This window comes from Dictyoglomus sp. NZ13-RE01 (assembly GCA_002878375.1).
Lineage (GTDB): Bacteria > Dictyoglomota > Dictyoglomia > Dictyoglomales > Dictyoglomaceae > NZ13-RE01.
Genome location: NIRF01000004.1, coordinates 1 through 57,671, shown reverse-complemented (window position 1 = coordinate 57,671; position 57,671 = coordinate 1). Strand labels below are relative to the sequence as shown.

General features: G+C 33.3%; 57 protein-coding genes (1 of these 57 running past the window's edge). 40 read left to right on the top strand and 17 right to left on the bottom strand.

Features of this window, described 5'->3' with window-relative positions:
• The 4 genes in view from CBR30_04540 to CBR30_04525 are tightly spaced (each overlapping or abutting the next) and all read left to right on the top strand, a layout consistent with a single transcriptional unit that may run on beyond the window.
• On the top strand, nucleotides 1-664 hold the 3' portion of the coding sequence (locus CBR30_04540) for a sporulation initiation inhibitor Soj (GenBank protein ID PMQ01681.1). It extends 110 nt beyond the left edge of the window; 664 of the gene's 774 nt are visible here — the last part of the coding sequence; the start codon falls outside the window, past its left edge; the stop codon is at nucleotides 662-664.
• The gene (locus tag CBR30_04535; GenBank protein ID PMQ01680.1) at nucleotides 657-1,472 is read left to right on the top strand and encodes a chromosome partitioning protein ParB; all 816 of its coding nucleotides are present in this window, start codon (nucleotides 657-659) and stop codon (nucleotides 1,470-1,472) included. The genes CBR30_04540 and CBR30_04535 overlap by 8 nt, the downstream gene beginning before the upstream one ends.
• Nucleotides 1,469-2,332, top strand: coding sequence for an EamA family transporter (locus tag CBR30_04530; protein PMQ01679.1), 864 nt, complete (start codon nucleotides 1,469-1,471; stop codon nucleotides 2,330-2,332). The genes CBR30_04535 and CBR30_04530 overlap by 4 nt, the downstream gene beginning before the upstream one ends.
• Nucleotides 2,323-2,973 carry a phosphatase gene (locus CBR30_04525; protein PMQ01678.1) on the top strand — a complete coding sequence of 217 codons (651 nt, stop codon included), beginning with the start codon at nucleotides 2,323-2,325 and terminating at the stop codon, nucleotides 2,971-2,973. Before CBR30_04530 ends, CBR30_04525 begins: the two co-directional genes overlap by 10 nt.
• On the opposite strand, the gene CBR30_04520 is transcribed toward CBR30_04525, so the two are convergent.
• The 3 genes from CBR30_04520 to CBR30_04510 are packed head-to-tail and all read right to left on the bottom strand — an operon-like array spanning nucleotide 2,970 to nucleotide 7,444.
• Nucleotides 2,970-4,127, bottom strand: a complete 1,158-nt coding sequence (locus tag CBR30_04520) for a GNAT family N-acetyltransferase (protein ID PMQ01677.1) — start codon at nucleotides 4,125-4,127, stop codon at nucleotides 2,970-2,972. The two genes, CBR30_04525 and CBR30_04520, sit on opposite strands and share 4 nt — an antisense overlap.
• Nucleotides 4,127-5,245 (bottom strand): chitinase, encoded by a 1,119-nt coding sequence (locus CBR30_04515; protein ID PMQ01676.1) that lies wholly within the window; start codon nucleotides 5,243-5,245, stop codon nucleotides 4,127-4,129. Before CBR30_04515 ends, CBR30_04520 begins: the two co-directional genes overlap by 1 nt.
• A 21-nt stretch (nucleotides 5,246-5,266) precedes the next feature.
• Entirely contained in the window at nucleotides 5,267-7,444 is a 2,178-nt protein-coding gene (locus CBR30_04510) for an alpha-galactosidase (GenBank protein ID PMQ01675.1), read from the bottom strand.
• 72 nt (nucleotides 7,445-7,516) lie between these two features.
• On the opposite strand from CBR30_04510, the gene CBR30_04505 reads away from it, so the two are divergent.
• Nucleotides 7,517-8,179, top strand: coding sequence for a gamma-glutamyl-gamma-aminobutyrate hydrolase (locus tag CBR30_04505; protein PMQ01674.1), 663 nt, complete (start codon nucleotides 7,517-7,519; stop codon nucleotides 8,177-8,179).
• Here CBR30_04505 and CBR30_04500 read toward each other — a convergent pair.
• Nucleotides 8,172-9,485, bottom strand: a complete 1,314-nt coding sequence (locus CBR30_04500; GenBank protein ID PMQ01673.1) for a Zn-dependent protease — start codon at nucleotides 9,483-9,485, stop codon at nucleotides 8,172-8,174. The two genes, CBR30_04505 and CBR30_04500, sit on opposite strands and share 8 nt — an antisense overlap.
• On the bottom strand, nucleotides 9,485-10,846 hold the full coding sequence (locus CBR30_04495; GenBank protein PMQ01672.1) for a Zn-dependent protease: 1,362 nt from the start codon (nucleotides 10,844-10,846) through the stop codon (nucleotides 9,485-9,487). Before CBR30_04495 ends, CBR30_04500 begins: the two co-directional genes overlap by 1 nt.
• Before the next feature lie 109 nt (nucleotides 10,847-10,955).
• Here CBR30_04495 and CBR30_04490 point away from each other — a divergent pair, with 109 nt between their 5' ends.
• From CBR30_04490 to CBR30_04465, 6 genes are read left to right on the top strand one after another with little or no spacing between them, the layout of a single operon-like run.
• A complete protein-coding gene (locus CBR30_04490; GenBank protein ID PMQ01671.1) occupies nucleotides 10,956-13,982 on the top strand; it encodes a hypothetical protein in 3,027 nt (1,008 codons plus the stop codon).
• A gap of 2 nt (nucleotides 13,983-13,984) precedes the next feature.
• Complete coding sequence (locus CBR30_04485; protein ID PMQ01670.1) at nucleotides 13,985-15,019, top strand: dipeptide epimerase; 1,035 nt, start codon at nucleotides 13,985-13,987, stop codon at nucleotides 15,017-15,019.
• A 5-nt stretch (nucleotides 15,020-15,024) separates the two neighbouring features.
• Nucleotides 15,025-15,831: a histidinol-phosphatase gene (locus CBR30_04480; GenBank protein PMQ01669.1), complete on the top strand. Its 807-nt coding sequence runs from the start codon at nucleotides 15,025-15,027 to the stop codon at nucleotides 15,829-15,831.
• Between the two features lie 26 nt (nucleotides 15,832-15,857).
• Nucleotides 15,858-17,294, top strand: a complete 1,437-nt coding sequence (locus CBR30_04475) for a peptidase C69 (GenBank protein ID PMQ01668.1) — start codon at nucleotides 15,858-15,860, stop codon at nucleotides 17,292-17,294.
• A complete protein-coding gene (locus tag CBR30_04470; GenBank protein ID PMQ01667.1) occupies nucleotides 17,294-18,622 on the top strand; it encodes a TldD protein in 1,329 nt (442 codons plus the stop codon). The genes CBR30_04475 and CBR30_04470 overlap by 1 nt, the downstream gene beginning before the upstream one ends.
• 2 nt (nucleotides 18,623-18,624) lie before the next feature.
• Entirely contained in the window at nucleotides 18,625-19,215 is a 591-nt protein-coding gene (locus CBR30_04465) for a repressor LexA (protein PMQ01666.1), read from the top strand.
• Here CBR30_04465 and CBR30_04460 read toward each other — a convergent pair.
• The 4 genes from CBR30_04460 to CBR30_04445 form a co-directional block, all read right to left on the bottom strand.
• Nucleotides 19,178-19,459 carry a hypothetical protein gene (locus tag CBR30_04460; GenBank protein PMQ01665.1) on the bottom strand — a complete coding sequence of 94 codons (282 nt, stop codon included), beginning with the start codon at nucleotides 19,457-19,459 and terminating at the stop codon, nucleotides 19,178-19,180. The two genes, CBR30_04465 and CBR30_04460, sit on opposite strands and share 38 nt — an antisense overlap.
• 75 nt (nucleotides 19,460-19,534) lie before the next feature.
• Nucleotides 19,535-19,732, bottom strand: a complete 198-nt coding sequence (locus CBR30_04455; protein ID PMQ01664.1) for an FmdB family transcriptional regulator — start codon at nucleotides 19,730-19,732, stop codon at nucleotides 19,535-19,537.
• 5 nt (nucleotides 19,733-19,737) lie between these two features.
• A complete protein-coding gene (locus tag CBR30_04450) occupies nucleotides 19,738-20,847 on the bottom strand; it encodes a histidine kinase (GenBank protein PMQ01663.1) in 1,110 nt (369 codons plus the stop codon).
• 83 nt (nucleotides 20,848-20,930) lie between these two features.
• A complete protein-coding gene (locus tag CBR30_04445; GenBank protein ID PMQ01662.1) occupies nucleotides 20,931-21,290 on the bottom strand; it encodes a hypothetical protein in 360 nt (119 codons plus the stop codon).
• Nucleotides 21,291-21,403: 113 nt separating this feature from the next.
• Here CBR30_04445 and CBR30_04440 point away from each other — a divergent pair, with 113 nt between their 5' ends.
• Nucleotides 21,404-24,109 (top strand): Clp protease ClpC, encoded by a 2,706-nt coding sequence (locus CBR30_04440; protein ID PMQ01661.1) that lies wholly within the window; start codon nucleotides 21,404-21,406, stop codon nucleotides 24,107-24,109.
• A gap of 27 nt (nucleotides 24,110-24,136) precedes the next feature.
• On the opposite strand, the gene CBR30_04435 is transcribed toward CBR30_04440, so the two are convergent.
• The gene (locus CBR30_04435) at nucleotides 24,137-24,544 is read right to left on the bottom strand and encodes a nucleoside 2-deoxyribosyltransferase (protein ID PMQ01660.1); all 408 of its coding nucleotides are present in this window, start codon (nucleotides 24,542-24,544) and stop codon (nucleotides 24,137-24,139) included.
• 80 nt (nucleotides 24,545-24,624) lie between these two features.
• Between CBR30_04435 and CBR30_04430 the strand changes: the two genes are divergently transcribed.
• Entirely contained in the window at nucleotides 24,625-25,107 is a 483-nt protein-coding gene (locus tag CBR30_04430) for a hypothetical protein (GenBank protein ID PMQ01659.1), read from the top strand.
• A gap of 19 nt (nucleotides 25,108-25,126) precedes the next feature.
• Entirely contained in the window at nucleotides 25,127-25,762 is a 636-nt protein-coding gene (locus CBR30_04425; GenBank protein ID PMQ01658.1) for a cytidylate kinase, read from the top strand.
• On the opposite strand, the gene CBR30_04420 is transcribed toward CBR30_04425, so the two are convergent.
• A complete protein-coding gene (locus CBR30_04420; protein ID PMQ01657.1) occupies nucleotides 25,759-26,904 on the bottom strand; it encodes a hypothetical protein in 1,146 nt (381 codons plus the stop codon). The two genes, CBR30_04425 and CBR30_04420, sit on opposite strands and share 4 nt — an antisense overlap.
• Nucleotides 26,897-27,577 carry a phosphate transport system regulatory protein PhoU gene (gene phoU / locus CBR30_04415; protein ID PMQ01656.1) on the bottom strand — a complete coding sequence of 227 codons (681 nt, stop codon included), beginning with the start codon at nucleotides 27,575-27,577 and terminating at the stop codon, nucleotides 26,897-26,899. Before phoU ends, CBR30_04420 begins: the two co-directional genes overlap by 8 nt.
• Nucleotides 27,578-27,710: 133 nt before the next feature.
• Here phoU and CBR30_04410 point away from each other — a divergent pair, with 133 nt between their 5' ends.
• From CBR30_04410 to CBR30_04365, 10 genes are all read left to right on the top strand, one after another.
• On the top strand, nucleotides 27,711-28,337 hold the full coding sequence (locus CBR30_04410; GenBank protein PMQ01655.1) for a hypothetical protein: 627 nt from the start codon (nucleotides 27,711-27,713) through the stop codon (nucleotides 28,335-28,337).
• 110 nt (nucleotides 28,338-28,447) lie between these two features.
• The gene (locus CBR30_04405; protein PMQ01654.1) at nucleotides 28,448-28,900 is read left to right on the top strand and encodes a heat-shock protein Hsp20; all 453 of its coding nucleotides are present in this window, start codon (nucleotides 28,448-28,450) and stop codon (nucleotides 28,898-28,900) included.
• A 62-nt stretch (nucleotides 28,901-28,962) separates the two neighbouring features.
• On the top strand, nucleotides 28,963-32,307 hold the full coding sequence (gene rgy / locus CBR30_04400; GenBank protein ID PMQ01653.1) for a reverse gyrase: 3,345 nt from the start codon (nucleotides 28,963-28,965) through the stop codon (nucleotides 32,305-32,307).
• 18 nt (nucleotides 32,308-32,325) lie between these two features.
• Nucleotides 32,326-33,033 (top strand): KaiC domain-containing protein, encoded by a 708-nt coding sequence (locus CBR30_04395; protein ID PMQ01652.1) that lies wholly within the window; start codon nucleotides 32,326-32,328, stop codon nucleotides 33,031-33,033.
• Between the two features lie 22 nt (nucleotides 33,034-33,055).
• A complete protein-coding gene (locus CBR30_04390) occupies nucleotides 33,056-33,466 on the top strand; it encodes a transcriptional regulator (GenBank protein PMQ01748.1) in 411 nt (136 codons plus the stop codon).
• A complete protein-coding gene (locus CBR30_04385; protein ID PMQ01651.1) occupies nucleotides 33,463-34,707 on the top strand; it encodes an adenosylhomocysteinase in 1,245 nt (414 codons plus the stop codon). The genes CBR30_04390 and CBR30_04385 overlap by 4 nt, the downstream gene beginning before the upstream one ends.
• Nucleotide 34,708: 1 nt before the next feature.
• Nucleotides 34,709-35,716: a glycerol-3-phosphate dehydrogenase gene (locus CBR30_04380; protein ID PMQ01650.1), complete on the top strand. Its 1,008-nt coding sequence runs from the start codon at nucleotides 34,709-34,711 to the stop codon at nucleotides 35,714-35,716.
• A gap of 52 nt (nucleotides 35,717-35,768) precedes the next feature.
• Nucleotides 35,769-36,323, top strand: coding sequence for a hypothetical protein (locus CBR30_04375; protein ID PMQ01649.1), 555 nt, complete (start codon nucleotides 35,769-35,771; stop codon nucleotides 36,321-36,323).
• The gene (locus CBR30_04370; GenBank protein ID PMQ01648.1) at nucleotides 36,320-37,252 is read left to right on the top strand and encodes a zinc metalloprotease HtpX; all 933 of its coding nucleotides are present in this window, start codon (nucleotides 36,320-36,322) and stop codon (nucleotides 37,250-37,252) included. The genes CBR30_04375 and CBR30_04370 overlap by 4 nt, the downstream gene beginning before the upstream one ends.
• On the top strand, nucleotides 37,239-37,745 hold the full coding sequence (locus tag CBR30_04365) for a nitroreductase (protein ID PMQ01647.1): 507 nt from the start codon (nucleotides 37,239-37,241) through the stop codon (nucleotides 37,743-37,745). The genes CBR30_04370 and CBR30_04365 overlap by 14 nt, the downstream gene beginning before the upstream one ends.
• On the opposite strand, the gene CBR30_04360 is transcribed toward CBR30_04365, so the two are convergent.
• Nucleotides 37,742-38,671 carry an esterase gene (locus CBR30_04360; protein ID PMQ01646.1) on the bottom strand — a complete coding sequence of 310 codons (930 nt, stop codon included), beginning with the start codon at nucleotides 38,669-38,671 and terminating at the stop codon, nucleotides 37,742-37,744. The genes CBR30_04365 and CBR30_04360 overlap by 4 nt on opposite strands.
• A gap of 112 nt (nucleotides 38,672-38,783) precedes the next feature.
• On the opposite strand from CBR30_04360, the gene CBR30_04355 reads away from it, so the two are divergent.
• The 16 genes from CBR30_04355 (at nucleotide 38,784) to CBR30_04280 (ending at nucleotide 53,797) form a co-directional block, all read left to right on the top strand.
• A complete protein-coding gene (locus CBR30_04355; protein ID PMQ01645.1) occupies nucleotides 38,784-39,146 on the top strand; it encodes a hypothetical protein in 363 nt (120 codons plus the stop codon).
• Nucleotides 39,143-40,009: a serine/threonine protein kinase gene (locus tag CBR30_04350; protein ID PMQ01644.1), complete on the top strand. Its 867-nt coding sequence runs from the start codon at nucleotides 39,143-39,145 to the stop codon at nucleotides 40,007-40,009. Before CBR30_04355 ends, CBR30_04350 begins: the two co-directional genes overlap by 4 nt.
• Complete coding sequence (locus CBR30_04345) at nucleotides 40,002-41,324, top strand: ferredoxin (GenBank protein ID PMQ01643.1); 1,323 nt, start codon at nucleotides 40,002-40,004, stop codon at nucleotides 41,322-41,324. The genes CBR30_04350 and CBR30_04345 overlap by 8 nt, the downstream gene beginning before the upstream one ends.
• The gene (locus tag CBR30_04340) at nucleotides 41,314-41,664 is read left to right on the top strand and encodes a serine kinase (GenBank protein PMQ01642.1); all 351 of its coding nucleotides are present in this window, start codon (nucleotides 41,314-41,316) and stop codon (nucleotides 41,662-41,664) included. The genes CBR30_04345 and CBR30_04340 overlap by 11 nt, the downstream gene beginning before the upstream one ends.
• A 7-nt stretch (nucleotides 41,665-41,671) precedes the next feature.
• A complete protein-coding gene (locus tag CBR30_04335) occupies nucleotides 41,672-42,055 on the top strand; it encodes a hypothetical protein (GenBank protein ID PMQ01641.1) in 384 nt (127 codons plus the stop codon).
• Nucleotides 42,052-42,789 (top strand): histidinol-phosphatase, encoded by a 738-nt coding sequence (locus CBR30_04330; protein PMQ01640.1) that lies wholly within the window; start codon nucleotides 42,052-42,054, stop codon nucleotides 42,787-42,789. The genes CBR30_04335 and CBR30_04330 overlap by 4 nt, the downstream gene beginning before the upstream one ends.
• A 1-nt stretch (nucleotide 42,790) precedes the next feature.
• Nucleotides 42,791-43,279 (top strand): NADH-quinone oxidoreductase subunit E, encoded by a 489-nt coding sequence (locus CBR30_04325; GenBank protein ID PMQ01639.1) that lies wholly within the window; start codon nucleotides 42,791-42,793, stop codon nucleotides 43,277-43,279.
• Complete coding sequence (locus CBR30_04320; GenBank protein PMQ01638.1) at nucleotides 43,276-43,815, top strand: histidine kinase; 540 nt, start codon at nucleotides 43,276-43,278, stop codon at nucleotides 43,813-43,815. The genes CBR30_04325 and CBR30_04320 overlap by 4 nt, the downstream gene beginning before the upstream one ends.
• Nucleotides 43,812-44,180, top strand: a complete 369-nt coding sequence (locus CBR30_04315; GenBank protein PMQ01637.1) for a 2Fe-2S ferredoxin — start codon at nucleotides 43,812-43,814, stop codon at nucleotides 44,178-44,180. Before CBR30_04320 ends, CBR30_04315 begins: the two co-directional genes overlap by 4 nt.
• A gap of 45 nt (nucleotides 44,181-44,225) precedes the next feature.
• Nucleotides 44,226-46,016 (top strand): NADH-quinone oxidoreductase subunit F, encoded by a 1,791-nt coding sequence (locus CBR30_04310; GenBank protein PMQ01636.1) that lies wholly within the window; start codon nucleotides 44,226-44,228, stop codon nucleotides 46,014-46,016.
• Between the two features lie 130 nt (nucleotides 46,017-46,146).
• Complete coding sequence (xylB, locus tag CBR30_04305; GenBank protein ID PMQ01635.1) at nucleotides 46,147-47,697, top strand: xylulokinase; 1,551 nt, start codon at nucleotides 46,147-46,149, stop codon at nucleotides 47,695-47,697.
• Nucleotides 47,687-48,637 carry a carbohydrate kinase gene (locus CBR30_04300; GenBank protein PMQ01634.1) on the top strand — a complete coding sequence of 317 codons (951 nt, stop codon included), beginning with the start codon at nucleotides 47,687-47,689 and terminating at the stop codon, nucleotides 48,635-48,637. Before xylB ends, CBR30_04300 begins: the two co-directional genes overlap by 11 nt.
• Nucleotides 48,638-48,739: 102 nt before the next feature.
• A complete protein-coding gene (locus CBR30_04295; protein PMQ01633.1) occupies nucleotides 48,740-49,735 on the top strand; it encodes an ABC transporter substrate-binding protein in 996 nt (331 codons plus the stop codon).
• Between the two features lie 58 nt (nucleotides 49,736-49,793).
• Complete coding sequence (locus tag CBR30_04290; protein ID PMQ01632.1) at nucleotides 49,794-51,311, top strand: D-xylose ABC transporter ATP-binding protein; 1,518 nt, start codon at nucleotides 49,794-49,796, stop codon at nucleotides 51,309-51,311.
• Between the two features lie 15 nt (nucleotides 51,312-51,326).
• On the top strand, nucleotides 51,327-52,319 hold the full coding sequence (locus tag CBR30_04285) for a ribose ABC transporter permease (GenBank protein PMQ01631.1): 993 nt from the start codon (nucleotides 51,327-51,329) through the stop codon (nucleotides 52,317-52,319).
• A 62-nt stretch (nucleotides 52,320-52,381) separates the two neighbouring features.
• The gene (locus CBR30_04280) at nucleotides 52,382-53,797 is read left to right on the top strand and encodes a hypothetical protein (GenBank protein ID PMQ01630.1); all 1,416 of its coding nucleotides are present in this window, start codon (nucleotides 52,382-52,384) and stop codon (nucleotides 53,795-53,797) included.
• Here the strand turns inward: CBR30_04280 and CBR30_04275 are convergent.
• From CBR30_04275 to CBR30_04260, 4 genes are all read right to left on the bottom strand, one after another.
• Nucleotides 53,794-55,284, bottom strand: coding sequence for a D-xylose ABC transporter ATP-binding protein (locus CBR30_04275; GenBank protein PMQ01629.1), 1,491 nt, complete (start codon nucleotides 55,282-55,284; stop codon nucleotides 53,794-53,796). The two genes, CBR30_04280 and CBR30_04275, sit on opposite strands and share 4 nt — an antisense overlap.
• Before the next feature lie 55 nt (nucleotides 55,285-55,339).
• Nucleotides 55,340-56,356: a sugar ABC transporter substrate-binding protein gene (locus CBR30_04270; protein PMQ01628.1), complete on the bottom strand. Its 1,017-nt coding sequence runs from the start codon at nucleotides 56,354-56,356 to the stop codon at nucleotides 55,340-55,342.
• Between the two features lie 59 nt (nucleotides 56,357-56,415).
• Nucleotides 56,416-57,369, bottom strand: coding sequence for a ribose ABC transporter permease (locus tag CBR30_04265; GenBank protein ID PMQ01627.1), 954 nt, complete (start codon nucleotides 57,367-57,369; stop codon nucleotides 56,416-56,418).
• A gap of 103 nt (nucleotides 57,370-57,472) precedes the next feature.
• Nucleotides 57,473-57,671, bottom strand: a 199-nt coding sequence (locus CBR30_04260; protein ID PMQ01626.1) for a hypothetical protein, incomplete at its 5' end; no start/stop codon positions are given.

Here is a 57,671-nt window from a genome sequence, read left to right as displayed (position 1 = left end):
AGATGCAGATCCCCAGGGAAATACAACAAGTGGGGTTACGCAAAATAGAAACATTAAGCCTAATTTATATGATGCCCTAATAAGAGATGTTCAAATTGATAATGTTATTTATTCTTTAAAAGATAATAAAAATCATGTAAGAGAGAATATTTATCTTGTGCCTTCGAACATTGATTTGGCTGGCGCAGAAATAGAACTGGTTTCTATGTTTTTGAGAGAGTTGAGACTTAAGAAGGTATTAGATCCCATAATAGATAAATACGATTATATACTAATAGATTCGCCACCCTCTCTTGGGCTTCTTACAATAAATGCCTTGTCATCCGCCCATTATGTATTAATTCCCCTTCAATGCGAATATTATGCGTTGGAAGGAATAACTCAGTTGTTGAAAACTATTGAGATTATAAGAAAAAACCTTAACAATAATTTAGATATTATCGGAGTATTATTAACAATGTATAATAGAACAACATTGTCTCAAGAAGTTGCAGAGGAGGCAAGAAAGTTTTTTAAAGAGAAAGTTTTTAAAACGGTTATACCGCGAAACGTGAGATTAAGTGAGGCTCCAAGCTTTTCTTTATCTATTTTTGAATATGCTCCTGACTCTCCTGGTGCTCTATCCTACATGGAATTAGCAAAGGAGTTGATAGAACGTGCCTAAGGAAAAGAGATTAGGAAGAGGATTATCCGCCCTTATTCCCTCTGAAGAAGTATCAAAACTTCAGGAATTAAACGTTGAAGATGTGATTCCTAATCCTAATCAACCCAGAGAAAGCAAGGATTTACAAGGGTTACAGGAATTGGCAGAATCAATAAAAGAAAAAGGCATTTTACAGCCTATATTAGTAAGACCTAAAAATGGTAAGTTTGAGATAATTGCTGGAGAGAGAAGATATCAGGCAGTAAAGCTTCTTGGGTTTTCAAAGATTCCCGCAATAGTTTTGGAAATAGATGATCAAGAAGCTTATGAAATATCTCTTATTGAAAATCTTCAAAGAGAAGATTTAAATCCCATTGAAAAAGCCAAAGCCTTTCAAAATTACCTTAATACATATAAGGTTACCCATGAAGAATTAGCAAAGAGAATTGGTATTAGTAGGGCGGAGGTTACTAATTTATTGAGGTTATTAGATTTACCTTTGGAGATACAAGAGGAAATAAGAAGAGGAAATATAACTTATGGGCATGCCAGAGCTATTCTCAGTCTTGATGATCCATACCTTCAAAAATTGATGGCACAGAAAGTAATAAATGAAAAACTTTCTGTAAGGGAAACTGAAGAGCTTGTAAGAAAGAAGAGTAAAAAGATAGAAGAAATTCCTGAGTTGAAAGCCTTGGAGAGAAAATTACGGGAGTATTTAAATACTTCTGTAAAAATTTCTCCTAAATCCTCTGAAAAAGGTAAAGTAATTATAGAGTACAAAAACTTAAACGAATTGGAGAGAATAATAGAAAAGTTGATGCAATGAACAGAAAAATATTGGCAGTTGGAAGCGTTGTTATAGCTTGTATTTTTTGGAGCATATCCTTTTCGGTTTCCAAGATTCTTTTAAGGGAATTAACCCCTTATGAGCTTGCATTCATACGTTTCTTGTTAGCAAGCATTTTTGCCGACTTGTTTTTCTATAAAAGTATAAGAAGAGCTGAATTCAATTGGGATTATCAAAAACCTCTACTTATTGCAGGGCTTTTAGGTGTAACTTTATACTTTATATTTGAGAATTGGGGGTTAAAATTCACCTCAGCGTCAGAAGGGGCGTTGTTAGTTGGATCATTTCCTGCTTTGGGTTTGTTTATTGAAATCCTTACAGAGAAAAAGAAATTTCCATCTAACAGAACTTTGGGAGTTGTATTATCTTTACTTGGAGTAAGTCTTATCGTTGGAAACTCTGGAATTAGTTTTAGACTAAGTAATTTATTTGGTGATATTTTAATTCTTTTATCGGGATTGAGTTGGGTTTTATATAATTGGCAGATAAAAAAAGTGAACCATAAGTATTCTTATGAGGTCTTAACTTTCTTTCAAATGCTTTATGGAACAATTTTGTTTATTCCATTTCTATTCTTTACAGGGATAAGGATACCTTCAACTTTCTCAGGGCTAATTGGAATTTTTTATTTAGCATTTTTTTGTTCCGCTTTAGGGTATCTCCTATATAATTTTGGATTAAAAGTTTTGGCTGTAAGTCAGGTAGTCAATATATTAAACCTGATACCACTATTTGGAGCTATTTGGGGTGTAATATTTCTTAAAGAGTCCTTAGGGATAGTGCAAGTGTTTGGAGGAATTTTAATTATTATTGGGGTGAGTATTACTACATGGAAGTAAAAGCAGTAATATGGGATTGGGATGGTACTTTGGTAGATTCTTTTTCTGCATGTTTTAAAACCACAAAAAAGATTTTTTCTTTGTTTGAGAAAAATATTACCGAGGAAGAATATGTGAAAAATTTTTATCCTAATTGGTACAAAATGTATGAGAATTTTGGTATTGAGAAAGAACTTTGGGAGGTTATAGATAGTTTATGGTATAAACATTTTGATTATTCAGAGGTGAAATGGAGAGAAGGAGCGGAGGAAAATTTACGATTAATTAAAGATTTGGGTATTAAACAGGGTGTAGTCACCGCAAGTACAAGGAGGGATATAAACGAGGAGTCTAAATACTTGAGGCCAGAAAGGTATATTGATAAGTTTATATGTTTTGAAGATGCAGAAAAGAAAAAACCTGATCCTGAGCCTCTCTTTAAGATTTTAGAGATTTTTAAAGTGAAACCTGAAGAGTGCATATACATTGGTGATACAGCAGGAGACATAATTATGGGAAAAAAGGCAGGTATAAAATATGTTTTAGCTATTATCTCTCCTTTTAGTAAAATAGATGACTTAGAAAGGGAAAACCCTCACTATATTTTTAAAGACTTAAAGGAGCTTCTTAATTTTTGGAGAAATATTTTGAGCAAGATTTAAAAATAATCCCAACAAAAAGTATTATAGCAAGGAAAGAGCTTTTCTAAAGTATGAATAGTATCGGGGATTTTCGTCTCTATTAATCCAAGTTTGTATGCATCTATGGGATCTAAAACTCCTGCTACTATTTGCGATAAGGTCTGTATTTTAATAGATAAATCATAGCCTTTATCTTCAAATAAATTTACTTTTTTATTTTTAATTTCTAATCTCCATATATTGTTGTTCCATTTTGCATATTCATCAATGACCTGGATTCTTAGGGTTGTATTTATATCTTCACTAAATTCTAAATTTTTTATTGCCTTTTCAAAATCTAAGATACGAATCATAAAAGTGGGTTCAATATTTGTATTTACTCTGGGATTGCTTAATATAAAGGGTAAATTATCCGTTAGAGGCATTGTAAAATGGACTTCTTCAATATTCATAGATTGTCTTGAGAAGAGGGCTAAAAATCCTTTATAGGCGGATATATTATTGAATATCATTTCTTTAACTATAATTTTGTTTACATTAATAGTATCTACTGAATATAAAAGATATCCCTCAATCTCGTCTTTTTCATAAATATATAGATATGTTAGATTTCGAGTTCTATATATTAAGCTTTCCCACCTATTCTCATCCCTTTTTATCGGTCCTGTAAAGGTTTTAGCTCTTTCATAGTAAATTTTTTTAATAAGTTGATATTCTTCTAAAGGTATTTTTCGTACATATTCCATCTCTTTAAATTTAGGAATATTATAAGTTTTAAGAATATATCTTTTTTGAAAGCCTCCAAGCTCCCATCCGAAATTTCTATAAAATTCATATGAAAAAGGATACAACATAGAATAAATAAAGCCCTTTTCTCTTGCTATTCTTATAGCTTCAGATAATAAATAGTGAATATAGTTTTTTCCTCTGTATTCTGGGTATGTTGCTACTCCTCCTATCCCTGCAAGAGGCAAAACCTTTCCTCTTATATAAAATTCAAAGGGTATTATATTAAGAGCAGAAGTTAGTTTATTATTTTCAAAAACACCTATACAATTTTTAATATTTTCTTCATTTACCCAACCTGCTATTTGTTCTCTTGGGAAAATGAAAGATTGGCTCCAAAGTTCAATAAGCTCATCTATCTCATTCCTTGTTAGGTTTTTAATCTCCATTATTTTTCACCTCTCAAAGAATTATAAATTAAGGTAACTAATGTATCCCCTTTAAAAGGATAATCTCCTGTTATTTCCCAAAACATAATTCCGCCTAAATTTAATGCTTTTAGATAATTACATTTTTCTAAGATAGATTTTTCGTCATCATAGCTGAACATTATCATTTTTTTGGGATTCCAAAGCCATGGAACCTTTGCATGCTCATCCCAAAATTTCTTAAACTCTGGGTCCTTCTCTAAGACCCCTTTTATAAAGAAGAATTGATTGTATCCAGAAGGTTTGTCTTCATCAAAGATTCCTTCAGGAATATCTTTTACTTCTGCAAATAGTCCATTATAGCCTTCATTTTTTGTAATCCATCCTCTTCCATAAAAAGGAATTCCTAAATTTACTTTTTTGGATGGTACCCCATAGCGAAGATATTCTTTAACGGCAAAGTCACAGTTTAATTTTTCTCTGCTAATAGGATCAGGGTCCATGGGATTGCCATATAAAGGAGAGTGATGGTTTGTATACTTGTCCCAAGAACCATGAAAATCATAGGTCATGAGATTTATAAAGTCTACAAAGGGGTGGTATTTATCAGGTTCTGTATTTTGTATTTGTAAATATCCAGCAGGTACTGCACAGGATAGTAGGTAATTCTTTTTTCCATAATTTTCAAAAACTTCTCTTATGGTTTTTAATAATAGAGTGAAATTTTCTTTATCCTCAGGTCTATATTTATTTGTAGGCAATCCCCCACTTACTGGAAATTCCCAATCTATATCAATTCCATCTAAATTATACTCTTGTATAATTTCTAAACAGCTTTTAGCAAAGGTTTTTCGAGACTCTTCAGTTAATGCCACATCGGAAAACTCACCTGATAGGGTCCATCCTCCAATAGATATATGTACTTTTACATCAAAATCCTTTTTAAATTTATTTATAACCTTAATGTTTTCTTTAAATAAATCCTCTTCAGTTGGAAATGCACGACCATTTTTTATCTGAAAAAAGGCATAATTTAGATGGGTAATTTTATCCCAAGGTATGCTTTCTATAGAATAGCTTAAAAACTCCTCTTTAACAGACCATTCAGGGAAATATGCCACAATTCTAAATTTTTCCATAAAGTTAATCCTCCTAATTTTTTAGGTTAAGGCTTGGAGAAGAAAAGCAAAGGACTCAAAATCTTTTAGCCTGGGAAGTAAAATTCCTATGTTCATCAGTTCGTCACCGTTATAGACCTTATCTGTTCCATCGATTTTGTACTTTTTATCGGGATCTAAACCTTCAAGCTTAAGCCATTTGAAAGGGGGATTTGGTTCTGCTAAGATTTGAACATATAAACCGAAAGCCTCATTTTTATCCTCTGTTACAAATATCCAGGCACAAGCATTCTCTTCAAAGGGATTTATCAATCTATAAAAGTCTCCATGATGTATAATATGCTCTATTTTTTTATAAAATTCTATCTGCTTTTTAATAATTTCTTTTTCCTCTTGAGATAATTTTGTTAGGTCTAATTCGTATCCAAAACTACCAGACATAGCAACATATCCACGGGTATCTAATGGAGTTATTCTACCTACCTGATGGTTTGGTACAGCAGATACATGACAACTCATTGTAATAGGAGGATATACTATGCTTGTACCATATTGTATTTTCAATCTTTCAATGGCATCTGTATCATCACTGGTCCAAATTTGAGGCATGAAATATAAAATTCCTGGATCAAATCTACCACCACCTCCAGAGCATCCTTCAAATAAAACATGGGGAAATTCTTTTGTAAGAGTATCCATCATTTCATATAAAGATAGTATATAACGATGAAAAACCTCCTTTTGCCTTTCTGGAGGTAGAGCCAAAGATCCAACTTCTGTAAGGGGTCTATTCATATCCCATTTTACATACTCTATAGGAGCACTTTTAAGAATTTCTCGCATCATTCGTAAAATTTCTTCTCTCACATCTTTTCTTGTGATATCAAGAACATACTGGTTTCTGCATTGGGTTAAGGTTCTATTTTTAACTTGGATACACCAATCGGGATGCTTTTTATATAACTCGCTATTAGGAGAAACCATCTCTGGTTCAAACCAGATTCCAAATTTCAGATTCATGTCATTTAACTTTTTCCCTAAGCCATCAAGACCGCTTGGTATTTTCTTTTTATTAACGTACCAATCTCCTAAAGAAGAAGTATCATCATTTCTTTCTCCAAACCATCCATCATCTAAAACAAATAATTCAATTCCTAAATCTTTGGCTTCCTTTGCTAATTCTAATAATCTTTCTTCACTAATGTTAAAGTAAACTGCTTCCCAGGTATTTAAAATTATTGGTCTTCTTCTATCTCTATAGTAACCTCTACAAAGATGTTTTCTATATAGCTTATGAAAAGTGCGAGACATCCCTCCTAAACCATTTTCAGAATATACCATAACTGCTTCAGGAGTTTGAAAACTTTCTCCTGGCTCCAAAATCCATGTAAATTCAAAAGGATTAATTCCCATTGATATTCTTGTTGTGTTAAATTGATCAACTTCAACAAATATAGCAAAATTTCCACTATACACTAAATTAAATCCATAAACTTCTCCATTTTTTTCATTAGCATCTTTTGAAAGTAAAGCAACAAATGGATTATGTTGGTGAGAACTTTCACCACGGGAACTCTCTATTACTTGTAGACCATGAATTAAGGGTTTTCTTTCTATGAATCTTTCTCGTGCCCATGATCCCCAGAGATGGAGTATATCAAATTTGTCTGTGTTAAAATCTAAGCTCATACTTAATGCTCTAAGAATTTTGAGCTTTTGTTTTCCATGATTAATAAATTTTGCACTTCTTGTAATAACATTATAATTTTCAAAGGCTGTATAGTATAAAATAACTGATAGATCAATAAGTTCATCATATAGCTCAATTTCTAAGGTTTGGGCTAAGTTATTATCCTCCACATAAGTAGAAGGAAGACCTTCTAAATTGGGCTTTCCTGGATAGATTTTGAAAGATTTAAAAAATAAGTGCGTGATTCTGGAACCATCTTCTTGCTCTATCTGGTATGCTGGATGTCTGTAATCGGAAGTACCATAGGATGGATATTCTTGCATTAAGGAGTCAAGAGTATATGTCTTATCATTGGGATCAGGTGTTCCTCCAAAAGGAGAGACTGCTAAAGCGTCAGTAAAGTCAGAATCTTTTAATCTTCTCCCCCAGTATAGATGTGCTAAGTATTTGTTCTTGAATATCTTAATAATATAACTGGTGTTACAAGCTTTAATATGAAAGATTTGATTTCTTTCATCAAATAATATCATGTTATTCCCCCTTTACAAAAATAAAATGCTAAGTTATTTTATCATAAAATATAATGATTTATCAGGTGAATTATGGGGAAAATAGCGATAAGTTGGTTTAAAGGGAATATTAACTATATTAATAAATTAAAATCTTTGGATATTCCATACTTGATTTTATCTCCTGGAGATTTCATTCCTTGGTATGAAATTTTTGGCATTTTATTCATTGGAGGAGAGGATGTACATCCAAAATTTTACGGAGAGGAAATAAGAGAAGAAAATTTGAGTTTAAATTTGGAAAGAGATGAATTTGAATTAGATCTTTTAGATAAAGCTATTTATAAAGGATTGCCAGTTTTGGGAATTTGTAGAGGACACCAATTGATCAATGTTTATTTTAAAGGGAAACTTTATCAGGATCTTATAAAACTGAAAAAGGAAAATGTTATTACCCAAATTCATTGGAGTGTGGATGGAAAAGATTCTTATCACAAAATTGATATAAAGGAAAAAAGTAATTTATTCGATCTAATAAGAGAAAAAAGTATTTTAGTAAATAGTTCCCATCATCAAGGAATAAAAGTTTTAGGGGAAGGCTTAAAGATATCCGCAATGTATTTCGATAGTGGTCTGAATATTATAGAGGCTATCGAAAAGGAAAATTATCCCCTTCTCGGGGTGCAGTGGCATCCTGAGAGACTAAGCGATGAAAGCTCTAATAAAATTTTTGAATTTCTTAAGAACTTTATTTAACAGCTAAACTCACATCTTCTAATAATAAAGAGGGGAAGAATCCCATATTTGACAAATAGGTTTTATTTTCTATTGCTAAAACTTTTTTTAAAACATCATAAATATTTCCAGCTATCATTGCATCTTTAATATGTCCTATAACTTCTCCATTCTCAACATATAATCCTGGAGAAAGTCCAATTGAAAAATCGCCATTTGGTATATCTCCACTATGTGCTCCTAAAGCATTTGCAATAATTACTCCCTTATCCATGGAGCTTATCATTTGAGATAGGGTTTTATCTCCAGTTCTTATATAAAGATGTTTTAGTGAAGGGGATGGCATAACTCTTATGATTTCTCCTCCCCAATCGGAAGTTTTGTAACCATGTCCTGTAGATTCTCTTTTTAGCTTACTTCCATAATATAAGTCAAAGTAGAAATTTTTTAATACACCATTTTCAACTAAAGTGAGATATTTACATGGTACTCCTTCGTCATCAAAACTTCTTGCGTTTGGATTAATATCATTTAGAGGATCGTCATAGATGGTTAGAGCTGAATCAAAAATCTTTTCTCCTATTTTGTTCTTTAAGGGTGATGTGTTTTTATATATATTTTCTCCATTTGTGGCATATATAAATCTCCACATAAGAACATAAACAGTGTTAGGTAAGAATAAGGTCTTGTATTTTCCACTTTTGACTTTTACTTCCTTCTTAGAGGCATTATATAAGTTAGTAATATAGTCAAAGTCTTCCTTTGAAAATTCTCTGAAGGATTTACTTGCAATAAGTCTTGAAATACCTGCATAGGAACCTGGAAATATAGCATAGGCAAAAAGATAGTAGTTAGATAATTTAGTAGTAAGATCTGTACCTTTTGAATTTATAATTCTGATATTAATTATGTTTTTTTCTGCCCCTACATTTATCTGGGTTTTTGTAGAAGATATTAGAATATCTGATACTCTTTTGCATTCTTCTACCAATTTTGATGTAGATAATTCTTCAATGGATGGATCATAGGAGCTTACAGACTTTATATTTTTTGTTAAAGGTAGATTGAAATCCACCTTAATTTCGCCTTTTAAAGAATTTAAAGCATTATTTACTATTTCTTCAGGATTTATTATATTTTTTGTAAAAGCAAATCCTACTTTTCCATCCTTTATTATTCTCAAACTTATTCCTGATTGGATTTTGCTCTCAATATCTTTTAACTTTCCATTCTCAAAAGAGATTTCATCAGATATGTAATCTAATTGGTATACTTCTGCTTCTTCACAATATTTTTGGGCAATTTCTAAAACTTTATCCACGCTCATTATACACCTCCAATGACTACATTTTTGACAAGTATATGGGGACCACCATGGGATGATCTGATATTGAGTTGTCCTTTTCCACAGCCTCCTACTTCCGTTAACTCAAAATCCTTTGATATGGAAGTTATGTCAAGAAGAGTCTTGTATAAATTCCCAGATATATTTATATTTCTTATCATGTCTCTTATTTTTCCATCTTTTACTACATAACCATATTGGGCTCCAAATGTAAAGTTTTCACCACTTGTTTGTCCTCCCTTTGCATCTAATATATATAAACCATCTTGGAGTTCATCCAAAAGCTCTTCAAAGGATTTTTCTCCTGGTTTTATAAATATATTCCCCATTCTTATAATAGGTGCATATCTATAATCTTCTGCTACACAGTGCCCTGTCACAGGTTCTCCAAACTCTACTGCAGTTCTGCGGGAGTGGAGCCTTCCTACTAATATCCCATTTTTTAGTAGATATGTAGTTCTGGCTTTAACTCCTTCATCATCATATTTATAAAAACCTAATTGGTTAGGCATTGTAGGATCATCTATTATTGTTAATATGTCACTTCCAAGTTTAGCTCCTAATTTCATTTTTTCTCTCATGGAAGGATTATCCTCGATTAAGTCTGCCTCTGAAAAATGACCAAAGGCTTCATGGGCGAATACTCCTGCCATGTTGGGATTTAAAATCACATTGTAAACTCCTGCTTCAACAGGTCTTGCTTTCAACAGATCTAATGCGATCTTTGTTCTTTTTTCGAAGACATCTTCTCTATTTCTCAATCTATGGAATCCATCGCTTCCCCCAATTCCTATTCTTACATTTTGAACTAAATTTCCATCAAAACTAATAATTTCTCCTCTTATAAAGGTGGTTATTAGATCCTCTCTAATTTCAGTCCCTTCAGAACTTACAAAGTATTTTTCTCTAATGACTTCTGTATATTGCAAGGTGGTAGTTGTGTTGGAAAATTGAAGGGGAATTTTGTTGTACATTCTTACTAATTCGATTTTCTCATCTAAACTAACTTTTCTTGGATCTTCTGCTAAATTTGGTATGAATGTATCCTTAATTATTTCAACCTTTGCTAACTCTACAGGCTTTTTTGTATTATTCCCCATTAAAATTGCATTTTCTATGGCGGTCTTTATAGCTTTTTCTGAAAACTCTGGTTTTGTAAAGGATATTGAACTAAATCCTCCATTTTTTAACACCCTAAGAACATAACCATCTCCTGTATTCTCTCCTACCTGATATAGTTCCTTTCCTTTGAAAATTATTTTTGTCTCTCTTAAGATTTCATATCTTAGATCTGCATAGTCCGCAGGTATTTTAGAAATAATCTCTTTTAATTTTTCAATCATTTTTCCCTCCTGTATCTACAATTTAAAGCACTATTATTTTATCACGATATTGTCTGTAAAGGTAAAAAATAATAAAATTAGAAAGAATTTATAAGTAAGGAGTGGAAAAATGGAAGAAATTAAGAAAAAATTTTTAAACCCAGATAAAGATTTTAGATCTTCCCCTTTTTGGTCTTGGAATGACAAATTATCTATTCAAGAACTTATTCGGCAAGTGGAAGATATGAAGGATAAGGGAATGGGTGGATTTTTTATGCATTCTCGAGAGGGATTAGAAACGGAGTATTTGGGAAAGGATTGGATGGAAGCAGTAAAAGAGGTTGTAAAGAAAGCGAAGGATATCGGAATGAATGCATGGCTTTATGATGAGGATAGATGGCCTTCAGGATTTGCAGGTGGTTTAGTAATTAAGAAGATTGGTGATAAAGGAAGAGAAAAAAAGTTGGTTTTTGAACTGACTGAGGATATATCCAAATTAAGAGGAGATGAGCTTGCAATATATAGAATTGAATTAGAAGGGAAAAATATAAAAGAAATTCTTAAACTTGGGAAAGAAGGTATTAAAGAGGGAAAAGGAACATTTCTAATTCTGAAAAGAGAATTTGCAAAACCCTCTCCCTGGTTTAACAATGATACTTATGTGGATAACTTAAATCCTGAGTGTGTGAAAGCTTTCATTGATACAACTTATGAAAAATATTATCAAGAAGTTGGAGAGGAGTTTGGAAGGACAGTTCCAGGAATATTTACCGATGAACCTAATATTTACTCCAATGTTTGGTTGAGAGAAAATAAAATTTCGCTCCCTTGGACAGATATATTTCCTGAATATTTTAAGGAAAAGAGAGGATATGACTTTTTTGAGATTGCTCCTTATATTATTTTTCGGGGAGATAAAACGGTAAAGGCAAGGTATGACTATTGGAGAACTATTACAGAACTTTTTGTAGAAGCCTATTCTAAACAATTATATGATTGGTGTGAAAAACATAATTTAAAGTTTACTGGGCATTACTTATATGAAAATGAATTTGGGAGAAGTATATTAGTTAGTGGAGCCATAATGCCCCATTACGAGTATCAACATATACCAGGAATTGACATTCTAACTGAAGCAACAAACGAGATTCTTACTGTAAAACAAGCAAGTAGTGTTGCTCATCAGCTGAAAAAAGAAAGATTGATTTCTGAGTTATACGGATGTACTGGATGGGAGTTTACTTTTGAAGGACAAAAATGGGTAGGGGATTGGCAATACGCCTTAGGAGTTAACTTAAGGTGTCAACATTTAGTTTTATATACTTTGAGGGGTTGTAGAAAGAGAGATTATCCTCCATCCTTTAATTACCATAACATATGGTGGAAATATAATAAGATTGTAGAGGATTATTTTGCAAGACTATCTTACCTTTTAACCTTGGGAAAACCAGTGAGGGAAGTTTTAGTAATTCATCCCATAGAAAGTGCTTGGTGTGAATTTGATGGGATGGATTTTTCAGTAGCGGATGAGAGGGGAAGGGATTTTCAAAATCTTTGCAAAACTCTCTTGGGACTACATTGGGATTTTGATTTGGGTGATGAATCTTTGATTGAGAAATATGGACATGTAGATAAAGCAAAGAAAGAATTTATAATAGGGAATGCAAGTTATAAAGTAGTTATTCTTCCTCCTATGATAACCATTAGAAAGAAAACCTTAGAATTAATTGAGGAATTTTTAGATGCTGGAGGTAAAGTTATTGCATTAGAGCCTATACCTGAATATATTGAGGGAGAGTCTAACGACAAATTAAAAGATCTCTTCGAAAGAGATGATATTTTTATATTAGAGGGGAAAAGGGCACTTGGTAAACTATTGGAAGAATTACTTCCACGTAGAATTTTTATTAGGAATATTCCTACCCAGGAAGCGGAAGATTTTCTCTACATGGAAAGAGAGTACGATGGGAAAAGGATATTCTTTATAGTTAATAATGATAGGAATAAGGAATATGAGGTAGATATCTCTTTTGGAACAAGAGGAAGAGTTGAGGAATGGGATCCCTTAAGGGGTGAAATTAATCAAGTTTCTTCCATAGAAATAAATGGTTATCAACATATTAGGACAAAATTTGGTCCTGCAGAATCTAAGATTTTTATAATTTACCCTAATGAATCTTCAATTTTAAAAATTGAGAAAAAATTTAATGCTAAAAGAACTATATACCTTGGTCCAGTTTTTGAGTTTAGGAGAGATAACCCTAATGTTTTAGTTTTAGATACATGCCAATATCGTTTTCAAGGGGAGGACTGGTCGAAGGTCATGTCTATTTGGAAGGCTCAGAAGGAGATAAGGGAAAGATTAGGTATGCCTAATATACATATAAATGGAATCAATCCTTCTCGCTGGTTATGGGTAGATAAACCTCATCCTAATGATAATACATTTGTGGAATTGAGGCTAACTTTTATAGTAAAAGATTTACCTAAAAATACCTATTTTGTGATTGAGGGGGCAAATAATTATAATATTTTCATTAATGGTCAAAAGATCGAAAAAGTTGATGGTTGGTTTTTAGATAGATCTTTTGATAAACTTGAGGTAAATAATATAAAAGTTGGAGAGAATGAGATAATTTTACAGTGTTACTATAAAAATTCTATGGAAATAGAGGATTGTTTTATAATAGGAGATTTTGGTGTTGATCCTATTACAAAGGAGATTATTAGTGAACCAAAATTTCTTAGGTTAGGTGATTGGTGCTTACAGGGATATCCCTTTTATACTGGAAGTATTTATTATAAAGAAAAGATAACATTAGAGTTGGATAATAAAGATAGGGTAATACTTACTTTGGGGGATTTTTCCGGTATTGTTGTAGGAATATGGGTAAATAGTAATCTAATAGGTGTTATTCCTTGGAGATGTGCAAACAAATTGGATATTACAAAATATTTGAATAATGGAGATAATGATATTGAAATTGAAGTAGTAAGTTCTCCAAGGAATATGTTGGGACCTCTTCATAAAAAACAAGGAAGAACACCGTGGACAGATTCCCGCTCATTCAGAACAGAAGGAGATGAATATACCGATGAGTATGTATTGCACCCCTTTGGGCTTTTTAGCCCTATAAAAATAGAAATAGGAGGATAATTATGGAGATAGTAGATGTTAAACTGACTCCGAAAAAATACAGATTAAAAGAAGTATTTAAAATTGCTACGGGTGAAAGATCGGAAATACTGAATTTGGAAATAGAAATATTTTTAAAAGATGGAACGATAGGAGTAGGAGAGGCTTCTTCCTCTTTAATTTCTAAGATAATTTCTGAAAATTCTTATGTTGTTTTGGAAAAGAGTATAAAAGATCTACTTATAGGGGAAAATATATTAAAACTTAGATATCTTTGGAAAAAACTTAAAAGTTTACAATTTCTTCCCGCAATAATGGCAGGTACGGAGTATGCACTGGTTTCTGCTTATTGTAATTGGAAAGGTATTTCCCCTTATTTATTTTTTGGTGGGGAGCGGGAGGAGATTGAAACAGATATAACTATTGGAATTAGTGATTTTGAGAATACTATTAGAAAAGCAAAGGAATATTATGATGCTGGATTTAGAATACTAAAAATTAAGGTAGGATTGGATTTGGAGGAAGATTTAAGAAAAGTTATCGAAATAAAGAGAATATTGCCAGATGTGGATTTTATTATAGATGCAAATCAAGGTTATACACCCAAAATTGCTAATTACTTCATAAATACCCTTTATAGAGAGGGGATAGAAGTATTAGTCTTTGAACAACCTGTCCATAAAGATGATCATGATGGTATAAAGTATGTTAGGTACAATTCTCCATTTCCTGTCGCTGTTGATGAAAGTGTTTATACAGTTTACGATGCATTAAGATTAATAAAGGAGGATGCTATTGATTTTATCAATATTAAATTGATGAAATCTGGTATTTATGATGCGTTAGGAATAATAGAGATTGCAAGGGCAAGTAATAAGGGATTAATGATTGGATGCATGGGGGAGTCAAGCCTTGGCATTTCTCAAAGTGTGCATTTTTCTTTAGGGACTTCTGCTTTTACTTATCACGATTTAGATTCTCACCTTTCCATAGCGGACGAAGAATTTAGAGGAGATTTTATACAGGAAGGACCAATAATAAGGGTAAGAAAGGGGTAAAGGAAATGTTGATCGACTACCATATGCACTTAGAGAGAGGACCTTTTTCTGAAGATTGGTTTTTGCTTTTTTGGCAAAAGGCTAAAGAAAAAGGAATTGAAGAGATAGGTATTTCTGAGCATGGGCATAGATTTATTGAGTTAAGACCAGTTTATAAAGATTTGCCCTACACAGATAAATGGTGTGATTCATCTTTAGAAGAGTATTTTTTGTTTATAAACTCTATGAAAAAGAAATATCCCGTAAAATTAGGTATTGAAATGGATTATCTACCAGATAAGGAGAAAGAGATTAAGGAAATTCTCGAAAATTATGAATTTGATTATGTTATTGGTTCTGTACATTGGTTAAACCATGGATTTGGATTTGATATTGATCCAAATGATGAACGATGGAAAAAAGAATCAAAGCAAATTTTTTTAGATTATTTTGAAAGGTTAGAATTAGCAATTAAAAGTGGACTTTTTGATATTATTGGACATATAGATTTGGTCAAGCTCTGGGGATATTCGCCACCTGAAAATCTTACAGATATATATCTTAGAATTGCCTCAATGTTAAAGGAGAGAGCTCTATCTATAGAAATAAATACATCAGGACTTAGAAGACCGGTAAAAGAGATATATCCTTCGCCGAAATTTTTAGAAATTTTAGCTCCATATGATATACCATTGACATTTGGTTCAGATGCTCATAGCCCAGAGGATGTGGGTAAAAATATAGAGGAATACTATAATTTTGTTAAGAATTTAGGATTCAAAAAGTTGACAATTTTTGAGAAGAGAGTTCCAAAGTATATTGATATAAAATAATCTTAAGAAAGAGAGGAGGGATAAATTTGAAAAGTATTGGTAAGGAGATATTGAATTATGCGAGTTCATTGGGTGCTGATTATGTGGATGTAAGAATTGTGAAAAGAAAGAGAGAAGAATTATCTGTAAAAAATGGTGTCTTGGAGACAGCAAATATGACTGAAAGTTACGGTTTTGGGGTTAGAGTTCTGTATAAAGGTGCTTGGGGTTTTATGTCCTCTTTTAATGTAGATGATTATAAATCTATAGTGGAGAAAGCTTTCTTGATAGCAAAGGCAAGTTCTGAGGTAAATAAAAAGAAAGTGACTTTATCTCCTTTAAATCCTGAGAAGGCGGTATGGAAAAGTAATTTTAAAATAAATCCCTTCGCAGTTCCTTTTGAAAAAAAGTTAAACCTTCTTTTTGAAAGTAATAATATTATGCGAAAAGTTGCAGGGGTATCTATTGCTGTTTCCGAGATGGAATTTTTTCAAGAGGACAAAGTATTTTTAAGTAGTGAAGGGGCAGAAATAGAACAAAGTATTTTAGAAAGTGGAGCAGGTATTTTTGCTTTTGCTATTGAGGGAAATGATGTTCAAAGAAGATCTTATCCAAATTCTTTTGGTGGGGATTTTAGAAAAGGCGGATGGGAATTTATTGAGGAACTTGATCTTATTGGAAATGCAGAAAGGATAGCAAAAGAAGCTGTTCTTCTCCTTAGGGCGGAACCACTTCCTGAAATGGTCACTACTCTAATTCTTGATGGCAGTCAATTAGCCCTTCAAGTACATGAGTCATGTGGGCATCCCACAGAATTAGATAGGGTTTTGGGAGATGAAGCAAGCTTTGCAGGTACGAGCTTTCTTACATTGGATAAGTTAGGCAAATTTCAATATGGATCTGAAATCGTTAATATAGTAGCAGATGCCACTCATCCTTATGGTCTTGGTTCTTTTGGTTTTGATGATGAAGGTGTTCCTGCTCAAAAAAGTTATTTGGTTAAAAATGGCAGATTCGTAGGTTACTTAACTTCAAGAGAAACTGCTTCTATTATAGGTGAAGTCTCAAATGGGACTATGAGGGCGGATGGTTGGAATAGGATTCCTATTATTAGAATGACTAATATCAATCTATTACCAGGAGATAAGACATTTGAAGAAATTATAGAGTCTACAGATGAAGGTATTTATATGGAAACAAATAAGAATTGGTCTATTGACGATAAAAGATTAAACTTCCATTTTGGCTGTGAGATTGCCTACGAAATAAAGAATGGAAAATTGGGGAAAATTTATAAGAATCCATACTATACAGGAATTACTTATGAGTTTTGGAGAAGCTGTGATGCTATTGCCAATGAAAAATATTGGAGAGTATGGGGAGTTCCAAATTGTGGAAAAGGAGAACCTATGCAGGTAGCAAGGGTAGGACATGGAACATCTCCTGCAAGATTTAGAAATGTTAAGGTAGGTGGTGGTAAATAATGTGGGGAAAGGAAAGAATTTTTGAGACTTTAGAGGGTTTAATGAAAAAATTGCCCTTTGAAAGAAATGAATTGGTTTTGGTTATAAATACTGAGGAATTGACAAGGTTTGCAAATAATAGGATTCATCAGAACGTAGGGGAAGTAAACTTAAACTTGTTTATAAGAGTAGGAGAGAATAAAAGAAAAGCCGTAATTGAGATTAATAGAATTGATGAAGACTCTTTTAAAAATGCGATTGAAAGTTTAAAAATTATCCTAAAAAATCAACCAGAAAATGAAGAGTTAATTCTACCAAAACCTCAGGATTATAAAGAAGTTAATAATGTCACTTTTGAACCTTCTCCAGAAAAGAGAGCTCAAATTGTAAATAAGATTATAAAGATTGGTGAAGAGAAAGAATTAAATACTTTTGGAGCAGTTTCAGAAAATATTATGGAGCTCGGTGTAATGAACTCAAATGGGCTTTTTGGATATGCTCCCATTGGCTATGCTCATGGAAAAGTAATGTATATGAGTGATACTTCTTCAGGATATCAAGAGTGTTCAGGAAATAACATGGAAAGTATTGATTTTGAATATTTATCTTATAGAGCATTAGAAAAGTGTTTGCTATCTCAAAATCCCCAAGATTTAGAACCAGGTAAATATACTGTAATTCTTGAACCTTTGGCTGTTTCTGAGATGATGGAGCAAGTTTCTTATTTTGGCTTTTCTGCAAAAGCCGTAAGAGAAAAAAGATCTTTTTTGGCTCTCTATCAAGGACAGCAAATATTTTCCACTAAGGTCAATATATACGATGATGGTTTGGATCCTAAGGGGATAATTATACCTATAGATTTTGAAGGTGTACCTAAAAAGAGAGTGGAATTAGTAAGGGATGGTATACCTTTGGGTCCAGTTTATGACACTTATGAGGGGGAAAAAGTAGGTAAAGAATCTACAGGACATGCTTTACCTCCTACAAATAATTTTGGACCTCTCCCTTCAAATTTATTTTTTGTGCCAGGGGAAGTGTCATTGGAAGAAATGATTTCAAAATTAGAAAAAGGTATTTTAGTAACACGTTTTCATTATGTAAATGCCTTTTTAGATCCTATTAATGTTCTTGCAACTGGCATGACAAGGGACGGAACTTTTCTCATTGAAAATGGTAAAATTAAAAAGCCTATTAAGAACATGAGGTTTACTCAAAGTTTTATATCTGCTCTTGGAAATGTGGAGGAAATATCAAAGGAAACTGTAATAATGCCATTTTTTGCTGGTTTTTCAAGGGTTCCTGGTTTAAGGATAAAGGATTTTAATTTTACAGGCACTACTGAATTTTAGAAATGAAAAAGTTAAGTAAAAGGCAAAGGGAAGTGTTAAATTATATAAAAAAGACATGGGAAGAAACAGGAGAGTTCCCTACAGTAAGGGAAATAACTAAAGCTTTAGGGCTTAGATCTTCAGGCTCTGGGTATTTTCACTTGATGGCTTTAGTTAGAAAGGGTCTACTGGAGAAGGATGCGCATGGCAGGTTCAAGTGGAAATACATCTCAGAAGAGGGCTTTAGATATATTCCTTTAGTTGGAAGTATTAAAGCAGGCTATCCTGTTGAGAGTATAGAATTGATTGAAGACTATATTCCTGTTCCAGAGATTTTACTAAAAGGTAATGGTAGTTTTTTCCTATTGAGGGTAAAAGGGGATAGCATGATTGGAGCCCATATAATAGAGGGAGATTTAGTTATTGTAAGGAAGCAGAAGATAGCAGAAATTGGAGATATAGTTGTGGCAATGGTTGGAGATGAAGTAACTATAAAATTTCTAAAGGGAGAAAATGGCAGGCTCTTATTGGAGCCTGCCAATCCAAATTATCGCAGAATAGAAGAAGCCTTTGAAATTATAGGGAAGGTTGTGGGGTTAATAAGAAAATTTTAGGATCTATTCTTTCTAAAAACCATTCATCTAATAGAGAATCGTAAGCAATTTCAAAGGTATTCTGAGATATATCCTTTACTCTAAAATAATATTTATATCCACTTTTATCTAAAACTTTATAATCTATCTTCCAGCTCTTTTCTATAAATGCTATTTTGTAGATTTTTCCGTTCCAAATAAAGTAGGAGGGTACTCCTGTGGCTTCTATATTAACTTTTATATGATAATGACATATATTTCCCATAATGGACCTCCTTACCAAGGATTTATACTGAAATATTAAACAAAATATTGAACAATGTCAATATTAAAATTTGGTTTACCTACCACATCCACTACAGCCTTTTACAGAACAGGAGCTACACCCTCCCTTATCTAATCCAGGCGAAGAAAATTTTGATATTAATTTTTTTACATTTGATCCACCACAGTTAGGACAATTCATATTCTCAAAATTGAAAACGAGTTTTTCAAATTTTTCACCACAATCCATACATAAGTACTCAAAAATGGGCATAATTATCACCTCTGAAATATTCTAAATATTCTTCTAAAATTATCCCAGACAGAGGTTCTTTCTTCGTAAATTCCTTCAGGAATATCTAAGTTATATTTATTTAATATGCCAGTAATTTCCGCTCTCAAGTTTTCTCTTTCTCTTGGATTTAGATCTTCTACAAAGTTCTTATAAATTATCTCTATAGCTGAAAGAGGAGAAACTCTAAATGCTAATGCAACACCGTTTTCAAAATGAATAAGCTCAGGAAAATATGGGGATGAATTTATATTTTCAATCTTTTCTCTAACAACACTTTCTCCCCACTTTTCCTTAAAAATCCTAATTATTTCATTAAAGGCATAGAGATATGTATCCTCTTTCCTTTCCTGTTCTAATAAATGATCTAATCCTACTTCTAATTCGTTTAATCTTTTTGAAAACTCAAGAATTAAGTCTCCTTTTATGATATCTCCATGTTGTGGGAGAATTAGCTCAGGTAAAGGATCTAATCTCCCAATCCTATCTACTGTAAGTCTTAAGGCTTCTTTTGAGGGTATATATATTTGATGAAATATTTTAATTCCTGTCCATGAATCTTTATTTGCATATATGTTATCTTCTTTCTTTGTGATTAAACCTCCCATTACATCTCCTGAAAAAAGCACTCTTTTTGTAGGATAATAAACCATAAAAGCACCTCTGAAGTGGCAGAAGGGTGTATGGATGAATTGAAAAGAATGTCCTGTCCTTAGTATGACTTTTCTATTAGGGAAATGTTCAATTGCTTGGTACCTATTTTCATCTAATCCATACATTCTAATTAATCTCCATGTATCCTCAGAGGTAATAAGCATTGCATTTTTATTCATTGACATTAATCCTGGAAGGGATGAGGTTACGTCAGGATCCTGATGGTTAACGTAAATTATATCTAAATTTTCTACTCCACCAATTAACTCCTTTAATACTGCTATGAGGTCATTAAAGTTTATTAATGGAATAGGATCAATTAAAATGTTTACTGTATTTCCATTATTAGCAAGAGATAAAAGATAACTATTAGAGACAAAGGGTCTTTCCTCTGTCCTAATAAGGTATAAGTTTTCGATTACTTTTTCTACTCGTAAAGCCATTTTTTTCCTCCTCTTAAAGTAATTAATCTATTTTTTTAACAAAATTATACAACTTTTTCATTTTTTGCAATATTAAAATTACTTTATTGGTTTTTTCCCTTTATAAGCATAATAGTACCTAATACAATAAAAAGTATTCCTATCCATTGCATTGATGTTATCTTCTCTTTAAAGAAAATTCGTGCTGCAAATACCTCTACAAATATCTGACCTAATCCCATAGTTAAAGCAAAAGCTAAGTAAAGAGGGAGCTTTGTTAATAAGTATGTATAAACTAAAACGGAAAGAAAGCCCGCAAAATTTCCAACTATCTGCCAATAGATAAAGTTTCTGAATCCTTGATGGGTCACAGAATTTTTAAATCCAATGTGGCTTAGCACCATAAAAAATATGTATATTATAACAGCAAGGATAATTATTAAAAGCTCTTTATGACTCTTCATATAACATATTATACTCAATTTGAATTATAACTTCCATAAAAAAGCCCTTGCCCTTTTTAAAAATAGTGTTATAATTATATATGTTCAAAATTAATATATATGGAGGTGATATAATGGCACAGAAAATGTGCGATATATGTGGAATAAGACCTGCTACAGTGCGGGTTTCAATTATAAGAAATGGAAGGAGACAAACCCTTGATCTATGTCAAGAGGATTATATGAAATTAAGACAAAGGGAGAGAAGATTCTCTCCACTGGAATCTTTATTTTTAGGTGATTTTCTAAAAGATTTCTTTGGAGAAGAATTTGAACCCTTTGGTTTTGAAGAGGGATTTGAAAGGGAGGCTGTAGATCTTGAATCCTATCTCAGCGACATTGCCAAAGAACTTTTACAAAAAGCTGGAAAAAAGGCTTTAGATTTTGGTATGTCGCAGGTAGACACAGAACATCTTCTTTATGTACTTACAGAAAATGAAACTGTTCAAGAAATTCTTAAGAGGTTTAATGTGAACCCTCAAGATATAAGAGGTTATATTGAATATAATGCCCCAAGAGGGACTTTTAAGGCACCAAATAGAGAGTTTGAAATGGATGTTTCTCCAAGGCTGAAAAGTGCTTTAGAGAGAGCATTTTGGTCTGCAAGGGAACTTGGACATAATTATATTGGTCCTGAACATCTTTTAATTGGTCTTGCGGAGGAGCCTGATGGTTTAGCTTATGACATATTAAAAAGATTTGGAGTAAATCCTGAAGAAGTTAGACCATCGGTTGTCCAGCTTGTTGGAAGAGGAATGGAAGAGGGAAGGTCAAGGTATGGTACACCAACACCAAACCTTGATAAATATTCAAGAGATCTAACCGCCCTTGCAAGACAAGGGAAACTTGATCCTGTAATTGGTAGAGCAAAGGAGATAGAAACTATAATTGAAATATTAGCAAGGAGAAAGAAAAATAATCCTGTTTTAATTGGTGAGCCAGGGGTAGGTAAAACCGCTATTGTTGAAGGATTAGCTCAAAGAATTGTTAAAGGAGAAGTTCCAGAGGTTTTGAGGAATAAAAGATTAGTAGAATTGAATGTTAATTCTTTAGTATCTGGTACGAAATATAGGGGTGAATTTGAAGAAAGAGTAAAACAAGTCTTAGATGAGATAATAGCAAATCAAGACAAGCTCATAATATTTATTGACGAGATTCATAACATTGTAGGAGCTGGTGCAGCTGGCGAAAGTACCATGGATCTTGCCAATGTATTTAAACCGGCTCTTGCAAGAGGAGAATTACATCTCATAGGAGCAACTACATTGAATGAATATCAAAAATATATTGAAAAAGATGCTGCTTTGGAAAGAAGATTTCAGCCAGTATTTATATCAGAGCCAACAGTTGAGCAAACCATAATGATTCTTAAGGGGTTAAGGGATAGATTTGAGGCACATCATAAGGTCAAAATAACAGACGAGGCGATTGTTGCTGCTGCTACTTTGGCGGATAGATATATAACAAATAGATATCTTCCTGATAAGGCAATAGATCTATTGGATCAAGCCTGTGCAAAAGTGAGAATAAGTTTAACTTCTCGACCTGCAGAAATTCATGAATTAGAAGCTAAACTTAACCAATTAAAGAGAGAACAAGAGTATGCTACTTCAAGAAAACAATTTGATAAAGCAAAAGAATTGGAGGAGCAAATTAAGAAATTAGAAGAAGAATTAAGGAATGCAGAAGAGAATTGGAAAAAACAAGTATCATCAGGTACTGCAGAGGTTAAGGCAAAGCATATTGCTGAGATAGTCTCTACTCTAACGGGTATTCCTGTAACTGAGCTTACAGTAGATGAAAGAGAAAGATTGTTAAGATTAGAAGAGAAGCTTCATGAAAGAGTAGTAGCACAAGAGGAAGCAGTAAAAGCGGTAGCTAATGCAATTAGGCTTGCAAGAGCAGGATTAAGAGAAGGAAACCGTCCTATAGCTACATTCCTCTTCTTAGGACCTACTGGTGTTGGAAAAACTGAGCTTGCTAAAGCATTAGCTTGGGCTGTGTTTGGTGATGAGGATGCAATAATAAGAATAGATATGAGTGAATACATGGAGAGACATACAGTCTCAAGATTGATTGGCGCACCACCAGGATATGTAGGATATGAAGAGGGCGGACAATTAACTGAAAAGGTAAGAAGAAGACCATACAGTGTTATTCTATTAGATGAGATTGAAAAGGCACATCCTGATGTTCATAACATATTATTGCAGGTATTCGATGAGGGTAGATTAACAGATGGAAAAGGAAGAACTGTTGACTTTACAAATACAATTATAATAGCTACGAGTAATATTGGTTCTGATATAATTCAGTATAATTTGAATGCTCCTGAGCACGAGAAATTAAGTTATGAACAATTAAAAGAGAAATTGATGGGACTTTTGAGAAAGCACTTTAGACCAGAATTTCTTAATAGGATAGATGAAATAATAGTTTTCCATGCGTTAAGTCAGGAGAATATTAAGGACATAGTAAGATTGCAACTTGAAAGAGTTAAGAGAACTGCCAAAGGACAAGGAATTTTGTTAAACTTTGATGAATCTATTATAGATTACCTGGCTAAAGTGGGGTATCAACCAGAATATGGAGCAAGAGAGTTGAAGAGAAAGATTAGAACAGAGCTTGAGACAAAATTAGCAGAAGCCATGCTTAAAGGTGATATTACAGAAGGAGATGAGGTATTGGTTAGATATGATGAGGATGAGAAAAAGGTAGTTTTTGAAAAAGTAAAAAGTAAGGAAGAAGTTAAAGAAGGAGTGGACCCAAAGACTAATTAAGATACTAAATTACGGGGGTAATTCAAATTACCCCCGTATATATTTATCTAAAATATTAAAAATATCCTCAATAGAATCATAAAAGTACAGTTTTAAGTTTTTATTACCCAGGATTAAAGCAGAAAGTGGAATATTGCTTTTACAAAAACATATTATATCTTTCCCCATATCCTCTGCTTTAGCAATTTCATAACCAACTCCTAAGGATGGGGTTGATACTTCAGCGATTAATAAGTCACATTCTTTTAAGAATCTCATATCTCTTTCATAGATCTCTTCTGGAGTAAAATTAGATTCTACCTCTAAAACATTTTTATATCCTACATGTTCTGTTAATACAATTAGTCCTTTTTCTTTTAAGAATTTTATTATTCTCTCAAAAATTTCTTGATTTTCTCTTCCTCCTCTAATGGCACCTGCAAAATATATTTTCATTTTCTTACCTCTTTTCTTACCTCTTAAATTCTAATTTGATATAATAATACTATAAATTTCGGAAAGGGAGGAGAGTATACATGGATATCCATATTGTTGAGATTGAAAAACCTGGTGATATAAACCTAATTCTTGGACAATCCCATTTTATAAAAACCGTTGAAGATTTGTATGAAGCTATAGTAAATACTGTTCCATCTGCAAAATTTGGGATTGCCTTTTGTGAATCTTCTGGACCTGCATTAATAAGACATATTGGTACAGATCCAGAATTGGAAGATCTTGCCATAAAAAACCTTCAAAAAATTGGTGCTGGACATTCCTTTTTAATATTTTTGAGAAATTTCTATCCCATTAATGTATTGAATGCAATTAAACATGTTCCTGAAGTAGTGAATATATACTGTGCCACAGCAAACCCCGTTAAGGTTATAGTGGCAGATGATGGTGAGGGAAGAGGGATTTTAGGGGTTATAGATGGAGTAAAACCTAAGGGTGTAGAAGGAGATGAGGATATTGCGAAGAGAAAGGAATTCTTAAGAAAAATAGGTTATAAATTATAATTAGAAGGAGGGGGTTTGTATGGCAATTATAACCATATCCAGGCAATATGGGAGTAAGGGTGACGAAATTGCAGAAAAATTAGCAAAGGAATTAAATTATAGATATTTTGATAAATTTTTAATGACTGAGATAGCAATAGCTTCCGGGCTCTCAGAGGATGAGGTTATAGACTATAATGAGGACAACTATAAAGTTAAAGGATTTTTTGACATGCTATTTAAAAGAAGAGAGCCCATAGCAAAGGTAACAGTAAAAGATAAAAATTCTTCTATTACTATTAAGACTTTTGATGAGGAAGGCTGTATTTCTTTTGTGCAATCGGTTATTAAGAAATTAAGAGAGTGGGGCAATGTTGTAATTGTTGGTAGAGGAGGACAGGTGCTATTAAGGGACGTACCTAACGTGCTTCATGTGAGAATTATTGCCCCTTTAGAGTTTAGGATAAAAAATTTAATGGAAGAAAGAAATATTCCTGAGGAAGAGGCGGAAAGGATTATATTGGAAAAGGATAAATCTGCTGAAGGATACTTAATGAGATTTTACAATGTAGACTGGAATAATCCTGAACTTTACCATCTTGTAATTAATACAGGATTTGTAAGTGTAGAAAAGGCTGTAGAATTAATTAAGAAAGCTGTTAATATCATTTGTTAAAAAAGTTCTCCTACTTCTTTTTCTATTCTTTCTAATAAAGAGTGAAAATTTTCTTTTATAGAGAATGGATTCTCTTCTATGAAGTTAAAAGTGATTTGAGTAGGAAGGCTATAATTTTGTAGATTATTTTTCTCTATCTTATTACATATTGTCAAAAAAATCTGTGCTAATAAATTTTCCCACTGGTCTATTTTCTTTTTTAGAATCTCCAATGAATTGAAATAATTAAGGTTAGGGTCAAAGGAATTATCTTCAAAAAATTCTATGTTTTCTTGTAAATTATGTTCTATTAGTTCCTTTAAGGAGCTTATTATATTTATTATTGATATTATTAAATAATAAACACTGTATAAAAGAAAATTATCGTCATAATTTTCTTGAAGAATGACCTTTTCTTCCTCAATTATTGTATAAAAAGAGTTATTGTTTGAATTTATTTCAATCTCCAATACATCCTCAATAAAGTCTAATATCTGATGGAAAATTGCAAATATTTGACTTTTCGATATTAATGGATTATATTTATTTTCTCCTGGTTTCCAATTAACCAAAAGTTTTGTCAGATTTTCGTAGAACTTAAGTTGTCCCAAGTGGGGTTTTAGGACCCAAAAGTGGGGATTTTGCCAGCTATTGTCTTGTATTCTCAAGATGTCAATCAAAATAGCATAGGCAACTTCAGATATTTTTAGTAACTCCTTTGTTTTGTAATATAAAAGGACAAGAAGACCCTTCAAAGATTTAAGTTCGTTGGTAATTGCTAATTCTTCATATGGTGTTAGGTCCCAATTTTTTAAAATATCTTTTAATGTAGTAGGTAGTACATTTTCCCTTATCAATTCTAAAATTTTATTAATGGTTTGTAGCCTTACTCCAGAATAACCTAAGGAAAGGGAATATACGAGGGATATAATAGTAGCTCTAATCTCTATCTCATTCAAATTTATGGCAAAATCCATAGAAGCTTTTAACTTACTTATATTTTTTGAAAAGTTCTCTTCAGAGAAGAACTTTTCTAATAATTGGTTACTTTTTATAATCCTTTCCTGAGACTCTTTTGATAATACTATGTCACACGGCTCTTTACTTAGGCTATAAAGGTCATTAATAGAAAATCCAAAGGGAATAATCTCGTATTTAACCATGTAGTTCCTTTTTTTCTCCTGTTTCCATATAATATATAATCTCAATCATATTAGTAATATGATCGGAAATCCTCTCTAAATATCGAGAGATCATTATTAATTGGATTATTTGTTGGGTAATTTTAGGATTTTTCTGTATATGTTCCATCATATTGTTAAGTATGTCCTGGTATTTTTGATTTATTTCTTTATACTTTAAAGCTAAATTTTCAATTGCCTTTAGATCAGAATTAAGATAGATTCTTGTTATTTCTTTCAGCATATATTCAGATAATTCTCCTAAAATAAATACATCTTTCCATGGCAATTCAAAAAAGTTTTTAAGAAGGTTAGAAGAGAACTTAGCTATATCTACTGAATAATCTCCTATTCTTTCAATATCTTTAATGATCTTCATCGTTGAAGCAATTACCCTTAAGTTTTGTGAGTTTGGCTTATATTCTGATAATATTTTTATACATTTGTTTTCTATATCCCAATATAATTTGTCCACTAAATCATCTTTTTGAATAACATCTAAGGCTAAGTCTAAGTTTCTTTTTCTAAGAGATTCTAATATTTGATGTAGCATTTTCTCTACAATGCTACTCATTCTTCCTACATCTTCTCTGATCTCCATTATTTCTTTTTCTATATCCACGGAAGATTGCTCCTTTCTATTGTAGGAATTCATAAAGTAAATTATATTTAAGTAAGATTTAAATTTCAATTAAAGTTATATTAATTAGCATCAATTGTCATTAGCATAAATTTTATGATATAATCCACAAAATTCTATAATGAAGAGAAAATAGGAGATGTAAGGTATGGCAAAGTGTGCTATATGTAATAAAAGGAAGGGAAAAAGATTTTGTAAAAGTTTAGGGCAATGGATATGTGCTGAATGTTGTGGTGAGAAAAGATTTAAAGAAATAAGATGCCCATCTGATTGCCCATATGTATTACAGGCAAAAGAATACTCCTTAGAAAAAATTGAGGAGCTTCCACCTCCTTGGAGTGAACAAAAAATGTGGAATTTGCATTTACAAATGGAGTATGAGGTATATGCCTTTTTAGGAGAAAATCCTGACTTAACAGATGCTGATTATCTTGACGCTCTTTCTGTTTTAGATAAAGAGTTTGAAATAAGGGTAAAAGGGTTGTTTTCTCCTCCCCTTATGCCTAAGTCTCCAAGGGCTTTGAAATTAAAGAATCGCCTTGTAGAGGTTTTTAATAAGGTTTTAGAGATAAATAATGAGTTTGGTTTTCCCCTTTACTCTTATGATGATATTAGAAAAGTAGTTTCTTGGGAGAAAGATAGAATTTTAAGGTATCAAGAGAATAATAAGAATGTTGGTCAAGCCTTTTTCTTACAAATATTAAAGAGATATGTAGAATATTTTATATCCACAGAGGAGAAGAAAGCATCTTCCCTGATTTATCCTAAAGGCTAATTTAATTTTTTTGTTTTAATTTACTTGACATTTTGACAAGTAATGCTATAATATATATGTAAAAATTATATAGGTAAATTTAAAAAATACTTGAAAGGGAGGTGGGTACTATGTTAAGAAGATATTGGGATCCATTTGCTGAACTTAGAAGATTAGAAAGAGAGATTGATAGGTTATTCTCCGAATTTACTGCTATAGAACCTTTTGAGGAAAGAACAAGAACTGCTTTTGCTCCAGCTATTGATCTATATGAAACTCCAGAAAATTTAGTTTTAAAGGTAGATTTACCAGGATTTAAACCAGAGGACGTAGATATTAGTGTAACAGAGGATCAAGTAGTAATCGAAGGAGAGGTTAAGGAAGAACAAGAAGTTAAAGAGGAGAATGTTTACAGAAAAGAGAGAAGATACGGAAGAGTATATAGAAGAATTGACCTTCCAAAGCCTGTAGTACCAGATAAAGCAGAGGCTGTTTATAAAAATGGAATCCTTACCTTAACATTACCAAAAGCTAAACCAGAAAAAGTAGAAGGAATTAAGATAAAGATAAAGGAAGAGAAATAGTTTATAATTGAGAGGGGGAATAAAAAATCCCCCTCTCAATTTATTTTTTTTAGGGGATAGATATGGCAATTGGAGCTAAATATTATCATTCATGTGTTAATTGTGGTGATATTAATACTGACCACAGGAATGAGAAAGGACTTCCCTGTGAGAAGTGTTTACCTACAGAGGGCACAGATAACTTGCTTCATGACTTAGAAAAATTTAATACTTTAAAGGATTATCTTTTCTATTCTAATTTTTACTCCCAATACGAAGAATTTCTCAAATTTTTTGAGAAAAAATTCGGAAAACCTTTAACAGGCTATCAAAGGTTTTGGGCAAAGCGATTACTACTATCAAAGAGTTTTACTATGGTTGCTCCAACAGGTATTGGAAAAACAACCTTTGGACTTATATCTGCTTTATGGTTTGCAAGGAATAATAAAAAAGTAGCTTTAATTTTCCCTACAGTTTCTTTAGTAAAACAGGCAGAAGAAAGGCTAAGGAAGTATTCTGAAGGAGAGCCCAAGGATAATATTAAAATCTTATCTTATCACTCTTCTATGAATTCTAAGGATAAGGAAAAATTCGAAAAGGACTTTTTAGAGGACAATTTTGATATCTTAATTATTTCCTCACAATTTATATCAAGAAGGAGAGATATATTTTCCTCTAAGAAATTTGATTTGGTTTTTGTAGACGATGTGGATGCTGTATTAAAATCATCAAAAAATATTGATACTTTGTTAGAGATGATAGGTATTCCAAAGGAGTTAATAAATGAAGCTCTTACAAATATTAAACTTAGAAAGTTTGGAACTTTAAACAATAATAGAATAGAAAATCATGGAATATTGATTGTTTCATCGGCAACTGCAAAACCCCGAGGCATTAGACCTCTTTTATTTAGAGAACTATTAGGATTCGAAATTGGAAGATTTGTTCTAAGCATTAGAAATATTGTAAATGTTAGAGTAAATAAAAAGAGTAAGGAAAGATTATTGGAAATTATAAGATTACTAAAAGATGGTGTTTTATTGTTTGTTGAAAATGAGGAAGAAGGGGAAAAATTAGTAGATTACTTATTGGAAAATGGTATTAGGGTTGGAAAGTCATGGGATAATTTTATGGACTCTTTTGAGAGGTTTAAAAGCGGAGAATTGGATGTTTTATGTGGTATTTATACCTATTATGGTAAGTTAGTGAGAGGTATAGATCTACCTACGAGGATAAAGTATGCAGTTTTTTGGGGTACTCCATGCTTCCGTTTCTCTACTGATATAGATAAGGCTCCAAGGTTTGTTATAGAGAGAGTTTTAAGAGAAAAACTTGAAGATAATCAAAAGATGAGTAGATTCATATCTAATTTAAGTAATATTCCTATAGAGAGTTTGAGGGAGTCTGTACGTAAGTTTATATCCTCAGAAGAATGGGATAAATACTTAAAAGAGTTATTTCCAAATATAAAATTTGAAAATAAGGAAATGGTTGTTCCAGACGTCTATACCTATATACAGGCGTCAGGAAGAACCTCAAGAATGCTTGAGGGTAGATTAACAAGAGGTATTTCAATCCTCTTTGAGGATGATGATATTGTTTTTGAATCTTTGCGCTCCAGATTAATGTTTTTAACTGAAGAAGATTGGGTTTCTGAAGAAGAAATTGATTGGAGTAAACTAATAGAAGAGGTAGAAGAAAGTAGAGTTTTGAGAGGGGAGCCTACAATTGATAATGTGAAGTCAATTCTTATGATTGTAGAATCCCCAACAAAGGCGGATACTATATCAAAATTTTTAGAAAAGGCAGATACAAGAAGGTATGGAAAACTTTTGGTTCACGAATCATTAACACCAAATAGTATTTTGTTAGTAACGGCTACTAAAGGGCATGTTTACGATTTGGAAACAAAAAATGGTGTATATGGGGTTGAAGTCTTAGATGATAAGTTTATCCCCAGATATAACTCAATTAAGAGGTGTTTGTCTTGTGGCTATCAATTCACTGATGAGGAGGAAAATTGTCCTAAATGTAATTCTAATAATATAGATGACAAAAAGGAAATTCTTAAAACATTAAGAGAGTTAGCATTAGAAGTGGATGAGATATTAGTTGCGACTGATCCTGATGTGGAAGGAGAAAAAATTTCTTGGGATGTTTTCCAATATATTTTACCTGTTAATAGAAATATTAAAAGAATAGAGATGCATGAAATTACAAGACACGGTTTTGAGTCTGCTCGGAAAGAGGAGAGATATGTTTCAGAAAGTTTGGTTAAATCACAGGTGGTTAGACGAATAGAGGATAGATGGATTGGATTTGAATTAAGCGGGAAGTTACAAAAAAACTTCAATTCATATAATCTTTCTGCTGGAAGAGTGCAAAGTACTGTCCTTGGTTGGATAATAGAAAGAGAGGCAGAGTATTTAAAGAGTGAGAAAGAGTTTACCCAAATTAAATTTGGTAATAATTTCTCTTTAGAGATAGAAGGCAATATTCATGAAGATAAGGCGGAAGTGAAGATTTTAGATACTTTAGAAGAGACATTGTCCCCTCTTCCACCATTTACTACATCCTCAATTCTCTCGGAAAGTTCCCGTAGATATGGTTATAGTGTGCAAGAAGTTATGGATATTTTGCAGGATCTATTTGAGTATGGACTAATAACCTATCATAGAACGGATTCAACACGTATTTCTGTAACAGGACAATTTGTTGCAAAAAATTATTTGGAAAAAGTTGGGAGAACAGACCTTTTTGTAGGGAGAAGTTGGGAGAGCGAAGGTGCTCATGAGGCAATAAGACCGGTAAAACCAATAAATGAAAGAGAACTGGCAGATTTTATTAGTGAAAAAATAGCCCAGGAAATAACTAAAAAACATCTAAACATTTACAAGTTAATATTTAATAGATTTTTAGTAAGTCAAATGAGAAATCCAATAGTAAGAAAACAGAAGATACTTATAAAAACTGATGGAAGAGAAATAATAAGTGAGTTGATCTTTGATATTAAAGAGGATGGTTGGAACATTTTCTATCCAATTTCAGTATATGCTCCTTTTTCTGATGGATTATATGAATTCGAAAGGAGGACTTATAAGAAACATACAGTTCCTTTATATACTCAAGCTTCTATAATTGAGGAAATGAGAAATAAGGAGATTGGTAGACCATCTACTTACTCGAAAATCATAGACATATTATTTAAGAGGGGTTATATTATAGAGGACTCCTATAAAAGGATTAGATCAACTCAGCTCGGGAGAAAAGTATACACTTTTTTAAAGAATAAATATAGAGATTATATCGTTGAAGAAACCACAAGAGATTTAGAAAAATTGATGGAGATTGTAGAAAAGGGAGAAAAAGATTACCAGGAAGTTTTAAGTTCTTTATATAGTGACCTTCAAAAACTAATGAGGGAATAGGAAAGGAGGTGGAGGATTATGAGAAAGGTTAGGACAGGAATTCCCGGAATGGATGAGATTCTATATGGAGGAATACCAGAGAGAAATATTGTGTTACTTTCTGGAGGTCCTGGGACAGGAAAGACGATTTTTAGCCAACAATTTTTATGGAATGGACTACAAAATGGAGAAGCTGGTGTTTATCTTGCATTAGAGGAACATCCTCTACAGATTAGGAAGAATATGGAACAGTTTGGTTGGGATGTTGAGACTTATGAGAAGGATGGGCTTTTTGTAATTGTAGATGGTTTTACTGGGGGAATTGGAAGTAGTGCAGAATATGAGGAATATATTGTGAAAGATATTGGTGATGAGAGGGAGTTAATTGATGTATTAAGAAGAGCCATTAAAGAACATCAAGCGAAAAGAGTTGTTATCGATTCTGTAACAACCCTTTATATTTCAAAACCTATGATGGCGAGGAGTGTTATCTTTCAGTTAAAGAAGGTTTTAGCAGGACTTGGATGTACTTCTCTCTTCGTGAGTCAGGTTTCGGTTACTGAGAAGGGATTTGGTGGTCCTGGAGTTGAACATGGTGTAGATGGGATTATTAGACTGGACTTGGATGAGATAGATGGTGTATTGAAGAGAAGTCTTGTTGTATGGAAGATGAGGGGGACTGCCCATTCTATGAAAAGGCATCCCTTTGATATTACTGATAAGGGAATTGTAGTTCATATAGATTAATTAAAGGAGGTGGAGAGCCATGTTGGATTTAACTTTCAATCCTATTAGTAGGGAAGAGATTCATAAGTTAGAAACTGCCCTTCTTGTCGGTACCCTTTTTAGAAAAGAAGTGATGGAAGAGATAAGAAACTCTTCAGAAAGGCTTACCTGGGTAGATAGTCTTGCGGTAGCAGCAGGAGCACTTGCCAGGGCTAAGGCTAATATGACTGTCTCTCAAATTGCGGATGAGCTTGGGAGAACAGAAGCCACAATTAGAGAACATATAAAAGGTACTTCAAAGGCAGGTAAGTTAATTAATGAAACTTTTGAAATGCTAAAATCTGGAGAGCTTGATATTGATGCAATTCTTGCAAGTCCCTCTAAATATTCAGAGATAAAAAAGGAGCTTTTGGAAATATTAGAAAAATTAGAAGGGGTAATAAGTAAATTATGAGCAAAATAAAGGATAGTAGATTATGGGGGGAAGGGGATAAAAAGATTTATTGGGCAAAAATTCACATGCCTGTTTTAAATTCTTTAGATAAAGATTATGGATTACACAAACCCTTATTAGGAAAAACTATTGGAATGTGTATACATATAGAGGCAAAAACTGCATGTCTGGCTTTAGCTTTAAAAAATGCAGGAGCTAATATTGCATTATGTGGTAGTAATCCTCTGTCAACCCAAGATGATGTTTGCGCAAGTTTAGTAAAGGAAGGCATAGAGGTGTTTGCTTGGAGGGGGGAAACTATTGATGAATACAAAGAAAATTTAAGAGAAGTTTTAAGATTAAAGCCAGATATTTTGATAGACGATGGCTTTGATCTTACAACAACTCTTTTAAAAGAATTTCCCTCATTGAAGGAAAGGGTTATTGGAGTTGGAGAAGAAACTACCACAGGAGTTATCAGGGCAAAAGCACTTTTAGAGGAAAAAGGACTTCCCTTTCCTGTGGTAGCAGTAAATAATGCACGGGTAAAATTCCTTTTTGATAATAGATATGGAACAGGAGAATCTGCATTAGCTTCTTTTATGAGGAATACGAATCTTTTAGTGGGAGGTAAAGTTTTTGTTATATCCGGTTTTGGATGGGTTGGAAGGGGTTTAGCCCAAAAGTTACAAGGAATGAAGGCGAGAGTTATTGTTACAGAAGTAGATCCTGTTAAGGCTATGGAAGCAGTCATGGAAGGATTTGAAGTAATGCCAATAGATGATGCTGCAAAGATAGGAGATGTTTTTATAACTGCTACAGGAAATTGTAAGGTTATAAGGGAAGAACATTTTCTTTCTATGAAGGATGGAGCAATTTTAGCTAATGCTGGACATTTTAACGTAGAGATTGATATGGAGGGATTAGAAAAGATAAAAAAGGAGAAGAAAGAAGTAAGAGAAAATATAATGGAGTATCTTCTCCCAAATGGAAGAAGAATATATGTGATTGCAGAAGGTAGACTTCTAAATCTTGCAGGAGGGGATGGACATCCTGTTGAAATTATGGATTTGTCTTTTGCAGTTCAGTATTTGGTAATGCTTTGGTTAAATAAGAAGGGGAGAAATTTACCACATTCTGTTATAGATGTTCCAAGAGAAATAGAGGAGAATATAGCGAAAAGAAAATTAGAAAGTATGGGGATAAAATGGGATCTGTTAACGGAAGAGCAGAAAAAGTATTTAAAAAGTTGGGAAGTATAAAATGGAAAAGATTATAACAGTTTTAGGGGCAGGAAGTTGGGGAACTGCTCTGTCAATAGTTCTTTCTCAAAAGGGTTATAAAATTAGGCTTTGGAATAAAAATAAACAACTTATAGAGGAAATTGAAAAGGATAGAGAAAACAAGAAATATTTGTTAGGTATAAAAATTCCTCATAATGTAGACTTAGAGGCAGATTTGGAGAAGGCTTTATATAAGTCAGATATTGTTCTATTTACAGTTCCATCTCATGCTTTCCGAGAAATATTAAAATTAGCAAAACCTTATATAAGAAAAGAAACGGTTGTAGTCAATGGAGCTAAGGGATTGGAAGTAGATACGTTATATCGTTTATCAGAAGTGTATCAGGAAGAAATGCCTGCGAATTATCTGAATTATTCAGTAATCTCAGGACCAAGTCATGCAGAAGAAGTCTCAAGAAATATGCCTACTGCTCTTGTGGTATCAGCTTTTAATAAAAAAATTCAGGAATATGTGCAAGAGACTTTTATGTTGCCAACTTTGAGAATATATACTAATAACGATCTGGTAGGAGTGGAATTAGGAGGAGCTTTAAAAAATGTAATTGCTTTGGCAACAGGTATTCTTGAGGGAATAGGTTTTGGAGATAATGCTAAAGCAGCCTTGATTACAAGAGGCTTAGCAGAGATAACAAGATTAGGAGTAAAGTTAGGTGCAAATCCTATAACCTTTAGTGGTTTAACTGGATTAGGAGATTTAATAGTTACTTGTACCAGTTGGTATTCAAGGAACAGAAGGGCAGGAATCGAGATTGGAAAAGGGAAAAAACTTGATGAAGTATTAAGCTCTATAGGGATGGTTGTTGAGGGAGTAAAAACTACGAAAGCAGTCTATGAATTGTCGAAAATTTATAATGTAGATATGCCTATAACTGAACAAACCTATTATGTATTATATGAAAATCTTTCCCCACTTTCTGCTGTTCAAAATTTACTTAATCGAGATAAAACAATAGAGATCAGATTTTAGGATTTTTATTTATCATGATATAATTAAAAAAATTCTTTTTGGGAGGCAGAATATGATGTGGATAATTTTAGGTATAATAGGGGTTTTGATAATTCTTTTTATTGCTATATACAATAGATTAGTGGTCTTAAAGAATAGAGTTGATAATGCTTGGGCTCAAATTGATGTACAATTAAAAAGAAGATATGATTTAATTCCTAATTTAGTAGAAACAGTAAAGGGTTATATGTCTCATGAAAAGGAGATTTTTGAGAAGATAGCCTTGTACAGATCTCAAATGATTGGGGCGAAGACTCCAGGGGAAGCTGCTGAGGCAAATGAAGGGTTATCAGGGACATTAAAAACTCTCTTCGCTCTTGCAGAAAATTATCCGGAGCTTAAAGCCAATCAAAACTTTATCATGTTGCAGGAAGAATTGGCAGGAACAGAGTCAAAAATTGCTTATGCCAGACAGTTTTACAATGATATTGTAATGATATACAATCAGTCCTTAGAAATTTTCCCAAATAATATCGTTGCAAGTATATTTAACTTTAAACCAAGAGAATATTTCGAGATAAAAGAAGCTAAAGAAAGAGAGCCATTTAAAGTTAGTTTTACTCAATGAGACCTTTTACTTTTTATGAGGCTATCTCTGCCAATAGAAGAAAAAGTTGGATCATTGTAACTTTAGTTTCTCTATTACTTTTCATAGTAATCTATGCTATTTGCTATTGGCTTGAGCTTGGCTCTCTCTCAATAATACTTTCATTACTTTTAGTCATAATAATTAACTATTATGCTTATTATAATAGCGATAAAATAATTCTCTCTATTAGTGGAGCAAGAGAGCCTAAGAAAGAAGAATATCCTTATTTAATCAATGTGGTAGAGGGCTTAAGTATTGCAGGAGGAATTCCCACCCCTAAGATATATGTGATTGATGATCCTTCTCCAAATGCTTTTGCTACAGGAAGAGATCCTAATAACAGTGCCATAGCTGTTACAACGGGTTTATTGGAAAGATTAAATAGATTAGAACTTGAGGGAGTTATTGGGCATGAAATTTCCCATATAAAAAACTATGATGTTAGACTACAAACTATATGTGCTGTCATGGTTGGCATGATAGTTATTCTTGGAGATGTCTTGAAAAAAAGTTTTTATTATGGAAAAAGGAGAAGTAAAGATAGAGATGAAAATATATTGGGTTTAATAGCATTATTAATAGCCATAATATCCCCCCTTTTAGCAACTCTTTTGAGGTTTGCTTTATCAAGACAGAGAGAATACTTAGCTGATGCTGGCTCTGCTATGTTAACTCGATATCCTGAAGGGCTTGCTTCTGCTTTAGAGAAAATTGCTGAAAGTGATTTACCTGTTAAAAATGTAAATTATATGACTGCTCCCTTATATATTGTTAATCCTCTAAAAAAAGGAGGCTTTAGTAATTTATTTAATACTCATCCACCTATTGAGGAAAGAATAAAAAGGTTAAGAATGATGGGGGAAAGATGGAGAAAGTTAGAGAAAGGAGGAGAGTATGGAGGTATTTGAGGCTATTAAAGAGAGAAGAAGTATAAGAAAATATCTTCCTAAAGAAGTTGAGAAGGAAAAATTGTTAAGAGTTCTTGAGGCAGGTAGGCTTGCTCCTTCTGCAAGAAATAGGCAGGAATGGAGATTTGCAGTAGTAATTAGTAAGGAGAAGAGAGAAGAATTAGTGAAAGAAGCTTCTCCCCATCAGCCTTTTATGTTATCTGCACCTGTAATTATTGTGGCTTATACGTTAGATAAAGATTATGTCATGAGATGTGGGGTTCCTGCTCATTATATAGATGTGGCTATTGCTTTAACTCATATGCATCTTCAAGCAGTAGAAGAGGGGCTTGGAACATGTTGGATTGGTTCCTTTTATCCAGATAAAGTTAGAAAAGTCTTAGGATTACCAGAAGAGGCAGAAATAATACAACTTATGACATTGGGATATCCAGCAGAAAATCCTGCTCCAAGACCGAGAGTGCCATTAAATGATATTGTGAGATTTTATTAAAACCAAGGGAATTTTCTCTTCTTTTTCTTTATTTTCTCTCTGATTTTATCAATTACTTTATAGGTTGCCTCTTCTCCTAAGGCAATTAGCTCTTTTCCTTTATCAAAGTCAAAAGTTTTGTAGTTTGATACTTGTGGGTTTATAACTATATCCGCAAGGGCCATATTCTTTCTTGTTAATTCCCAATTCATGATATTTATGGTTTGCATTAAAACTTCGAAAAGTGAGGGATTTAACAAAGGATTTAATCTCTTTTGAAACTCTTTAAATACTTGGGCTTGTGATAATCTATAAATTACTTTTTCTGAAAAGGTCTTTGGTTCTATAGGAATCTCAGGAAATGTATTTTTTGCATTTGGATCGTAGGAGGGAGAGCTTTGTAGATTTACTGCAATTATTATATCTGGTTTGAATAATTCTTTTAATTCCTCTACAGGAAGAGGTGATAAAACCCCACCATCAATGAGCAGTTTGTCATTGTATTGATAAGGTTTGAAAATTACAGGTATTGAAATACTACTTCTTATTGCATGAATTAATTTTCCTTCTTTGAATATAATTTTACTCCCTGTAATTAAATCTACAGAAATAGCTATAAAAGGAATTTTTAGCTCTGAAAATTCAATATCATCTAAATAATTCTTCAAAAAATCTAATATTTTATCTCCTAATATTATTCCCTGTAGAGATGGAGAGAAATCTAATAACTCGTAGAAATCTTTTTTTGTTAAACTTAATGCAATTTTTTCTAATTCATAGGAGGAATAGCCTTTTGAATAAAAACCACCGACTAAGGCTCCAATGCTACTTCCAGATATATAATTTATCTCTATGCCTTCCCTTTCTAAGACTTTAAGAACTCCAATATGGGAGAGTCCTTTAGCCCCTCCGCTTCCTAATACTAAACCTATTTTTATATCTCTCATAATAAATATTTATAAAGCTTTTTGAGGATAAAGTCAAATATCATTAATATTGTTTTAATTGACAATAATAACTATTTCATGGTTAAATTAAAGCTAAATGGAGAGGTAGAATATGAAACTGAGAGAAGTAAAAGATATTCTTGAGGCAGAAGTTCTTGTGGGGGAAAACGAATTAGATCGGGAGATAAAGATTGCTGGTGCAGCAGATCTAATGAGTGATGCTCTTGCATTATTAGGGGAGGGTGGAGCTCTTCTTCTTACTGGTCTTGTTACGCCTCAGGTTATTAGGACAGCAGAAATGCTCGATCTGTCTGCAATTGTATTTGTAAGGGGAAAAATGCCACCTCAAGAAACTATAGAGCTTGCAAGAAAATTAAATATTCCTCTTCTTAGAACAAAGTATCCCATGTATGAGGCTTGTGGGAAGTTATATAATGCAGGATTAAAGGGAAGGAAGGTTGAAGGGGTTCTTTGAGAATTCCAAAAGAATTTTTTGAGTCAATTAAGGTAAAAGAAATAATGAATACTGATATTGTTAAAGTTACATCTTACCATGATATGAGATCAATTCAAGAGATTATGAGGATTAAAAGAATTGATGGTCTACCTGTAGTGAATGATATTGGGAAGATGATAGGTTTAGTTACTGTAGAGAATGTTATTTCTGCATTAGTAAATGGAGATTTAAATGCACCATGTTCAAAATATATGGTAAAGGATCCGAAATATTTAAAACCTGATGATAATTTATATACTGCATTATGTCTTTTTAGACAATATAGATTTGGAAGGTTTCCTGTGATAAATGATAATGGAGAACCAATAGGAATATTAAGTACAAGGGATATTGTTATTAAACTGTTGGATGTAGAAGAAAAAGAAATTAAGATTGAGAAAAAATCAGAAATAGAGCCATTAGTTTTGGAATATCCAGTCTTGGGAGGAGACTTCTCATCTGCCGGTATGGCTTCTTCCGCTGTTAAAAAAGCATTACAGCAGTTAGGGGTTGATCCTGCAATAATTAGGAGAGTTGCAATTATTACTTATGAAGCAGAAATGAACATAGTTATTCATGCTTATAGAGGTGTGTTAAGGGTCTTTCTTTCTCCTGAAGTTATTGAGATAATAGCGGAAGATGAGGGGCCTGGAATTCCTGATATTGAGCTTGCCATGCAACCTGGATACTCTACAGCTCCAGATAATATTAGAGAAATGGGATTTGGGGCTGGAATGGGACTTCCAAATATTAAAAATTGTTCTGATGATTTGAAAATAGAGTCCCAGGTAGGAAAGGGGACTAAATTAATTTCACGAGTGTATATAAGAAAAAATGAATGAAAAGTTATTTCATTCAGTAGCTATAAATCTGCAAAGATGTAGGGGATGCATCCATTGTATAAGGCATTGTCCTACAGAGGCAATGAGGGTAAGAAATGGGAAAGCTTTAATTCTTTCCCATCGTTGTATAGATTGTGGAGAATGCATTAGGGTGTGTCCTTATCATGCTCCTTTTGCTTTTACTCAGACTTTAGAAAGTATTGCCTCTTTGGAAAATATAATAGTAATTTTTCCTCCAGAGTTTTATGCACAATTCCCCACAAGTTACACCTTAGGTCAGATAAAGAAAGGAGTCCAAAGGACTTTCTCCGCGAAGGAGGTTTGGGATACTACTATAGCTATATATTTTTTACAGCAGGCTTTAGAGCAATACATATCTACAACTTCTAATCTCCCATTAATATCTACTTATTGTCCTGCTGTTGTAGAGCTAATTCAGGTTAAGTTTCCAACTCTTATTCCTCATTTGTCCCCCTTTAGACCGCCCTTTGAGATAATGGGAGAAATAGTAAAAAAGCTTTGGAAAAAGAGTCATCCTGAAGAAAGTATAAATTTGGTTTATTTAGCTCCTTGTCCTGCTCAAGTGACCAATATAAAAGAACCTTTGGATGGAAGAGAATCTGTTTTTAGTTCTGTATTAGGCATAGATAATGTTTTTATCAATATAAAAAGAAATATAACAGATGAAAAAGAGGAATCCTATGTTTATTCTCCAGGATTACTTTGGGGTGGATTAGGCGGTGAAAGTTCGTTTTTGCCTGAGGAATCCGCAATATCTGTGGGGGGAATGGATGAGGTAGTAAAAGTATTGGAGGACTTAGAAAGAAATAAATTTCAAGATATAAAATTTCTTGAGTTGCGAGCGTGTAGGGAAGGTTGTATAGGTGGGGTATTGAATCCAGAGGATAAATATGTGGCTAAAAAAAGATTGATGTACCATATAAAAACTACTAAAGAGGATAAAGAGTTATTAAAGAAACTGGATAATTTAATAAGTATCTCAGATATGTTACTGAATAAGGCAATTTTACCGAGACCTATATGGAAATTGGATGAGGATATGGGAAAGGCACTAAAAAAGATGGAGGAAATGCGAGAGATTTTAAAAATCCTACCTGGTCTTGACTGTGGTTCTTGTGGTTCTCCTACATGTTCCGCCTTGGCGGAGGATATTGTAAGAGGTAATGCTCAAATATATGATTGTATTTTTGTATTAAAGGAAAAATTGAGAGAGATGGCAAAAGAGATGGAGGAAATATCTCGAAGATCAGTCTCTATAATTCCAAAAAGAAAGGAAGAGAGAGATGAAGAGTAGAGAGATTGCTAATATTTTATCATTAAAAGTTATTGTTGAACCAAAGGGAGATGAGGATATTAAGTATGGTATTTGTTGTGATCTTCTTTCTTTTGTTATGGCTCATGCCGTAGAAGAATCGGTATGGGTGACTGTTCAGACTCATCTAAATACTGTGGCTGTTGCAGTTTTAACAGGAATAAAAAGTATTATTTTTGTTTCTGGGCAAGAGCCTGGAGAGGAAACAATTAATAAAGCTAAAGAGGAGGGCATAAATTTATATTCATCCCCAAAATCTGCTTTTGAAATAGTTGGAGAATTATACAAGTTAGGAGTGAAAGGGGAGGAAAGAAAAATATAATAAAAATATGAAGGCAAGAGAAATTGTAGCCCTTATTAATGGGGAAGTTTTGGCTGGTGAGCATCTATTAGACGAGATAGATATAAAAAGAGGCTTTTCTGCAGATTTAATGAGTGACGTATTATCTCTTGTAGAGTGTAAGAATAAGGATGTAGTTCTTATCACAGGAATAACTAATCCTCAAATCATTAGAACTGCGGAAATGCTGGATATTCCCATGGTTATTGTAGCAAGAGGAAAGATTGTTCCAGAAGAAACTATTAATCTGGCAAAGGAGAAAAATATCGTATTAGTTAGAACAAAACACATTGTTTTTGTTGTAAGTGGAATTCTATATAAAAATGGTATAGAAGGGGCAGTTAGAATAAAGGGAGAAGGGACAAACTCTTGAGATGGTATGGTATTGATTTACATGTTCATACAGTACTTTCTCCTTGTGGAGATTTTGAAATGTCTTCAAAAAATATAGTAAAAAGGGCAAAAATGTTAGGAGTTGAGATATTAGCCATAACAGATCACCATATGGTAGAGAATTATCCTGCTGTTAAATATTGGGGAGATAAGATGGATGTTATTGTAATACCTGGCATGGAGATTCAAAGCAGGGAAGAAGTACATGTTGTGGGATTATTTGAAAATTATGAGACTGCCTTAGAATTTCAGAAAGTTATATGGAGATATTTGCCAATTATGAAAAATAACGAGGACTTGTTTGGCTTACAAGTAGTTATTAATGAAAAAGATGAGGTTGAAAGAATTGAGGAAAGATTATTACTTACATCTACATCTCTATCTTTAAAAGAAGTAACTGAATTAATTAAAAAGTATGAGGGGTTAGCTGTTCTTGCTCATATTGATAAGCCCATGTATAGTGTAATTTCTAACCTGGGATTTATACCAGATGATTTAAATTTTGATGTTTTGGAATTGTCAAAAAATTGTGATCTTAATAAGTTTTCAAACATGTATAATATAAAAAATAAACCTGTAATCATTTCTTCGGATGCTCATTATTTAGAGGATATGATAAAACCTAAAACTTTTTTAGGTATGGAAGATTTCTCTTGGAAAGATTTTGTAAAAGCATTAAAATGTAAAAATATAAAGTATCAATTGGAGGTGTAAGATGAAAGCACAATTAAAATTTTCAGAATATGCTCAGAACGAGGTAGAGAAGATATTAGATAAGTATGCTGGGTCATCTGGAACTTTAATTATGATTTTACATGCTATTCAAGAAAAATTTGGATATTTGCCCAAAGAGGCGTTAGAAATGGTATCAAATAGAATGAGGATTCCATTGAGCGAGATTTACGGTGTTGTTACCTTTTACTCCTTCTTTAGATTAGAACCTCAAGGTAAACATGTAATAAGGCTTTGTATGGGAACTGCATGTTATGTGAAAGGTGCTGCAGATTTACTAACTGCTTTAGAACAGATGGGATTAAAAGAGGGTAAAGTTACTGAAGATGGATATTATTCTTTGGACTTAGTTAGATGTATTGGGGCATGTAGTATGGCACCTGCTTTGATGATTGATGATGAGGTTTATGGAAGATTAACTCCCAATAAGGTAAAGAAATTGTTAGAGGATTTTAGAAAAGAGAATCCATGAAAGAATTATCTTTGCATCTTTTAGATCTTATAGAAAATTCTATTGAGGCGGGGGCAAAAAATATATTTATAGAAATAAATAAAAATAAAGAAAAAACTGTGCTAAGAATAGTAGATGATGGAAAAGGAATACCTGAGGACGTATTAAGGGATATAACTAATCCCTTTACTACAACAAGGAGAACAAGAAAGGTTGGCTTAGGAATTTCTCTATTTAATGAGGTAATTACAAATTGTGGTGGAAAACTCAATATAAAGTCGAAAGTAGGAGAGGGAACTGAGTTAATCTCTGAGTTTCCTTCTAATCATATAGATCTACCCCCATGGGGAAATTTGGCTGATACAATTTATGCTTTAATTGTTACCCATCCTGAGATTAATTTTAATTTTAAAATTAAAACAGAAAAAGGGTCTTTTGAGATATCTACTGAGGATATTAAGAGTAAGTTAGGGGGAGATAATTCATTTTTTGATCCTGAAGTTATTAGATTTATAAAATCATATCTAAATCAAAATTTAGGAGGTATAGGGATATGAAAAAGTTAACTTTAGAAGAATTGAAGAAGATTAAAGAGAAAGCCCAAAGCGATCTTCAAGCTCGCTCTCCTGAGGGAAAGGATAAAATAGTAGTTCACATGGGTACTTGTGGGATAGCAGCAGGTGCGCGCGAGACTCTTTTAGCTATTTTAGATGAGATTGAAAAGAGAAATTTGCAAAATGTTGTAGTAACTCAGGCTGGATGTATTGGTCTCTGTGAATATGAACCTTTAATATCTGTTCAAAAAGTTGGAGGTCCAAAAGTTTTATATAAGCATGTAACTCCTGAGAAGGCAAGAAAAATTATTGCTCAACATGTAATTAATGGACAGATCGTTACAGAGGATGTTTTATCAACAGAGTAAAAGAGGTGTAGAAAATTACATAGATAAAAGGAGGTTATAATAGAAATGGCAGAGAGGGCGCACATTCTAATATGCGCTGGAGCAGCATGTATATCTGCAGGTGAAGAAAGCTTTAAGTCCGCTTTAGAAAGGGAGTTAAAGGAAGCTGGCATCTACGAAGAGGTAAAGATTATAGAAACAGGATGTTTTGGTACATGTGATTTGGGACCTGTTATGGTAATTTATCCAGAAGGTACCTTTTATATCCATTTAAAACCTCAAGATGCAAAAGAGATCGTGAATGAACATCTACTAAAGGGAAGAGTTGTGGAAAGATTATTAGTAAAGGAACCAGAATTGAAGAAGCCTCTTCCAACAATAAATGATCTTCCTTTCTTTAAAAACCAGGTAAGAATTGCTTTGAGAAACGTTGGTTTTATTGATCCTTTAAACATAGAAGAATATATTGCGAGAGATGGATATTCTGCTCTGGCTAAAGTATTAACAGAAATGACGCCAGAAGAAGTTATTTCCGAGGTAAAAAAATCTGGATTAAGGGGAAGAGGGGGAGCAGGTTTTCCAACAGGATTAAAGTGGGAGCTCGGAAGAAAAGCAAAAGGAGATGAAAAGTATATAATCTGTAATGCGGATGAGGGGGATCCTGGAGCCTTCATGGATAGAAGTATTTTGGAGGGAGATCCTCATTCTGTAATTGAAGGAATGCTTATTGGTGCTTATGCTATTGGGGCCAAAAAGGGATATGTATATATAAGAGCGGAATATCCTTTAGCAATAAAGAGATTGACTTCAGCCATAGAGCAAGCAAGAAATTATGGTCTCTTAGGAGAAAACATATTAGGAAGTGATTTTTCTTTTGACATCGAAATAAGAATTGGAGCAGGAGCTTTTGTATGTGGTGAGGAAACAGCCCTTATTGCTTCTGTGGAAGGTAAGAGAGGAATGCCACGTCCAAGACCTCCCTTCCCAGTAAATTCTGGACTCTGGGGAAAACCAACTGTGATTAATAATGTGGAAACATGGGCAAATATACCTGTTATAATTCTTAAAGGAGCAGACTGGTTTGCATCATTAGGAACAGAAAAAAGCAAAGGGACAAAAGTTTTTGCTCTTGCAGGAAAAATTAATATGACTGGTTTAATAGAGGTTCCAATGGGTATAACCTTAAGAGAAATAGTTTATAATGTTGGAGGAGGAATTCCTGGCGGGAAAAAGTTCAAAGCTGTTCAGATAGGAGGTCCTGCAGGTGGATGTATTCCTGCTGATTATTTAGATACGCCTGTTGACTACGAATCTATAACTTCGCTTGGTGCTATTATGGGGTCTGGTGGATTAATAGTAATGGATGAAGACAATTGTATGGTCGATGTAGCAAAATTCTTCTTAACCTTTACCCAGGATGAATCCTGTGGAAAATGTATTCCATGTAGGGTTGGAACAAAAAGAATGTTAGAGATATTAGATAGAATAACAAAAGGTGAAGGAAAGGAAGAAGACTTGTACGAACTTGAAGAGCTTGCAAAGGTTGTGAGGAATACTTCCTTGTGTGGACTTGGAAAAGGAGCGCCGAATCCTGTGTTAACTACCTTAAAATATTTTAGAGATGAATACATTGCTCATATTAGGGATAAGAAATGTCCTGCTAAGGTATGTACTGCATTAATTCATTATGAAGTTATTAGGGAACAATGTAGAAAATGTGCTATATGTTTCAAAAATTGCCCAGTAGGAGCAATTTTCAAAGATGAAGATGGTACTTATGTGATTGATCAGGAAAAATGTACAAAGTGTGGAATTTGTTTCCAAGTATGTCCTTTTAAGGCTATTAAGAAAGAATAAACCAATCATATATAAACGGTTTTATTATCTTTGGAGAGCTGCTTTTTTGCAGCTCTCTTTTTATCAAAAATTATTTTCTTGACATTAGAAAAACGATTTAATACAATATTATAAAAACGTGTGAAAAGAGGTGGTAGATTTGTTACTTGGGATTGATGTTGGAACATCTGGGTCTAAAGCTTTATTAATAGATGAAAATGGGAATGTTATTCAGTCTTGGACAGAAGAATACCCATTACATATTCCTTATCCAGGTTGGTCTGAACAAGACCCTGAGGACTGGTGGAAGGCAACTAAGAAGGCAATTCAAATGATTATAAAAAATTCAGGTATTTCACCAAAAGATATAAAGGGAATAGGATTAACAGGTCAAATGCACGGTTCCGTTTTTTTAGATGCGAATGGTAATGTGATTAGAAGAGCAATACTTTGGAATGATCAAAGAACAGCAAAGCAGTGTGATGAGATTGTTGAGAGAGTTGGTGGAATAGAAAGATTATTAGAGCTTACTTTAAATCTTGCCTTAACAGGATTTACTGCCCCAAAAATTTTATGGTTAAGAGAGAATGAACCAGAAAATTATGAAAAAGTGAGGAAAGTTTTACTTCCAAAAGATTATATTCGTTATAGACTTACAGGTGAATATGCCTCCGAAGTTTCAGATGCTTCAGGAACTCTTCTTTTTGATGTAAAAAATAGAAGATGGTCTAAAGAGATGCTCTCTTTATTGGAAATTCCTGAGGATTGGATGCCAAGGGTTTATGAATCTCCTGAAATTACTGGAAAGGTATTACAAAGTGTAGCGGAAGAGATTGGTTTGGTTCCAGGTATTCCAGTAGTGGGAGGAGGAGGGGATCAGGCTGCTCAAGCGGTAGGTACAGGTATTGTAAGAAATGGAATTGTATCTGTAACATTGGGAACTTCAGGGGTTGTCTTTGCTCACTTGGAGAGTCCACAAAGGGAAAAAGAAGGAAAACTTCATACTTTTTGTCATGCTGTCCCTGGAAAATGGCATACTATGGGAGTGATGCTTTCTGCTGGAGGATCTTTTAGATGGTTTAGAGATGCTTTTGGGGATACTGAGATTTCTCTTTCAAAATGGACTGGAAAGGATCCGTATGAATTTCTTACATTGGAGGCTGGGAAGGTTGCTCGTGGTTCTGAAGGTTTAATATTTCTTCCCTATCTTACAGGAGAAAGAACTCCTTATCCAGACCCATTAGCAAGGGGAGTCTTTGTAGGTATTTCACTACGACATACTAAACCTTATTTTGTAAGGTCTCTTCTTGAGGGAGTTTCTTTTGGATTAAGGGATTCTTTGGAGTTGATAAAGGGGCTTGGTATTGAAATAAAGGAAATAAGAGCCTCAGGAGGAGGAGCAAGAAGTCCTCTATGGAGGCAAATATTAGCAGATATTTTCGGGACTCCTATAGTTACTATAAATGTTACTGAGGGAGCGGCATATGGTGCTGCATTGCTTGCAGGTGTTGGTGTAGGAATCTTTGATAGCGTTGAATCTGCATGTGACACAACTATTAAAGTGGTAACAAGAGAAGAACCAAATGAGAAAAATTTGAAGGCTTATGAAGAACTTTACGGACTTTACAAAGAATTATATCCTATTATGAAGGATTACTTTAGAAAATTGGCATTATGGGTAGAAAAATATCATGAAGGATAAAATCGATGTGCTTTGTGTGGGAATTGCGGTAGCTGATGTATTAGGGAAACCTATCGATTTTATGCCTGAGAAAGGCAAATTAATGTTAATTGATGAAATTACTCTAAGTACTGGGGGGTGTGCTGTAAATACTGCGATAGCATTAGCTAAAATTGGAGTAAAAGTTGGTGTAATTGCAAGAGTTGGCGATGATGGTTTTGGCGAATTCATTATATCTCAGCTTAATAAATATGGAGTAATTACAGATGGCATTAAAAAAGATTTAGAAAAGAAGACTTCCGCTACAATGGTTGCAATATCCTCTGAAGGAGAGAGAAGTTTTTGGCATTACTTAGGAGCAAATTACAATCTAAGCTTAGAGGATATTTCTGAAGAAATGTTATTAAAAACAAAAATATTGCATATAGCAGGAACTAATGTAATGCCTTCTTTGGATGGTGAGCCTACAAGAAAACTTCTAAGTATAGCCAAAAATTATAACATAATCACATCTCTTGATACCGTCTGGAACTCCCAAAATACTTGGTCTGAAAATATGGAACCTGTTTTCCCCTTTTTAGATTATTTTTTACCTAATTATGAAGAGGCAAAGGCAATATCTCATAAAAATAAACCAGATGAGATAGCAAGATTTTTCTTAGAGAGGGGAGTTAAGGTGGTAGCTATAAAGATGGGAGAAAAGGGCTCTTATGTAACAAATGGAAGAGAAGAATATCTTGTTCCTGCTTTCAAAGTAGAGGTAAAAGATACTACAGGAGCAGGGGATGCTTACGTTGCAGGTTTTTTGAAGGGTGTTCTTTTAGGTTGGGATATTAAAAATTGTGCTTTATTGGGGAATGCTTTAGGAGCTTTTTGTGTTAGAGAAGTTGGAGCATCGTCTGGAATTCCTAAATGGGAGGAAGTTTTATCTTTTATAAATGATAAACTTGTTTTCAAATAAATTTTATGCTAAAATAAATTAAAATTTTAAAGGAGGTGGTGGAAAAGTAAAAGTTTCTCTTCAACAGAGTCTCCTTTCTAATTTTAAAAGGAGGTGTCTTTCATGAAAAAGTTTCTTTTAGTAATTTCTTTAATTGTAATCTTTATCCTTATGTCCGCAACTGCTCAACAACCTAAAAAACTCGTTTTTGCCTGGATACCAAAAGCACTAAACAATCCAGTATTTGAGTTGGGAAGAGATGGAGCTTTTAAGAGAGCGGAGGAATTATCAAAACAAGGACCATATAAAGTAGAGATATTATATGTGGCACCAGTAGCCTCAGATGCTACAGAACAGGCAAGAGTAGTGGAAGATGTAATAGCAAGAAAAGTGGATGGGATAGGAATTTCTTGTAATGATCCTACCGCCTTGATAGATGTTATTAATAAAGCTGTAGATGCAGGAATTCCTGTTATGACTTTTGATGCTGATTCTCCAAAGAGCAAGAGATTTACTTATCTTGGCGTTAATAACTATGAAGGAGGAAGATGGGCTGCGAAACTATTAGTTAAAGCAATGGGAACTAAAGGCGATATTGCAATGCTCACAGGTGTTCCTGGAGCACTTAACTTGGAAGAGAGAATGAGAGGATTTAGAGATGAAATTAAACAATATCCAGACATTAAGATTGTAACAACAGTAGCCTGCTATGATGATATTAATAAGGGTGTTCAAGTAGTAGAAGAGGTTATGCAGGCATATCCAAAACTTAGAGGCTGGTTCTTTGTAGGGCTTTGGCCATTATTTGCAGAGCGTGGTTCTATGCCTCTTTGGGAGAAAGCAGCAAAAGCAAAGAAGGTATTTACAGTTGCATTTGATACTCTTCCCGTGGAATTACAACTTTTGAAAGAAGGATTACTCTGCGGACTTGTTGGACAAAAGTATTGGGGCTGGGGCTACGATACCGTAGATATCTTATATCGTAAGGTGGTAAAGGGAGAGAAGTTCCCAGATTGGATAGATAGTGGAATGGACATAGTAACAAAGAAGAATGTAGATGCAATGATTAGAGCATGGCTACTTAAAGATTTCAAGACTCCTCTTCCACCAGCATTCTAAAGAGTAAAATGTTGGGGAGGGCAAATCCCTCCCCTTTAAATATGGAGGTGTTATATTGATGGAGCCACTTTTGAGAATGGAAGGAATATCAAAATCTTTCCCAGGGGTTCAAGCTCTTGATAGAGTAGATTTTGAAGTTTATAAGGGAGAGGTAATGGGGCTTGTTGGTGAAAATGGTGCAGGTAAATCTACTCTTATGAAAATTCTTAGTGGTGCTTATAAAAAAGATAGTGGAAGAATCTATTTAGAGGGGAAAAGAATTGAAATTGAAAATCCCTTTCATGCTCAAAACTTAGGGATCAGTACCATTTATCAAGAATTTAATCTCACTCCTAATCAAACGGTAGCTCAGAACATTTTTTGTAATAGAGAACCGAAGAAAAAGGGTATATTAGGAACCTTGGGTTTTGTTGATGTAGATGAGATGGAGAAAGAGGCGAAGAAACTTTTGGATACTCTTGGAGCAAACATATCTCCAAAGGAACTTGTAAGAAACTTATCTATTGCAGAAAAGCAAATGGTTGAAATTGCAAAAGCATTATCTTTTAAGGCAAAGATAATAATTATGGATGAGCCTACTTCTGCTCTTGGTCCTGAGGAGGTAGAGAGACTCTTTAAGATAATTGAGCAGTTAAAAGAGCAAGAAATTTCAGTAATTTTTATATCTCACAGATTAGAAGAGGTTTTTAAAATTGCAGATAGAATTACCATATTAAGGGATGGTAAATTAGTAGGAGTAATGAATAAAGATGAAGCAACTATGGAAAAGGTTATATTCTTAATGGTAAATAGACCTCTTCAAGATATGTTCAAAAAAGAAGAGGCAAAATTAGGAGATGTAATTTTAGAAGTTAAAAATCTTTCAAAGAAAGGAGTAGTTGAGGATATCAATTTTAAACTTCATAAAGGTGAGATTTTAGGAGTTGCCGGGTTGGTTGGTTCTGGAAGAACAGAGATGGTTAGATTAATTTTTGGTGCAGACAAAAAGGATACAGGAGAAGTTTATTTGGAGGGTAAAAAAGTTGATATAAATTCACCAGAAGATGCTGTAAAATTAGGTATTGGACTTGTGCCTGAGGATAGGCAAAACCAGGGACTTATTTTAAACCTTGCAGTTAGAGAAAATATTGGTGTTTCAGTATTAGATAACTTGAAAAGAATATTGTTTGTAGATAGAAACAGGTTAACACAAATTGCTCAGAATTTTGTCCAAATGTTAAATATAAAAACTCCAAGTTTGCTTCAGAAGGTTTTGTATTTATCAGGAGGAAACCAGCAAAAAGTAGTTTTAGCGAAGTGGCTTGCATTAAAACCAAAAGTACTTATTTTAGACGAGCCTACGAGGGGTATTGATGTGGGAGCGAAAGCGGAAGTTCATGCGATTATGAGCCAATTAGCAAAATCAGGAATTGGTATTATTATGATATCTTCAGAAATACCCGAAGTTTTAGCTATGAGTGATAGGATCTTAGTAATGAATGAGGGTAGGATAGTTGCAGAACTTAGTAGAGAAGAGGCAACTCAAGAAAAGATAATGGCATATGCTGCAAGTGGAATAAATTCTAAGGTGAGTTAAGGAGGAGGTAATTTAATGAAAAACAGAAATTTATCGGAAAGAACTTCCCAATTTTTAAAATTCCAAAGATTTCAAGAGATTGGTATTTTAGTTATTTTATTAGCTTTATCTATATTCCTTAGTATAGCTACTCCTACCTTTTTAACCTCTACAAATATTTTTAATATTTTAAGAGCATTTTCATGGATTGCTATCAGTGCCTTTGGAATAAGTATGGTTATTATTACGGGAGGAATAGACCTGTCTGTTGGTTCTGTAATGGCTCTTTCTGGATTAATTACTGCTATGATGTTAAGAGCTAACTTAGGGGATTTTCTATCTATATTGGGAGGTTTATTAGTTGGAGCCTTTGTAGGCTTTATAAATGGCTTTTTAGTTAGCAAGACCAATCTACCTCCTTTCATTGCGACATTAGGTACTATGAATATTGCAAGAGGTTTTTGCTATGGTTTAACAGGTGGATGGCCTGTAAGGGAATTACCAAGAAGTTTTATTTTTTGGGGGCAATATGATATTCCCTTCTTTGGTATTGGAATTCCCTTGCCTGTAGTGGTAATGATAATTATTGGAATATTAACTTCGCTATTTTTAAATAGGACTTCATGGGGATATAAGATATATGCAGTTGGCGGAAATGAGCAGGCTGCAAGACTTTCTGGAATAAATACTGGTAGAATTAAATTATTGGTGTATACATTGTGTGGATTTCTTACAGCCATAGGTGGTTTATTGATGACAGCAAGACTTGGTGTTGCTGCTCCCACTGCAGCCCAAGGGTATGAATTGGATGTTATTGCAGCGGCGGTAATTGGAGGAGTATCTCTTAGTGGTGGTGAAGGAACTATATTAGGAGTTTTGATTGGTGCAGCAATAATGCAAGTTTTAAGAACAGGTATGGTGCTATTAGGTTTTCCTGCCTATTGGCAACCATCAGCTATTGGAACTATAATTATCTTAGCTATCATATTCGATCAATATAGAAAAAGAAGATTAGGACTAATGAAGTAATAGAGTAAAAAACCGCCTGCTAAAAGGAAATAAAAGTTAAATATTTAGGAGGAAGATGAAAAATGGGATTAAGGGGAGATTTATTAAGTTTACCTCTTTGGGAGGTACTTCAACTTCTTTCCTCAGGAAGAAAAACAGGTAAATTTCAAGTAGAAGATAAGGATAGAAAAGCGGAAGTATTTTTTAAAGATGGTAGAATTGTTTATGCCAGATTAGGGTTACTGGAAAATATGGATGCTCTGTTGGATTTAGCTTTGTGGGGAAAAGGAAGTTTTGTGTTTATTCCAGATGAGAAAGCTCCAAGTTTGACTTTAGATTTGGATCCTTTTGAAATATTGATAGCAGCAGCAAAATATATGGATTTAATGGATTATTTAGGAGATATGATATTATTGCCCGTAAGGGTAGATGGACTTGCGATAGAAGAAGAAGCTGTTTCATCTTCTTTTGATGGTTTGAAAAAGGTGAAAGATGTAGCAGAAGAGAGCGTTTTAGGGAAAGTAAAAACCTTAGATATTGTTAGAAAGCTAATAAGAGAGGAGAAATTGCTGAGAATCAATGAGGACCCGAAGCTCTTTTGGCTTTATATTTTTTGGAGATATTGGGTGCATGCTCTTCGGGAGTATCCTAAAATTGCAGTAAATGAAAGAACAATTAGAAGAGAGTGGCAAAATTTCTTAAATAAAAGAGAGGAAAAAGTAAAAGATATTTTTGATGATTTAACGAGTAACGATAAGGTTTCTTGGCATTATTTTTACAGACATTTAAATGAATACGAGTTGGAGCCCATAGAGAAATTTTCAAGAGAAGGAATAAAAATTTTTTTTACCTTAGGAAGAACACGAATTGATATGGTAATTGATGCTGCAAAGACTTTTGAAATATCAAACTTTATAGAAGAAAATCTAAATAACTATTATCTTTTTGTTAAACCTTATGAGTCCTTTGAGGAAGAATTTTTCTCTTGGTTTTTTGATGGAGAAAAAACCTTAAAGGAGATTTTGGATAGTTCCATATTTGAGAGGGTAAGAACTCAAAATATTCTTGGTAAGCTTTTAAAAGAAAAGAAAATAGTCTCCTTTGAAGAAGACCCAAAACTACTTCTCATATTTACTTTTTGGAGATTTTGGATAGAAGTGGTTAATTATTACAAAAAATATAATGTTTATCAAAAATTAATAACATCATGGGAAGAATTTATAGAGAGCAATATTCAAGAGGTAAAATATATTTTTGAAAATATTGTAGAAAATCTAAAACCTAACTGGGTATACTTTTACAAGAATTTACCAAAATACACAGAGGAGGAAATAAAGGGATTTATAAAGAACTCTGTAGATGTAATTTTTAAAGTTGGTGAAGAGAATTTAGGGGAAGAAATCAATAATATCTGGAATAATGCCCTTAATGCATTAAGAAAATTTCCAGTTTTCCAAAACTTAGAATTACTATATGTAAGGGAGAGAAAGAAAATTTAAATTATTGCATATTCCATAATCTTTTCTTGGGTAGCTTCCTTTCTTGATAGCTCTTTAGTAATTCTTCCCTTAGATACGACAAGGATTCTATCGGATAAGGCTAAGATCTCAGGAAGTTCCGATGAGATTAGGATTATTCCTATTCCTTCTTTTGCTAATTGATCAATTAGAGAATGAATTTCCGCCTTAGCTCCAACATCTATGCCTCTCGTAGGCTCATCTAAAATGAGCACTTTTGGTTTTAATGCGAGCCACTTTGCTAAAACTACTTTTTGCTGGTTTCCTCCTGATAGATTATTTACTTTTTGAAAGATATGTGGGGTACGTATTTTTAGCTTGTTTACAAAGTTATTTACTAACTCAAATTCTTTTTTGAAATTTATTTTCCCTTTTGGAAATATGAAGGGGAGACTTGGTAAAGACAAATTTTCATGAACTGCCATGTTAAGGATAAGTCCCTGTAATTTTCTATCTTCAGGTACAAGCCCAATGCCTAATTTTACAGCATCCTTAGGCGAATTTATCTGAACTTTTTTTCCTTCTAAATAAATTTCTCCTGATGTTTTGGGATCTGCTCCAAAAAGGGCTCTTACAATCTCTGTTCTTCCGGCTCCTACTAAACCAGCAATACCTAATACTTCTCCCTTTCTCAAGTAAAAATTAATATTCTTAATAGATCTTGATGAAAGATTCTTTACTTCTAAAATAATGTTGTCTGAGATACTAAAGGAAGCTCTTGGAATGACTCTAATGTCTCTTCCCACCATCATCTTTATTACCTCATCTATCCGTGCATTTTCTGTTTTTAATTCACCTACTCTTTTTCCATCTCTTAAAACTACAATCCTATTTGCAGTTTTAAAAACTTCCTCAAGTCTATGAGTGATAAAAATTACTGAGATTCCTTCATTTTGTAATCTTCTAATAATATCAAAAAGTCTTTCTACTTCTTTTCCTGCTAATGCAGATGTAGGCTCGTCCATTATTATTAGTTCTGATTTTAGGGCTAAAGCCTTTGCAATTTCTACGATTTGTTGTTGAGCTATAGTAAGATCCTTGATTATGGTATCAGGAGATATGTCTAATCCTACTAAATTTAGTAGATCTTTTGCTTTATTGAATGCGGTTTTATAATCAAAGGTTTTTATGAGTTTACCCTTTTTAGGTTCATTTCCTAAAAAAATGTTGGTAGCTATATCCAAATTTGGAACAAGATTAAATTCTTGATGTATCATGGAAATACCTAACTCCTGAGCATGTTTTGGATTTAATGGCTCTATTTCTCTTCCCTTAAATATGATTTTTCCTGAATCTTTTTGATAGACACCAGCCAAAATCTTCATAAGAGTAGATTTGCCTGCGCCATTTTCGCCAACAAGTGCTAAAATTTCTCCTTTATAAACTTCCAAGTCTACATTTGATAGGGCTTGAACTCCTGGAAAATGTTTTGAAATATTTTCCATTTTTAAAAGTAGTTCTTGGCTCATTTATACCACCTCAAAAAAGTTTTTAAGGGAGGGCGTATGCCCTCCCTGATTTTTTTTACCATCCTTGTACTGGAATTCCTAATTCATTTAATTTCTTTCTATATTGCTCTACAGTAAGGGCTTGGACACTCTTAATACTCTTTACATATTTATCACCAGCAACAACATCAACTCCAGTATCGATTACTCTATTTGCTGGAAGCTCTTTTAATGTAGCATCTACTCCTTTTGTTGCCATTTTGAATAATGTCTCTACACTCTTATATCCCATCATATATGGTCTTTGTCCTACGGTTGCAGCTATGACCCCTTCTTTTATTAACTGCATATGCTCAGGTGTTGTATCAAAACATACAATAATAACTTGTCCTACTTTACCTGCAGATTTTACAGCCTTTGCAGCTGCAGGACCATTAAAAGCATAAACACCAAAGAACCCTCTAAGATCAGGATAAGTTAATAGAGCTTGTTCTGCTAATGTGACAGCTCTTCCTGTATCTTCAAAATCACAAAGAGCTGGCTTTGTTACAACATTTATCCTCTTATTGCTTGCAATACCATCCATAAATCCTCTCATTCTTTCCAAAGAATTCATTGCAGTTAAAGAGCCAGTCCCTATAGCAACCTTACCACCGCGAACTCCCAATAGGTCAGACATTACTTGTCCTGCAATCTTTCCTGCAGAGTAATTATCAGTACCAATATAAACCAATCTCTTACTTTGTGGAGCATCAGTATCTAAAGTAATAACAGGAATTCCTTTTGCCATAGCCTTTTCAATAGTTGGTGCAATAGCGGTAGGGTCAGATGGAGCTATAGCAATCCCATCAACTCCCATTGCAATGAAAGATTCCATTTGCGCAATTTGTGCGGGAATATCTTCCTTTTGTGGAACGAAAAATGTTGCTTTTATACCTAAATCTTTTGCAGCTTTATTAACACCTAATTCTACTTCTGACCAATAAGGATGTACCGATTTTCCAATTACTGCCACATGGATTTCCTTAGAATAGCTAACTGAAAAAGTTAAGACTAAAGAAGCTAAGAGAACAAAAAGTAAAATCTTACGCATTTTTTACTCCCCCTTTTAATAATTTTTGGGAAAAGGAAAATTTAAATATCTCACCTCCTTTATCTCTTCCTTTTTCTCCAAATATCAAGAGTTACAGCAGTAACAATTACAAAACCCATAACCACATCATGCCAATAGGATGATATTTCCAAAAGAATGAGTCCATTGTAGATAACACTCATTATAGTTGCTCCAATAATTGTCCCTAAGATTGTACCTTCTCCCCCAGAGAGAGAGGTTCCACCGATTACTGCAGCTGCAATAGCGCTAAGCTCATATCCTCCTCCAACCCCTGCCTGACCTTGACTTAATCTTGATGCAACGATTATTCCTGTCACTCCTGCTAAAAAGGAACTTACAATGTAGGTGAATATTCTTCTATTATCCACATCTATGCCAGAAAGTCTTGCAGCCTCAATATTTCCTCCTACTGCATATAATTGTCTCCCTAATACAGTGTATTTTGTAACAAAGAAGGCAATAGAGGCAAAAAAGATAAGAATTATTAAAGGAAATGGTATACCAAGAATATCCCCTTGCCCTATAAAAAAGAATTTTTCAGGTAACCCAATAATAGGCCATCCTTTTGTTATAACAGAAGCAAGACCTCTTGCTGCTGTTAAAGTACCTAAGGTAATAATAAAAGGAGGAACATTTAATTTGGTAACAAAAAATCCATGCCAGAGACCAATAAGAGAGGATATTAAAAGAACTAAAATTATTGATATGATCATGTCTATTCCATTTTTCATAAAAAGAGCAACTAATACCCCTGTAATTGCTACTAACGAACCTACTGATAGATCTATACCTCCACCAATTATCACTAATGTTTCACCAATAGCAAGTAATCCAAAAATTGCAACTTGTCTTGCTATTATTTGGAGATTAAAAGGGGTTAAAAACCTTGGATTGATTATAGTTATTATAAGGCTGAGAACGATGAGAGCTAATAGAATGTTTAACTCACGAAAATAGAATCTTTTGGTGGTTTTAACTAAACTTTCTCTAATAATTATAATCAGCTCCTTTCTTTAACAATTACGCAACCGATTCTTAGTTTAACATTGTAAAAAATTTTTGTCAACTACTTGTTTTTCTGATCTGTAATCATTTTTAATCACCCCCAATCATAAGCACAATTCTTCCTTTCTTGCTTATCTTTAACCTCAATCTTAATATCTCAATTATTCTTAAGGCAAAATTTATGAAGCTTATTATTCCTCTCTTTAATTCCTCTTTTAATAACTTTATTCTATGCTCTCCCTTCTCTATTTTTGATGTTAAGTAAATAACTAACAATGCTCCCATAAAT

Bases quoted from the DNA above. Each gene is read 5' to 3' on its own strand.
- CBR30_04530 (PMQ01679.1), top strand. From the start codon at position 1,469: ATGAACAGAAAAATATTGGCAGTTGGAAGCGTTGTTATAGCTTGTATT.
- CBR30_04525 (PMQ01678.1), top strand. From the start codon at position 2,323: ATGGAAGTAAAAGCAGTAATATGGGATTGGGATGGTACTTTGGTAGAT.
- CBR30_04520 (PMQ01677.1), bottom strand. From the start codon at position 4,127: ATGGAGATTAAAAACCTAACAAGGAATGAGATAGATGAGCTTATTGAA.
- CBR30_04515 (PMQ01676.1), bottom strand. From the start codon at position 5,245: ATGGAAAAATTTAGAATTGTGGCATATTTCCCTGAATGGTCTGTTAAA.
- CBR30_04510 (PMQ01675.1), bottom strand. From the start codon at position 7,444: ATGATATTATTTGATGAAAGAAATCAAATCTTTCATATTAAAGCTTGT.
- CBR30_04505 (PMQ01674.1), top strand. From the start codon at position 7,517: ATGGGGAAAATAGCGATAAGTTGGTTTAAAGGGAATATTAACTATATT.
- CBR30_04500 (PMQ01673.1), bottom strand. From the start codon at position 9,485: ATGAGCGTGGATAAAGTTTTAGAAATTGCCCAAAAATATTGTGAAGAA.
- CBR30_04495 (PMQ01672.1), bottom strand. From the start codon at position 10,846: ATGATTGAAAAATTAAAAGAGATTATTTCTAAAATACCTGCGGACTAT.
- CBR30_04490 (PMQ01671.1), top strand. From the start codon at position 10,956: ATGGAAGAAATTAAGAAAAAATTTTTAAACCCAGATAAAGATTTTAGA.
- CBR30_04485 (PMQ01670.1), top strand. From the start codon at position 13,985: ATGGAGATAGTAGATGTTAAACTGACTCCGAAAAAATACAGATTAAAA.
- CBR30_04480 (PMQ01669.1), top strand. From the start codon at position 15,025: ATGTTGATCGACTACCATATGCACTTAGAGAGAGGACCTTTTTCTGAA.
- CBR30_04470 (PMQ01667.1), top strand. From the start codon at position 17,294: ATGTGGGGAAAGGAAAGAATTTTTGAGACTTTAGAGGGTTTAATGAAA.
- CBR30_04465 (PMQ01666.1), top strand. From the start codon at position 18,625: ATGAAAAAGTTAAGTAAAAGGCAAAGGGAAGTGTTAAATTATATAAAA.
- CBR30_04460 (PMQ01665.1), bottom strand. From the start codon at position 19,459: ATGGGAAATATATGTCATTATCATATAAAAGTTAATATAGAAGCCACA.
- CBR30_04455 (PMQ01664.1), bottom strand. From the start codon at position 19,732: ATGCCCATTTTTGAGTACTTATGTATGGATTGTGGTGAAAAATTTGAA.
- CBR30_04450 (PMQ01663.1), bottom strand. From the start codon at position 20,847: ATGGCTTTACGAGTAGAAAAAGTAATCGAAAACTTATACCTTATTAGG.
- CBR30_04445 (PMQ01662.1), bottom strand. From the start codon at position 21,290: ATGAAGAGTCATAAAGAGCTTTTAATAATTATCCTTGCTGTTATAATA.
- CBR30_04440 (PMQ01661.1), top strand. From the start codon at position 21,404: ATGGCACAGAAAATGTGCGATATATGTGGAATAAGACCTGCTACAGTG.
- CBR30_04435 (PMQ01660.1), bottom strand. From the start codon at position 24,544: ATGAAAATATATTTTGCAGGTGCCATTAGAGGAGGAAGAGAAAATCAA.
- CBR30_04430 (PMQ01659.1), top strand. From the start codon at position 24,625: ATGGATATCCATATTGTTGAGATTGAAAAACCTGGTGATATAAACCTA.
- CBR30_04425 (PMQ01658.1), top strand. From the start codon at position 25,127: ATGGCAATTATAACCATATCCAGGCAATATGGGAGTAAGGGTGACGAA.
- CBR30_04420 (PMQ01657.1), bottom strand. From the start codon at position 26,904: ATGGTTAAATACGAGATTATTCCCTTTGGATTTTCTATTAATGACCTT.
- phoU (PMQ01656.1), bottom strand. From the start codon at position 27,577: ATGAATTCCTACAATAGAAAGGAGCAATCTTCCGTGGATATAGAAAAA.
- CBR30_04410 (PMQ01655.1), top strand. From the start codon at position 27,711: ATGGCAAAGTGTGCTATATGTAATAAAAGGAAGGGAAAAAGATTTTGT.
- CBR30_04405 (PMQ01654.1), top strand. From the start codon at position 28,448: ATGTTAAGAAGATATTGGGATCCATTTGCTGAACTTAGAAGATTAGAA.
- rgy (PMQ01653.1), top strand. From the start codon at position 28,963: ATGGCAATTGGAGCTAAATATTATCATTCATGTGTTAATTGTGGTGAT.
- CBR30_04395 (PMQ01652.1), top strand. From the start codon at position 32,326: ATGAGAAAGGTTAGGACAGGAATTCCCGGAATGGATGAGATTCTATAT.
- CBR30_04385 (PMQ01651.1), top strand. From the start codon at position 33,463: ATGAGCAAAATAAAGGATAGTAGATTATGGGGGGAAGGGGATAAAAAG.
- CBR30_04380 (PMQ01650.1), top strand. From the start codon at position 34,709: ATGGAAAAGATTATAACAGTTTTAGGGGCAGGAAGTTGGGGAACTGCT.
- CBR30_04375 (PMQ01649.1), top strand. From the start codon at position 35,769: ATGATGTGGATAATTTTAGGTATAATAGGGGTTTTGATAATTCTTTTT.
- CBR30_04370 (PMQ01648.1), top strand. From the start codon at position 36,320: ATGAGACCTTTTACTTTTTATGAGGCTATCTCTGCCAATAGAAGAAAA.
- CBR30_04365 (PMQ01647.1), top strand. From the start codon at position 37,239: ATGGAGGTATTTGAGGCTATTAAAGAGAGAAGAAGTATAAGAAAATAT.
- CBR30_04360 (PMQ01646.1), bottom strand. From the start codon at position 38,671: ATGAGAGATATAAAAATAGGTTTAGTATTAGGAAGCGGAGGGGCTAAA.
- CBR30_04355 (PMQ01645.1), top strand. From the start codon at position 38,784: ATGAAACTGAGAGAAGTAAAAGATATTCTTGAGGCAGAAGTTCTTGTG.
- CBR30_04345 (PMQ01643.1), top strand. From the start codon at position 40,002: ATGAATGAAAAGTTATTTCATTCAGTAGCTATAAATCTGCAAAGATGT.
- CBR30_04340 (PMQ01642.1), top strand. From the start codon at position 41,314: ATGAAGAGTAGAGAGATTGCTAATATTTTATCATTAAAAGTTATTGTT.
- CBR30_04335 (PMQ01641.1), top strand. From the start codon at position 41,672: ATGAAGGCAAGAGAAATTGTAGCCCTTATTAATGGGGAAGTTTTGGCT.
- CBR30_04325 (PMQ01639.1), top strand. From the start codon at position 42,791: ATGAAAGCACAATTAAAATTTTCAGAATATGCTCAGAACGAGGTAGAG.
- CBR30_04320 (PMQ01638.1), top strand. From the start codon at position 43,276: ATGAAAGAATTATCTTTGCATCTTTTAGATCTTATAGAAAATTCTATT.
- CBR30_04315 (PMQ01637.1), top strand. From the start codon at position 43,812: ATGAAAAAGTTAACTTTAGAAGAATTGAAGAAGATTAAAGAGAAAGCC.
- CBR30_04310 (PMQ01636.1), top strand. From the start codon at position 44,226: ATGGCAGAGAGGGCGCACATTCTAATATGCGCTGGAGCAGCATGTATA.
- CBR30_04300 (PMQ01634.1), top strand. From the start codon at position 47,687: ATGAAGGATAAAATCGATGTGCTTTGTGTGGGAATTGCGGTAGCTGAT.
- CBR30_04295 (PMQ01633.1), top strand. From the start codon at position 48,740: ATGAAAAAGTTTCTTTTAGTAATTTCTTTAATTGTAATCTTTATCCTT.
- CBR30_04290 (PMQ01632.1), top strand. From the start codon at position 49,794: ATGGAGCCACTTTTGAGAATGGAAGGAATATCAAAATCTTTCCCAGGG.
- CBR30_04285 (PMQ01631.1), top strand. From the start codon at position 51,327: ATGAAAAACAGAAATTTATCGGAAAGAACTTCCCAATTTTTAAAATTC.
- CBR30_04280 (PMQ01630.1), top strand. From the start codon at position 52,382: ATGGGATTAAGGGGAGATTTATTAAGTTTACCTCTTTGGGAGGTACTT.
- CBR30_04275 (PMQ01629.1), bottom strand. From the start codon at position 55,284: ATGAGCCAAGAACTACTTTTAAAAATGGAAAATATTTCAAAACATTTT.
- CBR30_04270 (PMQ01628.1), bottom strand. From the start codon at position 56,356: ATGCGTAAGATTTTACTTTTTGTTCTCTTAGCTTCTTTAGTCTTAACT.